The following is a 57,671-nucleotide window of genomic DNA, read 5'->3' as shown; positions in this document are numbered from 1 at the left end:
CCAAACGTATTGGTGCCGAGCTCATGCACATTCCCTTCATCGTCCGTTAATGTCAGCAAAAAACCGCTGCGCGTCAGATGATTATTGAGTTCGTTAATCTCGGTCAGGGAATCTTCATGGAAGGTTACGGTAATAACATAACGGGTAATATCGCCACTGGCCATCGTTCACCTCGTTGGGAGCAACTGTGTTTTTAACAGCGGCGGATGCGCCGCCCGTTAACCGATTTTCCGGTATCCCCCTCGCCGAGGGGGAAACGATTATTGCGCGGAAAGATAGGCGTATATTTTTTGGGTATCGTCACGAGAACACAGACGCGTACCTTGATTGAGCGTAGCAGCGCTGCCTGCCGCCACACCGAAGCGCACCATCTCTTCCAGCGACGCGTCTTGCGCCAGTTTTAACGTCATCGCGCCTACCATACTGTCGCCTGCGCCAACAGTACTTTGACTTTTCACCGGGGGAGGAACAACCTGGATGCAATTCTCACTGTCTATGCCCAGTGCCCCTTGCGGCCCCAGAGAGACCACTACCCGGCGAGCCTTGCCACTTTGCACTAATTCCTGGGCCGCTTTACGCACATCATCAGGTTGCGTCAGATCGCGATTAACCAACGCGCTCAATTCTTTCAGGTTAGGTTTCACCAGTTCGATATCGCCAAGCGCCAGCGCGGCGGTGAGCGCGTCGCCAGAGCTATCAATAATGCAGCGAATGCCTTGCTTCTGCGCGGCGGAAATCAGTTGCGTGAGTTTCTCGACCTTAACGCCGGGCGGAAGGCTGCCGCTGATAACCAGAATTGCCCCGGATTCAATTTCCAGTACCTGTTCTTCAAGCTGGCGAAATTCGTCATCGTCCAGCGTGGCGCCGGGCATAACAAAACGATATTGTTCGCCGCTGGACTCGACGTGGACGTGCAGGTTCTGACGCGTCCAGTCCTTCGCATCGACGGTAGACACGGGGACATTTTCGTCAGCCAGTAGTGCGACCAGATGTTCGCCGGTAGCGCCGCCAGCCGGGAAAATTGCGGTCGCGGTGCCGCCAAGATGCGCAATGGCGCGAGCGACATTAATACCCCCGCCACCGGGTTCGAATACCGGCGCGGAGCACCGCAGTTTACCTTCGGGATAAATTTGCGGCGTGATTGTTGCGCTATCGAGAGAGGGCGCAAGCGTCAACGTATAGATACGTACCATCGTTACCTCCTGTTAGGCTGATTTCAGTCTGGCACTTAATCCCCGGAAAGTGAAGGAATTAACAATATGATTTTCCGGATCTTTATTTAAAGAAGTACGATGTAAAGTTATATAAATAAATGAATGCTTCGGGAGGGTTCTTATTCAAAAAATGAAATAGTAATTGATTGCTATGTTATTCGGGGCTTCTTATAATTCGCTACCTTTCCAGGGGCGTTTGTCATTGATCCCTATGAAAGTTTCCGGGACCGTCGTGGTCTCTTTTTTAGTTGTACGGACTCTATATAAATGAAGCTTTTGAAGGCAGTACCCGCTGTAGTTATGCTGGCGGGTGGCGTGTTCGCGTCTCTGTATGCCGCCGCCGATGATTCCGTTTTTACTGTCATGGATGATCCCTCCACCGCGAAAAAACCTTTTGAAGGTAATCTGAATGCGGGCTACCTTGCTCAGTCAGGCAATACTAAAAGTTCTTCCTTAACGGCTGACACGGCGATGACCTGGTATGGACAACGTACCGCCTGGTCATTATGGGGCAATGCCAGCAATACCTCCTCTAATGATGAACGCTCTTCAGAAAAATATGCGGTAGGCGCGCGTAACCGTTTTAATATGACGGATTATGATTATACCTTTGGCCAGGCCAGTTGGCTGACAGACCGTTTCAACGGTTATCGTCAGCGCGACGTACTGACCGCCGGTTACGGGCGGCAGTTCCTTAATGGTCCAGTGCACAGCTTCCGTTTTGAATTCGGTCCAGGGGTTCGCTATGACGAACATACGGACGATACCACTGAAACGCAGCCGTTGGGTTATGCTTCCGGCAGCTATGCCTGGCAGTTAACTGACAATGCTAAGTTTACACAGGGGGTGTCAGTATTTGGCGCAGAAGACACCACACTAAATTCGGAAACAGCCCTCAATGTCGCCATTAACGAACATTTTGGTCTAAAGGTGGGGTATAATTTAACGTGGAACTCGCAGCCGCCTGAATCAGCGCCTGAACATACCGATCGCCGCACTACGGTAACGCTGGGCTATAAGATGTAATATTGTACCGGGTTACATTACGTAACCCGGTTATTCCGTGGTGACGCCTCAGAAGAAGAAGGTGATGTCGCCGTTGATATAAGAATAGTCGTCTCCGGTGCGAAATTCCGACGTGACTTTGTTTAAAGAAAGAGAAAATGCGACGGGAGAATAGCCGATGGTGGCACCGACGCGATATTCATCCACGGTTTTATTAATATCCACCGTTTCCATTTTTGTTTGCAGCGTTTTCCCCTGTAACGTGTAGTTTTTATCAACTTCCCTGCGCTCAACGCCAGCAAATACCTTATAGATCAATCCCTCTTTTTGAGTGTGTATTAACCCTCGGCGGGACAGTAACCCAAACCCATTATCAGAGTTGAAGGTCTTATCATTTCCCAGCGCAACGGTTGCGCCGTACCCTAAATACTGGAAGAGATTGCCGCCGACAGCAGAGACTTCTGGATAGAAGCCCACATTGACGCCCAGAATATCAATAGCTGGCGTAAGGGACACCATTCCTTTTGCCGTATAACCATAACGGTTTTCAATTTGATCCTGCCAGGCAGGGTATTTTTCTGCGCCTATTATTCGATGCGCCCGATTCTGAACCTCCTGACCACCTGCGTCAGGACCAATAACGCCGATATCGGTACCTAAACGATAACGTAACCAATTGGTGGCTAATGAATTCCACTCCAGTCCGGTATGAAGAAAGGCGCTGAACGCGCGGTCGCCTTTGACGGCTTCAGGCTTTCTCTTGTTAGCGCCTGATGGAGAATAAATATCTTGCGCGATATGAAAAGAGAGTTGACTGGCGTCAGTGAGATCGTGGCTGTAGCCTAAAAAGAGCCCGGCAGTATAATCACCCCGGTCTGCAGCCTTGTGCCCATAAAGGGCATTTAAGGATGGTTGAAATATACCTGCATCATCATTCGCCACTGAAATAGCAAGGCTACTGGCATTGGCCATTGTGGTCGTACTGAGTATGGCGGCAATCATCGTTGCGCAATAGCTGTATTTGTTCACTTTTTACCCCTGAATATGAAAGTGAATACTCTTATTTTTACAAAGTAATAAGCACAGCAGCATGATGCGCAGTGCTTATTAAACCTTTAAATATAACTAAACTCCTGCCAACAGCGAGTCATTGAGAGGATACGTTGCCTTAATGTTGAAAAATGGTGTTGAAAAAAATGCGTCAGATATTATTGAATATCCATTTTTCATTCGCTATCTGAGTACGAGAAATTATTGGCTTCACGATTATGCATATAATACGATGTTTTTTGGTATCAACATGAATATCACGTTGTATTCTTTTGAGCTCATTTTCTATGATGACTTCGATGTTTATCTGTTATTAATTTTTACCGTGATAGTGTTGTCTTTAATGATGAGAGTATCTAACGGCTGGTAGGGTAATATAACCAAATTATTACTATCTGAATTATTAGGGCGGTTATTATTAAGGAAGCAAAAGTGAATAAGACCATTAATCTGCTAAAATTACTGCCCGTAGTATTATTAAGCGCATGTACTACATCGTATCCTCCCCAGGATACAACATCGGCACCCGAGTTACCCCATCGTAACGTACTCGTTCAGCAACCTGATAACTGTAGCGTTGGCTGTCCTCAAGGAGGAAGTCAACAAACAATCTATCGCCATGTCTATACGCTCAATAATAATAGCGCCACGAAATTTGCCAACTGGGTTGCCTATAGCGTGACAAAGACCAGCCAGGCAAGCGGTCGCCCGCGGAACTGGGCGCAGGACCCCGATTTACCGCCCTCGGATACGTTGGCCCCTTCCGCCTATAAAAATGCCCATGCGCTATTAAAAGTCGACAGGGGACACCAGGCGCCGTTGGCAGGATTGGGCGGCGTATCGGACTGGCCGTCGTTAAATTATTTATCGAATATTACGCCGCAGAAATCCGCCCTGAATCAGGGAGCATGGGCTGCACTGGAAAACCGGGTGCGCGAACTTGCCAAACAGGCTGATGTATCTGTAGTGCACGTAGTGACCGGCCCCCTTTTTGAGCGGCATATCGCCACATTGCCAGAAGATGCGACGGTAGAAATTCCCAGCGGGTACTGGAAGGTTTTATTCACCGGAACGGCGCCGTCAAAAAGTGAAGGAAATTACGCTGCGTTTATTATGGATCAGAATACGCCCCGTTCGGCGAATTTTTGCGACTATCAGGTTACCGTGGAGGCTATCGAACATAAAACGAAGCCAGTGCTGACGCTGTGGTCTGCCTTGCCTGAAGCGGTAGCCAGCGAGGTGAAAACGACAAAGGGGAGTCTGGCGCAGAAGTTAGGTTGTCGATGAGAAGCGCTATACGGCGCGTAGAAAGATAATGGAGAAACCCTGTCAAGGGTCTTGATTTGCTACAGAGTGATGCAATCTCCCTTTTTTTAGTGTTACCATCGTCATGCCGGACGAAAATAGCGATTTTCGCCTGTGTCGAAGGTTGTGCGCCAATTTAGCAATGGTTGGCTAGATGGATACACAACTCACTGTCAATAAATTCATTTTCTCTTTGTATGTGATCTTGCGTATGGGTCACCACTGCAAATAAGGATATAACATGCCTGTTATTACTCTTCCTGATGGCAGCCAACGCCATTATGACCACCCTGTAAGCCCGATGGATGTTGCTCTGGACATTGGTCCTGGCCTGGCGAAAGCCACCATTGCGGGCCGTGTGAATGGCGAGCTGGTTGATGCTTCCGATCTGATTGAAAATGATGCGACGCTTTCCATCATCACCGCAAAAGATGAAGAGGGTCTGGAGATCATTCGTCACTCTTGCGCGCATCTGTTAGGTCACGCAATCAAGCAACTTTGGCCGCACACGAAAATGGCGATCGGCCCGGTTGTCGACAACGGTTTTTACTATGACGTTGATCTTGACCGCACGCTAACTCAGGAAGATGTCGAAGCGCTCGAAAAGCGGATGCATGAGCTCGCCGAGAAAAATTACGACGTTATCAAGAAGAAAGTCAGCTGGCACGAAGCGCGTGAAACCTTCGTGAAGCGTGGTGAAAGCTACAAAGTTTCCATTCTTGATGAAAACATTGCTCATGATGACAAGCCTGGCTTGTACCATCATGAAGAATATGTCGACATGTGTCGTGGTCCGCACGTGCCGAATATGCGTTTCTGCCATCACTTTAAACTGATGAAAACTGCTGGCGCATACTGGCGCGGTGACAGCAATAATAAGATGCTGCAGCGTATTTACGGTACGGCATGGGCAGATAAAAAAGCTCTGAACGCTTATCTGCAGCGCCTGGAAGAAGCCGCAAAACGCGACCACCGTAAAATTGGTAAGCAGCTCGACCTGTATCATATGCAGGAAGAAGCGCCGGGCATGGTGTTCTGGCATAACGACGGCTGGACTATCTTCCGCGAGCTGGAGGTCTTTGTTCGTTCTAAACTCAAAGAGTACCAGTATCAAGAAGTTAAAGGCCCGTTCATGATGGACCGTGTGCTGTGGGAAAAAACCGGGCACTGGGACAACTATAAAGATGCGATGTTCACCACATCCTCAGAAAACCGCGAATATTGCATCAAGCCGATGAACTGCCCGGGCCACGTTCAGATCTTTAACCAGGGTCTGAAATCCTATCGTGATTTGCCGCTGCGTATGGCGGAATTCGGTAGCTGCCACCGTAACGAGCCATCAGGCGCGCTGCATGGTCTGATGCGCGTACGCGGCTTTACGCAGGATGATGCGCATATCTTCTGCACCGAAGAGCAGATCCGCGATGAAGTTAACGCTTGTATTCGTATGGTCTACGATATGTACAGCACCTTTGGCTTCGAGAAGATCGTCGTCAAGCTTTCCACTCGTCCTGACAAGCGTATCGGCAGCGATGAGATGTGGGATCGTGCTGAGGCGGATCTGGCGGTTGCGCTGGAAGAAAATAATATCCCGTTTGAGTATCAACTGGGTGAAGGCGCATTCTACGGTCCGAAAATTGAATTTACCTTATATGACTGCCTCGATCGTGCATGGCAGTGCGGTACAGTACAGCTGGACTTCTCCTTACCGTCTCGTCTGAGCGCCTCCTATGTAGGCGAAGACAATGAGCGTAAGGTGCCGGTAATGATTCACCGTGCGATTCTTGGGTCGATGGAACGCTTCATCGGTATCCTGACCGAAGAGTTCGCTGGTTTCTTCCCGACATGGCTCGCGCCTGTTCAGGTAGTCGTGATGAATATTACCGATTCGCAGTCTGAATACGTTAACGAATTGACGCAGAAACTACAAAATGCGGGCATTCGTGTAAAAGCAGACTTGAGAAATGAGAAGATTGGCTTTAAAATCCGCGAGCACACTTTACGTCGTGTCCCTTATATGTTGGTCTGTGGTGATAAAGAGGTGGAAGCAGGCAAAGTTGCCGTTCGCACCCGCCGCGGTAAAGACCTGGGCAGTCTGGACGTAAATGACGTGATTGAGAAGCTGCAACAAGAGATTCGCAGCCGCAGTCTTCAACAACTGGAGGAATAAAGTATTAAAGGCGGAAAACGAGTTCAAACGGCGCGTCCGAATCGTATTAATAGCGAAATTCGCGCGCAAGAAGTTCGCTTAACAGGTCTGGAAGGCGAGCAGCTTGGTATTGTGAGTCTGAGAGAAGCTCTGGAAAAAGCTGAAGAAGCCGGAGTAGACTTAGTCGAAATCAGCCCTAACGCCGAGCCGCCGGTTTGTCGTATAATGGATTACGGCAAATTCCTCTATGAAAAGAGTAAGTCTTCTAAGGAACAGAAGAAAAAGCAAAAAGTTATCCAGGTGAAGGAAATTAAATTCCGTCCTGGGACAGATGAAGGCGACTATCAGGTAAAACTCCGCAGCCTGATTCGCTTTCTCGAAGAGGGCGATAAGGCCAAAATCACGCTGCGTTTCCGCGGTCGTGAAATGGCCCACCAGCAAATCGGTATGGAAGTGCTTAATCGCGTGAAAGACGATTTGCAAGAACTGGCAGTGGTCGAATCCTTCCCAACGAAGATCGAAGGCCGTCAGATGATCATGGTGCTTGCTCCTAAGAAGAAACAGTAAGGCCTTCAAGTAACAATTCTGTGAAGCCTTCGGGCTTCACAGGTTTTGTTCGCCTATGTTTCGTTTATTAACAATGCGAAGTGGAAGTTATTAAAATGCCAAAAATTAAGACCGTACGCGGTGCTGCTAAGCGCTTCAAAAAAACCGGTAAAGGTGGTTTTAAGCACAAGCACGCTAACCTGCGTCACATTCTGACCAAAAAAGCGACTAAACGTAAACGTCACCTGCGTCCGAAAGCCATGGTTTCTAAAGGCGATCTGGGCCTGGTTATCGCGTGCCTGCCGTACGCATAAGCCGTTAACGTTTTTAACTTTTTAATTAGAATAGATACAGGAGAGCACATATGGCTCGCGTAAAACGTGGTGTAATTGCACGCGCACGTCACAAGAAAATTTTGAAACAAGCCAAAGGCTACTACGGTGCGCGTTCTCGCGTATACCGCGTTGCCTTCCAGGCAGTTATCAAAGCTGGTCAGTATGCTTACCGTGACCGTCGTCAACGTAAGCGTCAGTTCCGTCAACTGTGGATTGCGCGTATCAACGCAGCAGCACGTCAGAACGGTATTTCTTACAGCAAATTCATCAACGGCCTGAAAAAAGCCTCTGTTGAAATCGACCGTAAGATCCTGGCTGATATCGCCGTATTCGACAAAGTCGCGTTCACCGCACTGGTTGAAAAAGCGAAAGCAGCTCTGGCATAAGCCAGTGAAAAGAGGGAGCCTGGCTCCCTCTCTTTTATTTACTGTTCAGTGAGTTGACAATTGACCTGTAACCCTTTTCAATAAAGGATATTCGGTTTTACCACATAAGGTAACGCAAGCATGAACGCTGCTATTTTCCGTTTCTTTTTTTACTTTAGCACCTGATCCCAGGAGGCTAGCGCGTGAAAAACGAAACGAAAAACAGCGCAAAAAAGCCTCCTGATGGAGGCTTTTTTTGTATCTGAAATCGAGAGATTACGTCCAATGAACCGGTGTCTTCACCGACACAATGAGGAAAACCATGTCACATCTCGCAGAGCTGGTTGCCAATGCAGCGGCCGCCATTAACCAGGCGTCAGATGTTGCCGCGTTAGACAATGTACGCGTCGAATATTTGGGCAAGAAAGGGCATTTAACCCTTCAGATGACGACCCTACGCGATCTGCCGCCGGAAGAGCGTCCGGCAGCCGGGGCAGTCATTAACGCCGCGAAAGAGCAGGTACAACAGGCGCTTAACGCGCGTAAAGCCGAGCTGGAAAGCGCAGCGCTTAACGCCCGTCTGGCCGCTGAAACCATTGATATCTCCCTGCCGGGGCGCCGTATTGAGAACGGTGGTCTGCATCCGGTCACGCGTACCATTGACCGTATTGAAAGTTTCTTCGGTGAGCTTGGTTTTACCGTGGCTACTGGCCCGGAAATCGAAGATGACTACCATAACTTCGATGCGTTAAACATTCCGGGTCATCATCCGGCCCGCGCCGATCATGATACCTTCTGGTTTGACGCGACCCGTCTGCTGCGGACCCAGACGTCTGGCGTCCAGATCCGGACGATGAAAGCGCAGCAACCGCCGATCCGTATTATTGCGCCGGGCCGTGTATACCGTAATGACTACGACCAGACGCATACTCCGATGTTCCATCAGATGGAAGGTCTGATTGTTGATACCAACATCAGCTTCACCAACCTCAAAGGTACGCTGCACGACTTCCTGCGTAATTTCTTTGAGGAGGATCTGCAGATTCGCTTCCGTCCTTCTTATTTTCCGTTCACCGAACCTTCTGCGGAAGTGGATGTGATGGGTAAAAACGGCAAATGGCTGGAAGTGCTGGGCTGCGGGATGGTGCATCCGAATGTGCTGCGTAATGTCGGTATCGATCCGGAAATCTATTCTGGCTTCGCTTTTGGTATGGGGATGGAACGTCTGACCATGTTGCGTTACGGCGTCACCGACCTGCGTTCATTCTTCGAAAACGATCTGCGTTTCCTCAAACAGTTTAAATAAAGGCAGGATAAAACAATGAAATTCAGCGAACTGTGGTTACGCGAGTGGGTTAACCCGGCAATTGATAGCGATGCGTTGGCTAACCAGATTACGATGGCTGGCCTGGAAGTAGACGGCGTTGAGCCGGTCGCGGGAAGCTTCAATGGCGTTGTGGTTGGGGAAGTGGTTGAGTGCGCCCAGCATCCGAACGCTGACAAATTGCGTGTAACGAAAGTCAACGTCGGCGGAGAACGCCTGTTGGATATCGTCTGCGGCGCGCCAAACTGTCGTCAGGGGCTGAAAGTAGCGGTGGCCACCATTGGCGCCATCCTGCCGGGCGATTTCAAAATTAAAGCGGCGAAACTGCGCGGCGAACCGTCTGAAGGGATGCTGTGCTCCTTCTCCGAACTGGGGATTTCCGACGATCACAGCGGCATTATCGAACTGCCGGCGGATGCGCCGCTGGGTACCGATATCCGTGAATACCTGAAGCTCGACGACAATACCATCGAAATTAGCGTCACGCCGAACCGTGCGGATTGCTTAGGTATCATCGGCGTTGCGCGTGATGTGGCGGTACTGAACAAAGCGCCGCTCCAGGAGCCTGAAATGGCGCCGGTTACGGCAACCATCAGCGATACGCTGCCGATTACGGTAGAGGCCGCTGATGCGTGTCCACGCTATCTGGGCCGGGTGGTAAAAGGCATCAATGTTAACGCGCCGACGCCGCTGTGGATGAAAGAGAAACTGCGTCGCTGCGGTATTCGCTCCATCGATGCGGTGGTTGACGTCACCAACTATGTGCTGCTCGAACTGGGTCAGCCAATGCATGCTTTCGATAAAGATCGCATTGATGGCGGTATTGTCGTGCGGATGGCAAAAGAGGGTGAAACCGTCGTCCTGCTGGACGGTAGCGAAGCGACGTTAAATGCGGACACGCTGGTGATCGCCGATCACCATAAGGCGCTGGGGATAGCCGGTATTTTTGGCGGCGAACATTCCGGCGTGAACGGCGAAACGCAAAATGTGCTGCTGGAATGTGCGTACTTTAATCCGCTGTCTATCACCGGTCGCGCTCGCCGCCACGGTCTGCATACCGATGCGTCTCACCGCTACGAGCGCGGGGTGGACCCGGCGCTGCAATATAAAGCGATAGAGCGCGCTACTCGTCTGCTTCTTGATATCTGTGGCGGTGATGCGGGCCCGATAATTGATGTGAGCAACGAAGCAACGTTGCCGAAACGCGCCACCATTACGCTGCGTCGCAGTAAACTGGATCGCCTGATCGGGCATCATATTGCGGATGAGCAGGTCAGTGATATTCTGCGTCGTCTGGGCTGTGAAGTGACCGAAGGGCAGGACGAGTGGAAAGCCGTGGCGCCGACCTGGCGTTTCGATATGGAGATTGAAGAAGATCTGGTGGAAGAGGTGGCCCGCGTTTACGGCTATAACAATATTCCGGACGAGCCAATCCAGGCCGGTTTAATCATGGGGACGCACCGTGAAGCCGATCTGTCGTTGAAGCGGGTTAAAACCATGCTGAACGACAAAGGCTATCAGGAAGTGATTACCTATAGCTTTGTCGATCCTAAAGTACAACAGCTCATCCATCCAGGCGCAGAAGCGCTGCTGCTGCCAAACCCTATCTCCGTTGAGATGTCGGCGATGCGTCTGTCGCTGTGGAGCGGATTGTTGGCGACGGTGGTCTATAACCAAAACCGTCAGCAGAATCGCGTGCGTATTTTTGAAACCGGTTTACGTTTCGTTCCGGATACACAAGCCAATCTGGGTATTCGACAGGATCTGATGCTGGCTGGCGTGATTTGCGGCAACCGCTATGATGAGCACTGGAACCTGGCAAAAGAGACCGTTGATTTCTATGATTTGAAAGGCGATCTGGAAGCAGTATTGGATTTAACCGGCAAACTGGGTGATATCCAGTTTAAGGCGGAGATGAATCCGGCACTGCATCCGGGACAGTCTGCGGCGATTTATCTGAAAGATGAACGTATTGGTTTTATTGGGGTTGTTCACCCTGAACTGGAACGTAAACTGGATCTGAATGGTCGTACGCTGGTGTTTGAACTGGAATGGAATAAGCTCGCAGACCGTATCGTGCCGCAGGCGCGGGAGATTTCACGCTTCCCGGCCAACCGTCGCGATATTGCGGTTGTTGTTGCAGAAAACGTTCCCGCAGCGGATATTTTATCCGAATGTAAGAAAGTTGGCGTAAATCAGGTAGTTGGCGTAAACTTATTTGACGTGTACCGCGGTAAGGGTGTTGCGGAGGGTTATAAGAGCCTCGCTATCAGCCTGATCCTTCAGGATACCAACCGTACACTCGAAGAAGAGGAGATTGCCGCTACCGTCGCCAAATGTGTAGAGGCATTAAAAGAGCGATTCCAGGCATCATTGAGGGATTGAACCTATGGCGCTTACAAAAGCTGAAATGTCAGAATATCTGTTTGATAAGCTTGGGCTTAGCAAGCGGGATGCCAAAGAACTGGTTGAACTGTTTTTCGAAGAGATCCGTCGTGCTCTGGAAAACGGTGAGCAGGTGAAACTCTCTGGTTTTGGTAACTTCGATCTGCGTGATAAAAATCAACGTCCGGGGCGTAACCCGAAAACGGGTGAAGATATTCCTATTACAGCACGGCGCGTGGTGACCTTCAGACCCGGGCAGAAGTTAAAGAGCCGGGTCGAGAACGCTTCGCCCAAAGAAGAGTAATCAGATCCAGGCATAACATCCATCAGGGTGTATTGTGGCAGATACGCTGCCATCCCGAAAGTAGATCAGCGGGATGACAGCGTATCTGTTAGCCTGAAAGATGACTCGTATAACTAAAAAGGCCGCATTGCGGCCTTTTTTCTTTCAAGTAAAGGATACCCACCGTAAAATCACGCTACCTCTTTTCAGCTGAATGGATAACATGCTGACTTTTGCCCGCCAACAACAGCGACGAAACGTTCGCTGGCTTCTGAGCCTGTCACTGCTGGTGCTACTGGCTACATTTCTGAGCTTATGCGCAGGCGAACAGTGGATTGCCCCCGGTGACTGGTTAAGCGCCCGGGGAGAACTGTTTGTCTGGCAAATTCGTCTTCCCCGCACGCTTGCGGTATTGCTGGTTGGCGCTGCGCTGGCGCTATCGGGCGCTGTGATGCAGGCGCTGTTTGAAAACCCACTTGCTGAACCGGGCCTGCTCGGCGTTTCGAATGGGGCCGGTGTTGGGCTTATTGCCGCCGTCTTACTGGGGCAGGGGCAACTGCCTGGATGGGCGCTGGGACTGTGCGCTATAGCCGGCGCGCTCATTATTACGTTAATCCTGCTGCGTTTTGCGCGCCGCCATCTCTCTACCAGCCGCTTGTTGTTGGCGGGCGTCGCGCTGGGCATTATCTGTAGCGCGCTGATGACGTGGGCTATCTATTTTTCCACCTCTTTCGATCTGCGGCAATTAATGTACTGGATGATGGGAGGATTCGGCGGCGTTGACTGGCAGCAGAGCTGGCTAATGATTGCGCTCATCCCGGTACTCATCTGGATATGTTGCCAGTCGCAACCGCTGAATATGCTGGCGCTAGGGGAAACCTCGGCGCGGCAGCTTGGCCTGCCGCTGTGGTTCTGGCGCAATTTGTTGGTCGTCGCCACCGGCTGGATGGTGGGCGTCAGCGTGGCGATGGCGGGGGCGATTGGTTTTATCGGTCTGGTTATTCCGCACATCCTGCGCTTATGTGGTTTAACCGATCACCGGGTTTTACTTCCCGGCTGCGCGCTGGCCGGGGCTATCGCCCTGCTATTGGCTGATGTGGTCGCCCGACTGGCGCTGGCGTCGGCTGAACTGCCTATCGGGGTGGTCACCGCCACATTGGGGGCGCCAGTGTTTATCTGGCTGCTGCTCAAATCCGCGCGTTAGCGCATCGGCAAACAACTGCTTTCATCATTCGCAGTCTATGATTAAAGGCTAACGATGAAACCCGCTATTCTACCGACATCAGGGAGACACCATGCAAAACTCGCTTCTTAATACTCACGTTACGACGATTGATGGAGAGGTCACTACACTTGAAAAATACGCCGGAAAAGTGCTGCTCATTGTAAACGTCGCCTCCAGATGTGGACTGACGCCGCAATATGAACAGCTGGAAAATATCCAGAAGGCGTGGGCAGATCAGGGGTTTGTCGTGTTGGGTTTTCCCTGCAACCAGTTTATGGGGCAGGAGCCAGGCAGCGAAGAGCAGATTAAAACCTATTGTGCCAGCACCTGGGGCGTCACGTTCCCGATGTTCAGTAAAATTGATGTGAATGGCGACGCGCGTCATCCGCTGTATCAAAAACTGATAGCCGCTGCGCCAACGGCAGTCGCGCCGGAGAAGAGCGGCTTTTACGAACGGATGGTAAGCAAAGGGCGTACGCCACTCTATCCGGATGATATTCTGTGGAATTTTGAAAAATTTTTGGTAGGCCGGGATGGTCAGGTGGTACAGCGTTTTTCGCCGGATATGACGCCTGAAGATCCTATTGTGATGGAAAGCATAAAAATCGCGTTGGCAAAATAATGTCTCAATTGATGCAATTAAAGGATGTCGCCGAGAGCACCCGCCTGGGGCCGCTTTCCGGCGAAGTAAGCGCAGGAGAGATCCTTCATCTTGTCGGGCCGAACGGCGCCGGAAAAAGCACGCTACTGGCGCGTATGGCGGGGTTAACCTCAGGCGAGGGGAGCATCAGGTTTGGCGGAGCGCCGCTGGAGGCATGGGCGACGGCAACGCTTGCCCAACACCGCGCTTATCTTGCGCAACAGCAAAATCCGCCGTTCGCCATGCCGGTCTGGCATTACCTGACATTGCATCAACCTGATAAAACGCGAACCGGGCAGCTTAACGAGGTGGCCGATATGCTTGGATTGGGCGACAAACTGGGGCGAAGCGTGAATCAGCTTTCCGGTGGCGAGTGGCAGCGCGTTCGCCTTGCTGCCGTTGTACTACAAATTCATCCTGACGCTAATCCGGTCGGTCAATTATTGCTGCTTGATGAGCCGATGAACAGTCTCGATGTTGCGCAACAAAACGCTCTGGATCGGGTATTACATCATTTGTGTCAGGCAGGAATTGCGATTGTGATGAGTAGCCACGATCTGAACCACACGCTGCGCCATGCGCATAAAGCCTGGTTACTAAAGCGCGGTAAACTCATTGCCTGCGGCCGCCGGGAAGAGGTGCTCACCCCCTCTTATCTGGCGCAAGCCTACGGTCTGCGCTTTCGACGACTCGACGTCGAGGGGCATCCAATGCTCATTTCGGCCACTTAAGTAAAATCGTTTCTTGAAAAGCAGGTAATTTCGACGCTAAATTAATACCAAAATAAAAACAGAGGATTGTTGCGGCATGCGTTTTTGGCTTCTTGTTATCACAGCATTGTTCCTGGCAGGATGCAGTACTCATCGGGCACCGGCGCCAAACGCCAGATTATCAGACTCCATTACCGTCATTGCGGGTCTGAACGATCAGTTGCAGTCCTGGCGCGGTACGCCATACCGTTACGGCGGCATGAGTCGCAGAGGCGTGGACTGTTCCGGCTTTGTGGTAGTCACTATGCGCGACAAGTTTGATTTGCAGTTGCCTCGTGATACGCGTGAACAATCAAAAATCGGCACCAGAATCGATAAAGATGAATTGCTGCCTGGAGATTTGGTTTTCTTTAAAACCGGTTCGGGCGAAAGTGGTTTACATGTTGGTATTTACGATACAAATAATGAGTTTATTCATGCCTCTACCAGTCGTGGCGTGATGCGTTCATCGCTGGATAATGTGTACTGGCGAAAAAACTTCTGGCAGGCACGGCGAATTTAACCTCGCAGACGATATAAATTTTATAGTCTATTTTTAACATACCGTCGGTTGAACTTATGACATCTGTTGTCATCATATATAATGATATAACCGTAGCATTTACAAACGTACTTTTATTAAAAACGGGCGTGCTTACGCCCTGTTAAAAGTACAACATTGGATATTGGTTTATAATCAGAGTAAGTTAAAAAAAGGAACCGGTTTACCGGTAAACAAGAAAAATGATGACGCTTCAATTAGTATCTGAAGTTACGTCTGTTTCCGTCCGTAGTGACTGGATGGCGAATAGCGCCCTAACCATGGGACTGGCGTAATGATTGCTTCACTTGATGAGCTTTACCATTCCGAACTCTTTTTCCTTCCCGTCATGGATGAAAACGCTCGGCTTGTTGGTTTAGAGATTATTGCAACGTTTGCCGCTGAAGACGGCGCCGTGCGGATGCCGACTGAGTTGGTAGCGCCTCGCCTTTCGGTGGAGGAGCAATACTGTCTGTTTGTTGAAAAACTGGCGTTGTTAGAAACCTGTCAGCACTTTTTTATTCAGCATAAACTTATTGCATGGCTTAATTTACCGCCTGCAATTAGTGACTTATTATTATTAGATAGCGAACTTTTTTCCCGGGCAGCGCGCTTTCCGTTTCTTGAATTAGCTATAAATGAGAATTATCCTGGGTTAAACCAGGGCAAAAACAATGAAACGTTAGCTAATCTGGCAATGCATTTCCCATTAATGCTGGCAAATTTTGGGGCAGGCGAGGCGTCGACTAAAGCTATTTTCGATGGGCTTTTCAAACGAGTCATGTTGGATAAAAATTTTATTCAGCAGCGAGCTGAAATGATCTCATTCGAACCATTCATGCACGCTATCGTTGCCCAGCTCTCCTCCAGCTGCGAGTCGCTGATGATTGCCGGTATTGATACTGAGGCGATGTTTGCGCGCGCAGCGCCATTGGGGTTTAGCGCATTCCAGGGCGGACTATGGCCTCCGGTGCCAGTAAGCCAGCTCATTAAACTCGTTCAGCGATAACCTTTCTGTTTGCCGGTGTTTAACCGGTGATTAACCGTCTACACTGAAGACAGGAGGCCCTATGACCCTGTCTTTTACTGCCCGTTGGCGCGATGAACTGCCAGCAACGTATACCGCGCTTTTACCCACACCGTTAAAAAATGCGCGACTGATTTGGTATAACGACGAACTGGCGCAGCAGCTAGCCATTCCCGCTTCGTTATTTGACGCTACCAATGGCGCTGGCGTTTGGGGCGGCGAAACCTTATTACCCGGTATGTCACCTGTCGCGCAGGTATATAGCGGGCATCAGTTCGGCGTCTGGGCGGGACAACTCGGCGACGGACGCGGTATTTTGCTGGGCGAACAGCTCCTGGCGGATGGCTCGACCCTCGACTGGCATCTGAAAGGTGCCGGATTAACACCCTATTCGCGAATGGGGGATGGACGCGCCGTCCTGCGTTCAACCATACGAGAAAGCCTTGCCAGCGAAGCCATGCATTATCTGGGTATTCCCACTACGCGCGCGTTATCTATCGTAGCCAGCGATACGCTGGTTCAGCGAGAGACGCAGGAAACGGGCGCGATGTTAATGCGTCTGGCACAAAGTCATATGCGTTTTGGTCATTTCGAACATTTCTACTACCGCCGTGAGCCGGAAAAAGTTCAGCAACTGGCTGATTTCGCTATTCGTCATTACTGGCCGCAATGGCAGGATGTCCCGGAAAAATATGCTTTGTGGTTTGAAGAGGTGGCGGCGCGTACCGGAAGACTCATCGCCGAGTGGCAAACCGTCGGTTTTTCGCACGGTGTTATGAATACGGATAATATGTCGATTCTGGGGCTGACCATCGACTATGGCCCCTTTGGTTTTCTCGACGACTACGATCCCGGCTTCATTGGTAACCATTCCGATCATCAGGGACGTTACCGCTTCGATAATCAACCGTCGGTGGCGCTGTGGAATTTACAACGTCTGGCGCAGACGCTAACCCCTTTTATTGAGATCGACGCGTTAAACAGAGCGCTGGATCGTTACCAGGACGCGTTGTTAACGCACTATGGGCAGCGAATGCGCCAGAAGCTGGGTTTCTTTACCGAGCAAAAAGACGATAACGCTTTACTGAATGAATTGTTTAGTCTGATGGCGCGCGAAGGGAGTGATTATACCCGTACATTTCGGATGTTAAGCCATACGGAGCAACAGAGCGCTTCCTCGCCGTTGCGGGATACGTTTATCGATCGCACGGCGTTCGATGCCTGGTTCGACCGCTACCGGGCGCGATTGCGCACAGAGGCGGTGGATGACGCGCTGCGCCAGCAGCAGATGCAACGCGTGAATCCTGCGGTTGTGTTGCGCAACTGGCTGGCGCAACGCGCGATAGATGCGGCTGAACAAGGAGACATGGCGGAACTGCATCGGTTGCATGAAGTTTTACGTCAACCTTTTACCGATCGAGATGATGACTATGCCAGCCGACCGCCGGAGTGGGGAAAACGGCTGGAGGTCAGTTGTTCAAGTTAGCCAGATGCCAGCAGCATCGTCTGCTGGCGGAGCGTTATTTGGTTAACAGTAGCTTACCAGCCTGAGTTTTACGCAACAGATACTCCTGACCATTGTGATCGATAATGACTTTGCCGTCCGGACCTAATAGCGCCTGACTGTTGACGCGCCGTTCAGCGGCAGGGAGAAGCGTTTCATTGTCTATTTCCTTAGGGTGAGGCAGCTCGGTGTTATCCATACGCGACATGCTATTTATTAATAATCAAACTCACAATGATTATTATTATCAATAATTAATGCGATAACAGCAAGTGCTAATTCTGTGGAGTGATATACGCGCGGGGAGAGAAAAGGGCGGGTAACGCATCGAAGAAACGCCCATCCCGGCAGGATGGGCGAGCTATTAAAAGCGGCTATCTACCGCCGCGGCCAGTTTTTCCAACAGAACTTCCGTATCTTCCCAGTTCAGGCAGGGATCGGTAATGGACTGACCATAGATTAATGGTTGACCGCTGATAATTTTTTGCGTGCCTTCCCGTAAAAAACTCTCGGCCATAATCCCGGCAATTGCCGTGGAGCCATTACGAATCTGCTGGCAAATATCATCACATACCTCCAACTGGCGGCGATGCTGTTTTTGACAGTTGCCGTGGCTGAAGTCGACGACCAGATGTTCCGGCAGATCAAATTCATGCAACGTGTCGCAGGCGGCGGCAATATCTTCAGCGTGGTAGTTCGGTTTTTTACCGCCGCGCATGATGATGTGCCCATACGGGTTGCCACTCGTCTGGTAGATGGTCATCTGTCCGTCTTTATCCGGCGAGAGAAACATATGGCTGGCGCGGGAGGCGCGAATAGCGTCAACGGCAATGCGAGTATTGCCATCCGTACCATTTTTAAAGCCGACCGGACAAGAGAGCGCAGAAGCCATTTCCCGATGGATTTGGCTTTCGGTGGTACGCGCGCCAATCGCTCCCCAACTGATCAGATCGGCAATAAACTGGCCGGTGACCATATCAAGAAATTCTGTGGCGGTCGGTACTCCCAGTTCGTTCACCTGCAATAGCAAGCGACGCGCCAGTTCAAGCCCATAATTGACGCGGTAACTTCCATTCAAGTCGGGATCGGAAATCAGGCCTTTCCATCCCACAACGGTGCGCGGTTTTTCAAAATAGGTGCGCATGACGATCTCCAGACGCGCCTGATGCTTTTGGCGTTGTGCCTGGAGCTGCGTCGCGTATTCCATAGCAGCATTCAGATCGTGAATCGAACAGGGGCCAATGACGACCAGTAGCCGTGGATCTTCACCATTTAAAATCTTTTCTATCCGGCGTCGGGAGTCGGTAACGTGACTGGCGACGGAGGACGATACAGGATACCGCTGCGCGAGTTCGGTCGGTGTTACCAGGCTGTCGATACGCGCAGTACGGAGTTCGTCGGTTCTGTTCATTACAAGTCTCAGAAATTTGTTGCTTCAACGGCAGGACTACCGGGAAGTGATGGGCATCACGATAAACCAATCCCTGCTGATTTCAAGTGCGAGGCGTGTCACACCTCGCAGGCAGAACAGCATGATAACAAAAACCAAACCATTAAACTAGTTTGCTAGTACATTCTGCGGTTAAGCCCCATAATATCGAGAATCTTGGTGGCTATCTCTTCAACGGAATAATTGGTGCTGTTCAGGCAGGGGATCTGATTCTTACGATACAGCGCTTCAACCTCCGCCACTTCCATGCGGCACTGACGCAACGAGGCATAGCGACTGTTTTCACGGCGTTCTTCGCGAATAGCCGCCAGGCGTTCAGGGTCAATTGTCAGGCCGAACAGTTTATGTTGTAGCGGTTTTAACGATGTGGGCAGTGTCAAATTATCCATATCATCGGCGATGAAAGGGTAGTTAGCCGCACGAATACCGAATTGCATCGCCAGATAGAGGCTGGTGGGCGTTTTTCCACAGCGCGAAACGCCAAGTAAAATGACCTGGGCCTGATCGAGGTTGCGCAATGAAATGCCATCATCATGCGCCAGGGTATAATCGATAGCGGCAATACGGGCGTCATACTTGTTCAGGTTACCCGGATTAAGCCCATGAGTACGATGAGCGATCGGCGTCGGATCCAGTTTCATCTCCTGCTGAAGCGGCGCCACCAGCGCCTGGACGATATCCTGGCAGAAACCTTCGCTCTGTAAGATGATGGCGCGAATTTCAGGTAAAACAATCGAGTAAAATACCAGCGGGCGAACGCCGGTTTGCTGATAAATGGCGTCAATTTGGTCTTTGACGGCGCGGGCGCGACTTTCGTTTTCCACGAATGGCAGCGTGATGCTGCTGATCGTCACCGGAAACTGCGACATAACCGCGTGACCCAGGACCTCGGCGGTGATGGCGGTACCATCAGAAATATAGAAAACATGGCGATCAACAACATTATCCATTCTGTTCATCCTGAAGAGTAAACATAATTATCTGAAAGCATAAATTAAAAGTAACGGGAAACGTATAACTTGTCGCTTATTTTATAAAATGACAGACACTTTTTATAATTAATGAAAAGTGTGTTTCATTTCCTGGAAACGCAGTTTATACCGAGGGTTATTAAGGGAATGCCGTGCTATGCGCGGGTTTGCGCAACTACGTAAACAATCTGAAAAAATGAAAAAATAAATTTGCTTGAACGATTCACCGTTTTTTTCGCGGGTTTAAGTATGCCAGGATAAATACGCAACTATGTGTTTCTTAAACTCGTTCATTTATCACAAAAGGATTGTTCGATGTCCAACAATGGCTCGTCACCGCTGGTGCTTTGGTATAACCAACTCGGCATGAATGATGTAGACAGAGTTGGGGGCAAAAATGCCTCCCTGGGTGAAATGATTACTAACCTTTCCGGCATGGGCGTATCCGTTCCGAATGGTTTTGCAACCACTGCCGATGCGTTTAACCAGTTTTTGGATCAAAGCGGCGTAAACCAGCGCATTTATGAGCTGCTGGATAAGACAGATATTGATGATGTCTCCCAGCTGGCGAAAGCGGGCGCGCAGATCCGCCAGTGGATTATCGACACTCCTTTCCAGCCGGAGCTGGAAAACGCCATCCGCGATGCCTATGCGCAGCTTTCGTCGGATGATGAAAATGCCTCTTTTGCCGTGCGTTCCTCCGCCACGGCGGAAGATATGCCAGATGCTTCGTTTGCGGGTCAACAGGAAACGTTTCTTAACGTTCAGGGCTTCGATGCGGTTCTGGTGGCAGTGAAACACGTATTTGCTTCTCTGTTTAACGATCGCGCCATCTCTTATCGCGTTCACCAGGGATATGATCATCGCGGCGTAGCGCTTTCCGCTGGCGTGCAGCGGATGGTTCGCTCCGATCTCGCCTCGTCAGGGGTGATGTTCTCTATCGATACCGAATCCGGTTTTGACCAGGTGGTCTTTATCACCTCGGCATGGGGACTGGGTGAAATGGTGGTGCAGGGCGCGGTTAACCCGGACGAATTTTATGTCCATAAGCCAACCCTGGCGGCAGGCCGTCCGGCCATCGTACGCCGCACCATGGGGTCGAAAAAAATCCGCATGGTTTACGCCGCCACCCAGGAGCACGGCAAGCAAGTGAAGATTGAGGATGTGCCGCAGGAACAGCGCGACATTTTCTCGCTCACCAACGAAGAAGTGCAGGAGCTGGCGAAACAAGCGGTGCAGATTGAGCAGCACTATGGTCGTCCGATGGATATCGAATGGGCGAAAGACGGTCATACCGGTAAGCTCTTTATTGTGCAGGCACGTCCGGAAACCGTGCGCTCTCGTGGCCAGGTGATGGAGCGTTATACGCTACATGCGCAGGGGAAAATCATTGCCGAAGGTCGCGCCATTGGGCATCGTATCGGCGCGGGTACGGTAAAAGTTATTCATGATATCGGCGAAATGAACCGTATTGAGCCTGGCGATGTGCTTGTCACCGATATGACCGACCCGGACTGGGAACCGATCATGAAAAAAGCGGCGGCGATTGTCACTAACCGTGGCGGGCGCACCTGTCATGCGGCAATTATCGCCCGCGAATTGGGTATTCCGGCGGTAGTCGGCTGCGGCGACGCCACCGAACGCATGAAAGATGGCGAAAAAGTAACCGTCTCCTGCGCAGAAGGTGATACCGGTTATGTGTATGCCGACATGCTGGATTTCAGCGTAAAAAGCTCCAGCGTAGATACCATGCCAGAGCTACCGCTGAAGGTCATGATGAACGTCGGCAACCCGGACAGGGCATTTGACTTTGCCTGCCTGCCGAATGAAGGCGTAGGTCTGGCGCGACTGGAATTCATCATTAACCGTATGATTGGCGTTCACCCGCGTGCGCTGCTGGAGTTTGACGACCAGGATGCCGCGCTGCAAAACGACATTCGTGAGATGATGAAAGGGTTTGACTCGCCGCGTGAATTTTACGTTGGTCGACTGACGGAAGGGATCGCGACGTTAGGCGCCGCCTTCTACCCGAAACGCGTTATCGTTCGTCTGTCTGACTTTAAGTCCAACGAATACGCCAACCTGGTCGGCGGCGAACGCTATGAGCCGCATGAAGAAAACCCTATGCTGGGCTTCCGCGGCGCGGGCCGTTACGTCGCAGAAAGTTTCCGCGATTGTTTTGCGCTGGAATGCGAAGCGGTGAAACGCGTGCGCAACGATATGGGCCTTACCAACGTCGAAATCATGATCCCGTTCGTGCGGACGGTCGACCAGGCGAAAGCGGTCATCGAAGAGCTGGCGCGCCAGGGGCTTAAACGCGGCGAGAACGGGCTGAAGATCATCATGATGTGTGAGATCCCGTCCAATGCCTTGCTGGCTGAACAGTTCCTCGAATATTTTGATGGCTTCTCGATTGGTTCTAACGACATGACGCAGCTGGCGCTGGGGCTGGATCGCGATTCCGGCGTGGTGTCTGAACTGTTTGACGAGCGTAACGACGCGGTGAAAGCGCTACTGTCGATGGCGATCCGCGCGGCGAAAAAACAGGGCAAATATGTTGGAATTTGTGGTCAGGGTCCGTCCGACCATGAAGACTTTGCCGCCTGGCTGATGGAAGAGGGGATCGACAGCCTGTCGCTGAACCCGGACACCGTGGTTCAGACCTGGCTGAGTCTGGCGGAACTGAAGAAGTAGTGTAATACCGGATGGCGGCGTTAACGTCGCCATCCGGCAATTTATACCGCGGTGTGCTCCTGGCGCAGCCGCTCAATAATATCCTGCCGCAACAGAAACTTCTGCACTTTGCCAGAGGCGGTTCTGGGCAGTTTTTCTACGATGACGATCCGTTCCGGATATTTATACTTCGCTACCCGTTTTCGACTGAAAAAAGCGATCACCTCTTCCAGCGTCAGCGAAAGGTGCGGCGGTTTTAAGACCACATACGCGCATGAACGTTCGCCTAAGCGTTCATCAGGCATAGCAACGACGCAAGCATCGTGTATGCGAGGGTGCTGTAGCAAAATATCTTCGACTTCGCGACTGCTGATATTTTCACCTCCACGTATAATAATATCCTTTTTGCGCCCGGTAATTTTGATATAACCGTCTTCATCCATGCGGCAGAGGTCGCCGCTGTAATACCAGCCCTCATTATCCAGTGCGCGGGCGGTAAGTTCCGGCTCGTCCAGGTATCCCATAAAAACGTTTGGCCCGCGCGAGGCTTCTTCGCCTTCGTGGCCTGCTGGAAGCGTATTGCGATCTTCATCCACGATTTTAATTTCTACACCGGTGGCGGCATAACCATCGGTATTCATCATGCGTGAAGTCGAATCACTCAGATTAACCATCGAGTGTGGAGAACTTTCTGTAGAACCGTAAATACTCAATAATTTGATACCGCGCTGCTGGCAGTCGCGGGCAACCTTTTTGGGAATAGTCGTGCCGCCGCATAAGAAGAATCGCAGTGAGGAGAGGTCGGCAGGCTGTTGCTCAACGGCACAAAGCAGATCGTAAATAAACGGCGTCGCGCCTGACATACAGGTACAGCGTTGCTGCGCTAATAAGGTAAGGCAGGCTTCTGGGGTAAAGATGTCCAGCAATACGCTACGCGCCCCGATTAAAAAGGGCGCGGTGACGCCGTGTAAAAATCCGGTGGCGTGGCCCAGTGGCGCAGGCATCAGGAACACATCTTGCCAGGTTAAATTCAACCGCGCGCAATACGCCCGTTCGCTGGCAAGAATATTATTGTGGGTCAACATCACCCCTTTCGGCATTCCTTCTGTGCCGGAGGTAAATAGCACTGCCGCCAGTTCATCACCGTGAATGTTAATGTCTGACTGCAACGGTTCGCTGCGGTCGATGATTTGACTAAGCGCAAGCGCTGTGGTGGCAGGCGCCAGTTTATCCACGCCGACAATATGCGTCAGATGGCGCAGTTGATTTTGTAGCGGAAGGATAAGATCGACCGGACGATTCTGTTTGAACACAGTGGGGGCGAAGAATATTTTAGCCTGACATTTGTTCAGCACCCAAACCAGCTCCGCTTCTCGCCAGGCGGGAAGTAGCGGGACAGATACCGCGCCCGTTTTCAGGCAGGCCAGATAAATGAGAGTAAACTCACACCAGCCCGGAAGCTGAAAGGCCACGCGATCGCCCGGTTGAATCCCCTGAGACAGTAACCAGTTTGCCAGGCGGCTTGCCGCGCAGTCGAGTGCGGCGTAGGTCCAGGACGCGCCATGATTATCGACCACGGCGATTTTATCGGGTACGGCACGTGCGGTTTGCCGCCAGTAGTCGCCCAGTGAAGCATCGCCCCAGTAGCCGGACTCGCGATAGGTTTTCCGCCTTGCGGCGTCAAACGTTAATGTAACACTCATTGACTTGTTCTCTATTAATACAAATGACGTAATCTCCGGGGGCAAGCCGAATAAGACGCCGTAGCGTCGTTATCCGGTGTTTCAGAGCGTCAGCCGTAGCGAAACTCAACGCCGAACGTTCCCGCCGGGTATTCCCATTTTTCGAGAAGAGTATTGCCGCAGAGAACCCTGCAGGTCCCGCATTCCAGGCAGCCCGCGGAGTCAAAATGAATATTTCCCGCATCGTCCAGCTTATAGAGTCCGGCAGGGCAGGCTTTTATTAATTTATTAAACTCCTGCATGTCAGGCGAGGAGCGCAAAATGATATGTGGGTGTCCTTCATCTACGTAAAATTTATTTACGCCCAATTTGACGTCAACATTCACCTTATTGTCCGAACTCATAATGCCGTAGCCCCTTTTATGCCGTCTTTTAATAGATTCACCAGTCCAATTTTTTTCGCATGTGACAGGATAGTTTTACGCAACGGTGGGACTGGACCGCCATCAACGGTGAACAGATCGCCCACAATGTTTGCCGCCATTCGCGGGTACTCGGTAAAAAGCCGTGGGTTTTCCATTAATCCGGGGAGTTTGCGGAAATGCCGCATATCGCGTAACACGCCGTTTTTCTCCAGCGCGCGTTTGTAACCGGCAAGACTCGCGGCGGAAAAATCTTGCCGCGCTTTAGCGTCAATGGCGGTTTGAGCGGCCGCTTGCGCGGACGCGATGGCTAAATCCATGCCGCGGACGGTATAGCCGAGATTCAGGCAAAGACCGGCGGCGTCGCCGACAATCATCACGCCGTCATTTGCCAGCTCCGGCATCATTGCTATGCCGCCTTCGGGCACCATATGAGCGGAGTATTCAAGCAGCGTTCCCCCCTGAATCAAAGGGCGTATTGCCGGATGCTGTTTAAAATCTTCCAGCATTTGCGGTACGCTTTTGGTCGCGTGAGCAATGTCGCCCAGGCCACATACCAGCCCCAGAGAAACCGAATCGCGGTTGGTATAAAGAAACCCGCCGCCCATGAGCCCGTTGGAGGGCGCGCCAGCGAATAACCAGGCGGCGCCTTCATGGGACGCCAGATTAAAGCGCTCTTCAATAAGTGCCGGAGAGAGCCCAATCAACTCTTTTACGCCGACGGCATAGTGATGCGCAGAAGAGACAGGCACCATGTCCAGCGAACGGCCCAGCATGGAATTCACGCCGTCCGCGAGAATCACAATATTCGCATCCAGAATATCATCCCCGGCCTGAACGCCAGTGACGCGATTGCCTTCACGTACCAGAGCGTCGACCCGTACACCTGGGATAAACTGCGCGCCAGCCTGTTCCGCCTGCGCCATTAGCCACGGGTCCAGTTTGTTGCGCAGTACGGTATATGACGTAAGGGGCGGAGTAGGGGGCGCGCGGTGAAAATCAAGTGTGACGGCGCTTTCTTCGGTTAAAAAGGAGATTTTTTCACGGGTAACGACGCGTTCGATGGGGGCGGACGTTGCGAATCCCGGCATAATACTTTCGATACTGTGAGCGTAGAGCCGGCCACCGGTCATATTTTTGCTGCCCGCGCTGTTTCCGCGTTCAATAACCAGTACATCCAGTCCCGCTTTTGCCATCACATACGCGGCGACCGTTCCTGCTACGCCTGCGCCCACCACAATAGCGTCAAATTTATCATCCGACATGCTTTATGCTCCTTTCCCGCCGTATCGACGACGGGAGATGTGCGTTGAAAAAGGAATTAGCGGCTTAACTGGTCGATGAGGGCAGGAACAACCTTATAGATATCGCCCACCAGGCCATAATCGGCATAATTGAAAATGGGCGCGTTTTTATCTTTGTTAATTGCGACAATAATTTTTGCGCCGTTTCCACCCACCATATGTTGAATTTGGCCGGAAATGCCCAGCGTCAGATAGAGATCGGATTTCAACAGAACGCCGGATACGCCAATATAACGCTCGCGTTCCATCCAGTTTTCACCTTCCGCAATGGGGCGGGAACAGCCCACTTCTGCGCCGAGGACGGTCGCCAGTTTATGCACCATATCCAGATCGCTTTGCGCCGCGAGACCTCGTCCTACGCCGATGACCCGTTTGGCTTTGCTCAAATCGACGCTGCTTAACGATTTCGCGCGCCGCTGCTGGCACAATACCTCGTGGCGTGGGGCAATATATGCCAGCGTGGTCTGCGGGCAAGTATGACCGGGGAGAGGGGCGGCGGGTTCCAGCACGCCGGGTGCCAGCGTAATAATCGCCTGCGGACTGTTTAATTTCTCTTTGCCGAAAGCAAGTCCGCCGTACATGCGATGCTCTGCGTGTAGCGTCCCGTCGAGGAGGTCAATAGACGTCGCGTCGTTCACCATCACGGCGTCAAGCTGGATGCTCAGCCGGGCGCCCAGCGCTTTACAGCGCTTGGTCGCCGCCATGAGCAGCAGCCCATTTTGGTCGCCTAATAACGAGGCCAGCGTTTCGGCATAGTTTTCCACGCGCTGCAAATCCGTATGCGATTCAAGAATGACTATCTCATCAGCGCCAAGCGCTTTCACGTAGTCGATCTCCGTGTTTCCTTGCACGATGGCGTAAACTTTTTCTCCCCACTGCCGCGCGCCGGTCATTAATTCGGCATAACGCTCTACGTTATCGCTAAATACCCATACGTTAGCTAAATGATTCATGATAATTTTTCTCCGTTGGGCTTAGTTCAGGGATTTTTTCAAATGGTCGGCCAGTGCGGTGATGGCTTCCGGCGAATCGTTATCGAGAATGATATGCTTGCGTTCTGTCTGCGGCGGTACCGAGATGGCGACCAGTTCCGACATTGGCGTGGTTGGGGTCCAGTGGATATCGCTCGCCAGCCACGACGTAACGGCTTTTTTCCCGGCGCCGAGAATGGCTTTCATTGACGGGATGCGTGGAACGTTAATATCTGAGGTCACGCAAAGCACCGCGGGCAGCGTGAGCTCGATAATTTCAACGTCTTCTTCCAGTGTGCGTTCAACGATGATTTTGTCGCCGTCGCGTTGAATATGGCTTACTGCGTTGATGACGGGGAGTTTCAGGAGTTCGCCAGTCAGCAGGCCCACCTGTTGGGCATAAATATCGCCGGAGCCCTCTCCAAAGAGCAGCAGGTCAAAGCCGATTTTCTCCGCCGCGGATGCTAGCGCCAGCGCGGTTTCTTTGGGCAGGGCGTGCTCCAGCTGCGCATCCTGAACCATAAAAAGCGCATCTGGCCCGCGGGATAACACATCTTTGCGGACTTTTGAATTTTGTAACAGAGAGCCGCCGACGGTGAGCGCGGCGATCTCGTCGCCATCGCCAGCTAACTGCGCGGCGGCCTCAATTGCATTTAAATCAAACTGGCTGATTTTGGCCTCGGCACGATCAAAATTGAGCGAATGCTCCGGGGTCACGGTAATGTCCTGTTCTTCAGGCACCAACTTAAAGCAGGTTATTATTTTCATTGCATCTCCAGTGAGTCGCGTGCGGATAAGTAACGTAAATCTGACTGAAAATAGTCTGCGGCAGTCTGAAGAGGTTTACGATGGGTCAATCTGTTTTCCTTGCCAACAATCTTGCACAAAAAATCTGCGAACAGAGAATCGTTAGCAACCATCTGAAAAGGGCGTCATAAAAATATAAATACGGTAGTGAGAATAATAAGTGCGAAGCATATCATCATTTTTTAACATGAAACGTGCGATGTTGTTTCTGTGAGGTTAAAAGAAAACATCAAAGATATGTCGGCTATGTATTTTTGTCTGATAATACGCTATCGACAGGTAATCTGAGCTGTCTGCAAAAGAACATAATATCTTGCATTCGGAACGAATAATCTTGTTTTGCTGGTAATCTCCACGGTTGTACAACACTGACGCTCGCTTTATTTTATCCTGGTTATCTTTTTAAACCTGACAGAGGTTATTATGTATCAGCGCTGTTTTGACTCCGCCGCGGAGACGATTTTTGAACAGGACAAGACCCCTCGATTTTCACGTTTTGTCATTAGCGATGATCCAAACTGGGAGTCTGGCCATCATATGCATGATAATGAAACAGAGCTTATTTACGTCAAAAAAGGGATAGCCAGGCTAATTATTGACTCTTCACTCTACGTCGCGCATGCGGACGATATTGTCGTCGTTGAGCGGGGGCGGCTACACGCTGTAGCATCCGACAGCAATTCGCCGGCTACCACCTATACCTGTGCGCTGTATGGGTTTTGTTTTCCAGGTTGGGAAGAAAACCAACTATTGCAGAGTCATTCCTGTCCGGTGGTTTCCGTGGTTCAGGGGAAAGAGGTCATTAAAAGTATCTTTAATGAATTAAGCGTGTTACTTCCGCAGGGGAAAAACGTATTGGCTTCCTCTGTATACGATGCATTTGCTTACACTCTGACCGCACTTTACTATGAAAATTTTAAAAATGCCTATCGTTCTGAACAAGGCTACATTAAAAAAGATGTATTAATTAAGGATGTGCTTGTTTATCTCAATAATAATTATCGTGAAAAAATCACGCTTGACCAGCTATCGAAAAAATTTCGTGCCAGCGTCAGTTATATATGCCATGAATTTGCCAAAGAATATCATATATCCCCTATCAACTATGTTATTCAACGACGTATGACCGAGGCCAAGTTTGCGCTGACAAACACTGAGTCGCCACTGGCAGAAATTTCATGGCGGGTAGGATATGAAAATGTGGACCATTTTGCCAAATTGTTTATGCGGCATGTAGGATGTTCTCCCAACGATTATCGTAAGCAATTTAAAAATAGTCTGGTTGAGCAGGCGTATTTGCTGCCAAATACCTGACGGCGAAATATATCTGATTTATTCGGCCTGATGCCGTAAAGCAGTCAGGCCGAATAAGACGTTCCGGTACGATTCTTACTTGTTCTGATAGTCTTTCAGAATCTGGCGTCCTGCCACATAGATCATAATTTCATCCGTGCCGCCACCGATACGTTCGCAGCGAACATCGCGCCAGAAGCGGGAGACACGGGCTTCGTCAGTATAACCAAGCCCACCCATAATCTGAATCGCATCGTCAATCACTTCCATCGCTGTGCGTGCGCAGTACAGCTTAGCCAGCGCGGCGCTGGTACGCAGTGACTCTTCCCGATCGGCCTGCCAGGCGACTTTCAACACCATATTGCGCATGTTTTCGATTTTGATGGCCATTAACGCCAGCTTTTCCTGGATCATCTGGTTATGGCCGATGGGTTTACCAAAGGCGATACGCTGGTTGGCGTAACGGGCGGCATCTTCAAATGCGCATTCGGCGAAACCTGTACTGCGCGCCGCATTAATCAAACGCTCCATTTCAAAATTGTACATGACATTGAGGAAACCCATGCCTTCTTCACCGACCCGGTCGCTTTCGTCCACCTCGACATTATCGAGATAAACTTCGCATGTACTCAACATGTGCCAGCCAATTTTGTGCAGCGGATTAATCTTTATGCCCGGTTTATTTGAGTCCACCCACCAAAGCGTGAACGCTTTTTTAGGATCTTTTGGCTCCGTATCGCGCGCCAGAACCAGCATGTAAGGATATTCTTTTGCACCGGTGATAAATGTTTTTTGGCCGTTAAGATAAACCTTGCCGTTTTTACGCGTCCAGGTTGTTGTGGCGCTATTATTATCAGATCCCGCGCCAGGTTCTGTTAAAGCTAGCGCATATGCTGGATCGCCGGTGGCCAGAGTACTTTCTGCTGTTTTACGCAGTTGTTCTGCGGAACCAAAACGGCGCATACTGTGAATGCATTGGCCGTTGGTAATCAAAAAGGCCGGAGCGCCGCATTTTGAGATTTCCATCAGCGCCAGCATTTGCGTTACATAGTCAGCCGGAATGCCGCCGAATTCTTCCGGGACGCCCAGCATCGAAATACCGTTTTCCGCCAGCGCCTGCATAAATTCTTTGGGATAGGTGCCCGTTTGATCGCAGGTACGGAAATACTCTTCCGGAAAATTGCTGGTGATTAACTCGCGAATACTGGCCAGTAATAGTTCTTGTTCTTCAGTTAATGAAAAATCCATATTTGTACTCCTTTTAATGTGTTGCGTCAGGAAGCGTGAATCCCATAGTGCTATCGGTAAATAATCTTGTGTCCATCAGTTTTAAATCTGGTGAGATAACCGGTGAAAAATCCATCTTGTCAAGAATATCCCGCTGCAGATCGACGCCAGGCGCAATTTCAATTAAATGCAGGCCATCTTGTTTGAGAGTGAAAACCGCACGTTCAGTGATGTAACGCACGTCTAACCCGCGCTCAAGCGCAATTTTTCCACTGAACGTAATTTCCGGCAGTTCGCTGACGAATTTTTTCACGCGACCTTCCTGCAGAATATTTAATTTGCCATCGGTAATTTCAGTTTTTAAACTTCCGGCCGTCAGAGTTCCGCAGAAAATAATTTTTTGCGACGTTGCGCTAATATCGATAAACCCGCCGGTGCCCATAATTTTGCCGTTGAATTTATGTACACCGACATTACCGTGTTGATCCACTTCGGCAAAACTTAAATAGCAGACATCGAGCCCACCGCCGTGATAAAAATCAAATTGTGAGGTCATATCGAGGATCGCTCGGGTATTGACATTGGCGCCGAAGGCCACGCCCTGAGAGGTAATACCGCCCACCGGGCCAGTTTCTACGGTCAGCACGAAGTCATCGGCGCAGCCTTCCTCGCGAGCGACCAGACCAATACCGTCGGCAATGCCTACGCCCACATTGCCTACCGCGCCTTTACGCATTTCAAACAGCGCGCGTCGGGCTACCAGCTTGCGCTGATTAAGGGGCAGGGTAAGCTGGGTACTATCATCAAGAGTAAAATCCCCGGAGATAAATCGGTTCACCGGCGCGCCGCCATAGAGTTGCGTCTGGTCGGCGTCGACAACCACAATATCCACCAGATAGCCGGGAATACGCACGGATTTTGGATGCAGCGTGGCTTTTTTTACCATTTTCTGCACCTGCATCATTACAATACCGCCATTATTGTGAACGGCCTGGGCGATCACCAGCGCATCAAGATACATCACCTCATCTTCAAATGATGCATAGCCTTCGCTGTCGCAGGTGGTGGCGCGGATAAAAGCCACATTAGGCGCTATCGCTTTATAATAGAGATATTCTTTATTATCGATCTCTACCAGCTTAATGAGATCTTCTTTAGTCACGTCGTTTAATTTTCCGCCCTGTTGGCGAGGGTCGACAAAGGTACCAATACCAATATCGCTCAGAATACCCGGCTGGTGTGCGGCGCTGGCGCGCAGTGTCTGGGTTAATACGCCTTGTGGGTAGTTATAGGCGGCGATTTTATTTTGTTCAGCCAGTTCAGAAATACGGGGAGATTGCCCCCAATGTCCGCATAGCGCCCATTTTACCAGCCCCTCCTGCGCCAGCGGGCTGATGCCGCGATCGGCGCGGTCACCTAATCCGGTGGGGCTAATAATAGATAAATCTCGTGGTGACTGGGTTGTTTGATATTTATCTGCCAGTGCGGTAATTAATGTTGTCGCTTCGAGAATACCGCCGCCTGCGCCCAGAATACATAAAGTGGCCTCGTCCGGGATATAATTTACTGCTTCTTGTGCAGAGAGCACGGGAACGCGGCCATTAATGCGTGATGGCTTATTGAGTTTCATATTTACTCCACTATTATCCCTGAAAGCAATATCGATATAACCGTGTTAAGGTAATAAAGACAGCGGCTTTCAATGAATATGGAACATATTCATATCAGATAACTATTTATTTTATTGTGGCAGAAAGAGAATATTCCGCCACACGATAAAGTATTACGCCTGGTGCAATATAGTTAATACGGTACGCAGATCGGCTACCGATATTTGTCCCGGCGCAGATGCTTTTTTCACCGCGCCAAACGTTGCTGCAGAACCGAACACTTCGCCGGCAAGACGAGATATTACCCCGGTTTTCGACATCGACATGGTAATAATCGGACGATCCGCATAGCGCTCCTGCATTTCTACAGTGGCGGTAAGTAAGGTCAGGACATCGGCTTTAGTCTGTGGCATGACGGCGATCTTCGGAATATCGGCGCCCAGTTCCTGCATTTTACGCAGACGCTGAACAATCTCTTCCGCTGCGGGCGTTTTATGAAAATCATGGTTAGACATGATCACCGCAACATTGTGTTGATGAGCATAGCCGACGGTGGCTTTCACCTCATCGTCGCCGGTAAAAAGCTCAAGATCGATCATATCGACCAGACCGCTGTCAACCGCTGCACGATTCAGAGCGATATACTGTTCGGTGGTTAGTGCCTGTTCGCCGCCTTCTTTCGCGCTGCGGAAGGTAAATAGCAAGGGTTTATCGGTAATAATCTCCCGGATGGCGCCGGCGGCCTCAAGTACGCTTTCCGCCGTTGTCACGTTGGCAAAATGGTCAACGCGCCACTCCAGAATATCGAAATCCGCTTCACGGTAGGCGAGTGCTTCCGATTTCACATCGGTAATGGTTTTTCCCATTAGCGACACAATGATCTTTGGCGCGCCTTCGCCAACCACGAGATCTCTTACAGTTACGGTTTTCATTTGGTACCCTTCATTGTCATTCGTCGCAATTATAATTTTACCGGTCAGGCTGTGAATCCCATCACCTGCTTCACATAGTCCAATGGAAATGCTTTTCCTGTCCACAGTTCAAACTGTTCGGCTCCTTGCCATAACAACATGCCGTAACCATCAATTGTTTTGCAACCAGCTTGTTGCGCCTGCTGCAATAACTTTGTCATATGCGGATTATAAACACATTCGGTGACCAGCAATTCAGGGCGGAGCAGGGAAACATCGCCGATCAGGGATTCGTTCTCCAATGGTTTCATGCCAACTTTGGTGCCGTTCGTCAGAATATCTGCGCTGGCAAGCGCTTCAGTAAAAGCGTGCTGATCGGCAAGATCGGTGACGGTAACGACGCAATCGGTGTTTTCATTCACCCGCTTCGCAAAGGCAACCGCTTTTTCGAAAAAGTCATCTTTACGGTTAAACAGTTTAATTTCCTTAATGCCTTCAATGGCTGCCTGGGCGCCAATGGCGGTAGCCGCGCCTCCCGCGCCGAGCAGCACCATGGTTTTTCCCCGAATATCGAAACCACTTTCTTTAATTGCCCGAATATGGCCCGTACCATCCGTGTTGTAGCCGCGTAGATAGCCGTCATCGTTAACAATGGTGTTGATAGCGCCAACCAGTTTTGCTGCTGGCGTTAATTCATCGACATACTCACACGCGAGCTGTTTGTTTGGCATGGAGACGCCCGTACCGCGCATTTTTAATGCTTTCAGTCCTTCAATGGCGCTGGCAAACGTCGTGTTATCCACTTCGAAAGCCATATAGGTATACGGTAGCCCCGCTTTTTCTAACGCTTTGTTTTGCATTTCGGGCGATAAGCTATGACGGATAGGATACGCCATAAGACCAATTAATTCATATTTTGCGGTAACATCCATTTTATACTCCTTAATAAGTGGACAGTGCAGAGCAGGGCGCATGCCTGTTGCGCATAGTTAACATTTTTACTGGAAATAACGCTCGCCAAATCGGACATCGTTTTGCGGGATCTTAAATACGCGATAATAGCGAATAAATACAATAATGGCGGTGATAAATGTCAGTAGTGCAAAGGCAAAATCTAACAAAATGATATATTGCAGGCCAATAGTAGAGAGATAACCGGTAATCAGTGGGATAAGAAAGTTAGCTACGCCCCCCATCATCATATATATACTGGTGACTTTAGCTTTACTCTTAGGGAAAAATTCCGACATTACCGATACGCCTAATTGTAAAATACCTCCAGCAGCGGAAAAACCAATCACGAAGGCGCCAGCATTACAGATCAGTGGAGAGGGATACAGGTAAATTGCCGCAGCGGTGAGTGTCGCCAGCCCGGCATTGAAAACATTGGCCCAGATGGGGCGAACCATTTTTTTCAGCAATGCGGCAAAAATAAACACGCAAACCAACGATCCCATACTGTAATAAGAGATGGTTTTCAGCGCGTCGGATTCCACCATTCCGGCGAAGGCCATCGCATATTTAGGCATCCAGACCACAATCACATAGAAGGTTGAGAACGCGGCGACGCCAAATAAAACGGAAGCTACGCCTTCCAGCCAGACGAGGGGAGTACTGTTCATCTGGGGTAATTCCTTCGCAATACTGGCATCGACAAGTTGGCTGGGAAAGCGGCTTTTCAACAGCATCAACGTGATGAGGACGAAAAGGATACCGGGGATTACCACCGCGTAGCCGTACCAGATATGGTTGACTAACAAGGCGCTGACAATAAGGGGATAAATCATTTGCCCAAAAGAGACCATCGCTTTAACCAGAATAACTGCCGAGCCCGATGCTTTGGGAAAACACTCCATTAATGCAGGGTATCCGCCGGTATCCAGCGCGGAGTTCGCCACGCCGACACACACCGCTAATATGAAAGCGATCATCAGGTTAGGACTGGCGGGAATACCGAAGAAAAACAGCATATATAGTACGGCGCCAAGCAGTATTATTGCCCGACGGCCAAATTTATCGGACAGTACGCCAAAGAATAAAATACTGACCAGACGGCCAAGACCAATGCCAGAGATTAAATAGGCGATACCGGCACTATCCGTGGAGAATTTCTGTGCAAGGGAGGTCATGTTCTGGGCTAGTGTAATAACACTCATGCCGTGGAGAAAGTAACTAAAATAAATGCAGATAACAGCCAGCAAATATGGCATGTTGCGAGCCTTGTTCTGAGACATTTGTTCACAGCTCCTTGCTGATGGTTTGATTCAATGTCCTGCTTATTACTGCTTTACTACATGCAGCGATTGTTCAGTAACACTATAAGTCGGTACTGTCGTTATATGTACATAACATGGCGTTTAAAATGCCAGGTTTATTGCATTGATAGCATTTCATTTGTTAGTCAGGAAATATAAAAATTGCTGCGAATTTGTTGTTTAACACATATAACTCGTGATGCTCATCGCAATTTTTCTGATAAGTGTGAAGATAATGAATAATAATTAACACGAAAATTACATTTTTTGTTTCCCGGTGATAATGGCTAACGTTTTATTTTGCATAGCAAGGCAATAATATTGCAGTTGGCACGCTAACATTTATTGCGCAGTTGACGCTGCTTCAGCGTGATGTTGTGATTCAGCCCGACTTCGGTAACCGATGAACAGTGCGAGGAGAAATCCCGCTGCGGCGATACCGGTATCAAACCACATAATATGTGCAATGCTCATTTCTGAAATCCGCGCTGTGATCAACGGAATAGTGAACGTCGCGATACTGCCGGCGCTGTAATAAATGCCGGTCGCTTTACCTTTCTCCTGTGGAAAACGGGCCGCCATCAGCGTCAGGCCGATTTGTACTACGCCACCGGCGGAAGAGAATCCAATGACGAATGCGAAGATCATAACAACATAGGCCTGAGGATGCAGGCAGACCGTCAGAAGCGCAATAAAAGAGATAAAGGTATAAAACATCAATAATGTGGTAGAGCGAATTGTTTTTCTGACCAGCGGGGCAGTAATAAAAACGCACAGTAGCGATCCGCAGGTATAAATACTTAACAGTTTGATGGATTGAGTATACGACATTCCTGCGACGAACTGTCCATACTGCGCCAGCCACTGGCTGATAAGATAAAAGGTTGCCATCGAGATATAGCCATAAAGGGTGTAGCTGATAAGATCGATGAGGGAGCAATGATGTACGCCTGTGACAGGCGCTTGCGAGATTTTGGGCTTCAATATCCGACCAGGATAGGGTGGAAAAGGGCAGCGTAATAAAAACAGAGCATTAATAAGCATGATCGCCCCGGCAAGCAGGAAGGACCAGCCAAACCACATATTAGCCCAGACTAATAAGCTGATAATAATGGGCAACAAGAATTGCCCGCCAGAGACAAATGCTTTGATCAGAATATTTGCCGTACTGGGGGAGCGAGGGAAGGCTTCCATCAAACTGGGATAGGTACCTGCATCCAAAAAACTATTGGCCATACCCGCTAAAAAGCCACAGGCATAAGCGACAAAAATCGTCTGAGCATAAAGAATGCCAATGAAAAAAATCAGGTAACAGGCGGTCCCCAGAATGATAAAAGGACGGCGACCAAAGCGATCGGAAAGCATACCGGCGATTAACAAAACGCTTAGCCGGCCAATACCAAGCGAAGAGATCACAATAGATACGCCTGCGGCACTGGTATGCCATTGCTGTTCAAGCGATGACATGTTCAGGCTCATCAGGATAACCCCCATGCCATGTACAAAGTAATTAAAATACAACCCTACAGCGGTAGGGAAATAACGATTTTTCATATTATCTGACTCAGAGATGCCGCCTGAACGTTACAGTGGTATACACAGGCAGGAAGCATATTGGATAGGGTGACAAGTCAATGTCGTGATTGTGTGGTTTTCTATCCGGTATCAATACGATGCGGCGATAAAGTTTACGTCTAACACAGCCGCTCCAGATCATGTGCGAAAAGTTCGGCAGCAACAGATTGATAAATTTTCCACTCGATAAAATCACCCTCTGTATAAATGGACTGAAAAGAAGATAAATCAGGGAAGTAACGCATTGTATTATTGCCGATGCGGTTATTTATTTTGTCAACAATGGCGTTAATTCGTCGCTGTCTCTTGGCTTTCATTTCCTTTAACCTGGCAATGATTTCTGGAGAGATGGGAGTGTCGCCAGCTTCCCATCGTTGCCAGGTTGCCGAATTATTATCCTGGGTGATATAGATTGTGCATTCTTCAATCGTCATATCAAAAATACGCCGTAGTGCTTGTAGTTCTAACGCGTTCATCATTTTTTAGGCTTTTATATGAAAAAAGTGATGCTATAAATAGCACCACCGACACCGTTTCGACTTGAACAGAATCACACTATTTTGTGCAATATTATTTGTTCGTTGCAGATATCGCGGTGTTGAAGGGAAACGGGAGCTGGCTTATGTAACAATGCAGCGAAAAAAGTTAAAAAAAAAGCCCATCGTAGGAGACGGGCAAAGACTACACACAGCAATTCGTTGTTTCACTCAGGGGATTTCCATGCTTATAAATCAATGTGTTGATTTATAACCGTGTGCTAATAGTAGGCATGAGCACTTTTTGCGTCGATCAGATTCGTCTCAATAGTTTAAAAACTGTAACGGATTTGCGACAAAAATGAGATGCGGCGGGGAACAGACCGGCGAATCAAAATGGGGTGTGCGTTGAATTGATAAACGTCGCTAAAGCATCGGGCGGCAATGCCGCCCGACGGGATTATGACTGCTTGTTGGCTTCCTCGATATCATCCAACTCTTCAAGGATCTCCTCTGGTTCATTCGTCGGCGCCGGAACTTCATGTACCCATGCGGAGAACAAACGCCAGGTCACGGCCAGAAGCACCGGTCCAATAAACAGACCAATCATACCGAATGCAATCAGGCCGCCGATTACCCCGGAAAGGATCAGAAGCAGCGGTAAATCGGCGCCCATGCGGATGAGTACCGGGCGAATCACGTTATCCAGAGTGCCGACGACGGCGCTCCAAACCAGCAGCACGGTGCCCCAGGTGGTGTCGCCTGTCCAGTAAAGCCAGATAATGGCTGGAATCAATACCGGCAACGGCCCCAACTGAACCAGACACGAAAGGATCATCACTACCGTCAACAGGGTAGCGTAAGGCACGCCGGAAATCGCCAGCCCGACGCCGCCAAGTACCGCCTGTACCAGCGCGGTGACCACCACGCCAAGCGCCACGGCGCGGATCGCCTGGGCAGCCAGCAGAACCGCCGCATCGCCGCGTTTAGCCGCGAGACGACAGGCAAAATGGCGTATACCCATCGCCACTTGTTCGCCGCGCCAGTAAAGTAGGGCGCTAAACAACAGCATCAGGGCGCAGTGCATCATAAAGCGTCCGATATGCGCCGCCTGACCGACAAACCAGGTCGTGGTTGTGCCGATATAAGGCCGCACTTTCGCCATAATAGCGCTACCGCCCATATCCAGCAGGCTATGCCATCCGGCATACAGTTTGGCGCCAACTAACGGAATATTATTTAACCATGCCAGATCGGGTAGCGTCATATCGCCGCCGGTCACTGCATGGATGAGCGGGCCGCTACCATCGACAATGCTGTTCACCAGCAAGGCGACGGGAATAACGAAGAGCAGCACTAACAGCAGCGTCATGACCAATACGGCAAGCGAGCGGCGGCCCCACAATATTTTTTGTAATTTCAGCAAAACGGGCCAGGTCGCGATAACAATCGTACCTGCCCATGCAAACCCCAAAATAAAAGGCTGTACTATCCACAAACAGGCCACAATCATGATGGCTAAAAACAGCACCGATAGCAGCACTTGCGCAATATCCCTGGGCTGACGAACATTTACCATAAATACTTTTCACCTTTGTCTTTGCGCCAGAACGTTGGCGCGACGTGAACATGCAAACCACACCCTATAATGATGAGCAATTTCAGCGGTTTTTAACAGGCCGATTCTGCATGTAATTCTGTTGGGCGCACAGGAAAAAAATGTGATACAACAAATAACGCAACACGCAAACGATTAAGCATCCCTTCCTGTGCGTAGACCGCTCGCGCTCGCCGGGTTGGGCGCCACCGTTCACAACATAGACCGCAGGAAAAGGTCAATATAATGATTCCACAAATTTCTCAGGCACCCGGCGTCGTTCAGCTGGTGCTCAATTTTTTGCAGGCGCTGGAGCAGCAAGGGTTTACGGGCGATACGGCAACCAGCTATGCCGACCGTCTGACAATGTCGACCGATAACAGTATCTACCAGCTTCTTCCCGATGCTGTTGTGTTTCCCCGTTCTACGGCGGATGTCGCGCTTCTTGCCCGTCTGGCGGCGGAGCCGCGCTTTACGTCGCTGATATTTACCCCTCGAGGCGGCGGTACTGGCACGAATGGCCAGGCGCTAAACCAGGGCATTATTGTTGATATGTCCCGCTATATGAACCGCATTATTGAAATTAATCCTGAAGAGGGATGGGTGCGGGTAGAGGCGGGGGTGATAAAAGATCAGCTTAATCAGGCGTTAAAGCCGTATGGCTATTTTTTTGCGCCGGAACTTTCCACCAGTAATCGCGCCACGCTTGGCGGTATGATTAATACCGATGCCTCTGGTCAGGGTTCGCTGGTCTATGGAAAAACGTCAGATCACGTCTTAGGCATACGGGCCGTATTGTTGGGGGGCGATATCCTTGACACGCAATCGATGCCCGTAGAGCTTGCCCGGACGCTGGGTGAAAACACGACGATGCCAGGCCGCATCTATCAGACCGTCTATCAGTCCTGCCTGGAAAACCGTCAACTTATCCTCGATAGCTTTCCAAAGCTCAATCGCTTCCTGACAGGCTACGATTTACGCCACGTCTTTAACGATGACATGACCCGCTTCGATCTTACCCGCATCTTAACGGGGTCGGAAGGGACGCTGGCGTTTATTACTGAAGCCCGGCTGGATATTACCCCGATACCCAAAGTCCGCCGTCTGGTGAATGTAAAATACGACTCCTTTGATTCCGCGCTGCGTAACGCCCCTTTTATGGTTGATGCGCGCGCCTTATCCGTCGAGACGGTCGATTCCAAAGTCCTTAACCTCGCGCGGGAAGATATTGTCTGGCACTCCGTTAGCGAATTGATTACCGATGTGCCGGATAAAGAGATGCTTGGCCTGAATATCGTGGAATTCGCGGGTGACGATGAAGCGCTTATTGACGGGCAGGTCGAGGCGCTGTGCCACCGGCTGGATGGCCTGATGGCGCGTGCGGAAGCGGGCGTGATCGGCTGGCAACTTTGTACCGATTTGACGGGTATTGAGCGTATTTACGCGATGCGTAAAAAAGCGGTAGGGCTGCTGGGTAATGCGAAAGGCGCAGCCAAACCGATTCCTTTTGCGGAAGATACCTGCGTGCCGCCTGAACATCTGGCCGATTACATCGCCGAATTTCGCGCCCTGCTGGATGGTCATGGCTTAAGTTACGGCATGTTCGGCCACGTGGATGCCGGGGTGCTGCATGTGCGTCCGGCGCTGGATATGTGCGATCCGCAGCAGGAACTGTTGATGAAACAGATCTCCGATGAGGTCGTCGCGCTGACCGCCAGATACGGCGGGCTGTTGTGGGGCGAGCATGGAAAAGGTTTTCGTGCGGAATACAGCCCGGCCTTTTTCGGCGAAGTCCTGTATGGCGAGCTGCGCAAAATAAAAGCGGCTTTTGATCCGCATAATCGACTTAACCCGGGTAAAATCTGTCCACCGCAGGGGATAGAGGCGCCGATGATGAAGGTGGATGCGGTAAAACGCGGCACATGGGATCGGCAAATCCCGCTGGCGGTACGGCAGACCTGGCGCGGCGCTATGGAGTGTAATGGTAACGGCCTGTGCTTTAATTTCGATGCGAAAAGCCCAATGTGCCCGTCGATGAAAATTAGCCTTAACCGGATCCACTCGCCGAAAGGGCGGGCGACGCTGGTGCGGGAATGGCTCCGTCTATTGGCCGATCGCGGCGTCGATCCGTTGAAGCTGGAAAAGGAGCTGCCGGAAAAACGCGCCAGCTTGCGCACGCTGATTGCTCGCACCCGGAATAGTTGGCACAAACGCAAAGGCGAGTATGATTTTTCCCATGAAGTTAAAGAGGCCATGTCCGGCTGTCTGGCATGTAAAGCCTGTACGACCCAGTGTCCGATTAAAATCGATGTTCCGGAGTTTCGTTCACGTTTCTTACAGCTTTACCATACGCGTTATCTGCGCCCGGTACGCGATCATCTGGTGGCGACGGTCGAGACCTACGCGCCGCTGATGGCGCGTGCGCCAAAGACCTTTAACTTTTTTATTAACCAACCGATGGTTCGCAATCTGGCGAAAAAACATATCGGTATGGTGGATTTACCTCTGCTTTCTGCCCCTTCATTGCAACAGCAACTGGTGGGCCATCCGTCCGCTAATATGACGCTTGAGCAACTGGAGCGCATGAGCGCCGAGCAAAAAGCGAAAACGGTACTGGTGGTTCAGGACCCGTTTACCAGCTACTACGACGCCCGGGTCGTAGCGGACTTTATCCGCCTGGCGGAAAAACTGGGCAGGAGGCCGGTATTGTTACCGTTCTCGCCGAATGGTAAGGCGCAGCATATTAAAGGTTTTCTTAATCGCTTTGCGAAAACGGCGAAAAAAACCTCTGAGTTCCTTAATCGGATCGCCGCGTTGGGGATGCCGATGGTGGGCGTCGATCCGGCGCTGGTACTGTGTTATCGCGACGAATACAAACTGGCGCTGGGCGAACAGCGCGGCGATTTTCATGTGTTGTTGGTGAATGAATGGTTGGCGCAGGAAATAAATGCAAGACTGTCCGTCGAGGTGAGCGGCGAACCGTGGTACTTTTTTGGTCATTGTACGGAAGTCACGGCGTTACCCGGCGCGCCTGCGCAGTGGGCCGCCATCTTTGCCCATTTTGGCGCGAAGCTGGAAAATGTCAGCGTAGGCTGCTGCGGTATGGCGGGCACTTATGGACATGAACTCACCAATCATAAAAATTCGCTGGGAATTTATGAGCTATCCTGGCATCAGGCGATGCAACGTCTACCGCGAAACCGTTGCCTGGCAACCGGCTATTCCTGCCGAAGCCAGGTTAAACGCATTGAAGGTACGGGCGTGCGTCACCCGTTGCAGGCATTACTGGAGATTATAGGTTGATCTGGAAACGTGAAGTGACCCTCGATGCGCTTAATGCGATGGGGGAAGGGAATATGGTTGGCCTGCTTGATATCCGCTTTGAGCATATTGGGGACGATACGCTGGAAGCGACAATGCCCGTCGATCATCGCACCAAACAGCCGTTCGGCTTGCTGCATGGCGGAGCGTCTGTGGTGCTGGCGGAAAGTATCGGCTCGGTCGCAGGCTATCTGTGTACGCAGGGGGAGCAAAAGGTGGTGGGGCTGGAGGTGAATGCCAACCATGTACGGTCGGCGCGTCAGGGGCGCGTACGAGGCGTCTGTAAAGCGTTGCATACCGGGGCTCGCCATCAGGTCTGGCAGATAGAGATCTTTGATGAACAGGGACGTCTGTGCTGTTCTTCGCGCCTTACTACGGCGATTGTGTGACGTTGTCACCATAAAAGTGTGATGCATATTGCTTTTGGTCAAAATGTGCGCAGAAAAAGGTGATATACTGTGCACGTTTACACATAAGCGAGGATGATATGTCTACTGATTTAGACCCAACCCAACTGGCGATTGAATTTTTACGCCGTGATAAAACCGAACTTTCTCCCGCGCAGTATTTGAAGCGTTTAAAACAGCTGGAGTTAGAGTTTGCCGATCTCCTCACCCTCTCTGCAACCGAACTGAAAGAAGAGATCTATTTCGCCTGGCGGTTGGGCGTGCATTAATAAAGTCGGTGTAGGCCGGATAAGGCGTTAGCCGCCATCCGGCTATGTTACCAGGCAATCTCACCAGACCCTGTCCCCAGGTAATAGATAATCCTCTTGATTTTGTTTAAAAAAAATACAGATCGCCATTTGTGCTAAAAAGGCGCGCTCTCTTTATGAGATTATTCTTATGCCCCTTCAAGAGCTAAGCCATTAAGAGTGCCGGAGATAAGCGCCGGATGGGGCCGGAACCCTTAAGCCTGTATTGAACAGACTTAAGGGTTTTTCTTTTCCGGGCGCGTAAAAAACTAAGGTCTGTCAATAACCGCTGGCATGTCGTCAGCCGTATGATTATTCAAAATACGGTTAGCCAGCACACCTGACATCATCGATCCGTTAACGTTCAGAGCCGTGCGGGCCATATCAACGATAGGTTCGATGGCAATAAAAATACCGACCAGCGCAACGGGAAAATTCAACGTCGACAGGACAATCAGCGCCGCGAACGTACCACCGCCGCCGACGCCGGCTACGCCAATAGACCCTAGCGCAATGGCAGGCAACATCGCGGCCAGAAAATGCAGCGAGAGCGGATCAATGCCGATGGTGGGCGCAATCATCGCTACCATAATAGCCGGATAAATCCCGGCGCAGCCATTTTGCCCCATACTGGAGCCAAACGAGGCGGAAATATTGGCAATGGTGCTTTGTACGCCAAATTTTTCCTGGGCGGAAATGGCCAGCGGGATAGAGGCTGCGCTGCTGCGGGAAACAAACGCAAAGGTTAAGACGGGCCAGACCATTCTGAAATAACGCGCTGGATTATTACCGCTGAGGATCAGCAAAATGGCGTGCACGATAAACATCATGAAAATCGCGATGTAACAGGCACCGATAAAACCAAGTAAACTGGCGAATTGTTCAAGGCGGTATGATGAAAATACGGTAGTCATTAATGCCATGACGCCATAGGGCGTTAATGCAATAACGATACGTACCATCTTCATGACCCAGATCTGAATAGCGTTAATGCCTGCGCTTAATTTCTGACCTTCTTCCGGCGCCTCTTTTTTGACCTTTAACAGAGCGATCCCCGCTATTAGCGTGAAGATAACGATGCCGATAACGGAAACACTTCTGGCCCCCGTAAGATCAAGAAAAATATTAGTCGGGATCAGCGATGTCACTAACTGGGGAATCGACACCGCGGCAGTCTTATTGACTTCTTCCGCAGTTAACATTGACGGCATGTGCACAAAAGCGCTGGCGTCAAGCCCCAGTATATGAGCGGTCAGTAATCCGATAAAACCGGCAACCATCACCAGGCATAACATGCATCCGACGATCGTCAGCGACATTTTTCCGATGCCGGCGCTATTTTCCAGTTTATTGATGGCGGAAAGAATAGAAATAAAAATTAGCGGTATAGCGACCAGTTTTAACAGGTGGACGTAACCATTGCCGACGATGCTGTACCATTCGATAATAGTTTTAGTGTGATTTGCTGAAATAAAATGCAGGGATAAACCAATAACAGCCCCTAAAAAGATAGCGATAAAAACGCTTTTCGACAGGGAATCGCTTTTTTGATTAATTCTCAAGATGACCCACGAGAAAACCAAAAAAAGTGCGATATACGCGAGCGTAACAACCATATTTTAAGCCTCTTGCCTCATTCAGCACCTGAAATGCCGGAAAGAGTTTACATAAACCTATAGCTCAAACTGAGTTATAGAACCGCAGCGGATTATAAAGAGCGCAACGCCAGGTATCCATACAAAAAATGGGGTTCTGACCTCGCCGCCCGGCAATGTCGACAGCCTATTAATTAAATAGTCATTTTCTATACATCTTTTCGTTTTTGACCTGCCAGAACGGTTAACATCTTATAAATTATTATTTATCAAAAGGTTAAGTGGTTTTTTGTCTGTCGTATGACCTGGCGGACAGGGTCTATGCTTAATAAAAGGCGCTCAATATGACCATTTGTTGGAAAGCCCCTGCGGTTAAGGGGTTGAAGTGATAATCATTATCACTAACATGCTGTTATATCCTGGTGATTTAGAACGCGAGGTAACTCTATGGAATTGCATTCAGACACGTTTAACCCGGAGGACTTCCCCTGGCAAGGGCTGACGCTAACGCCAGCGGCGGCAGCGCACATACGTGAACTGGCAGCAAAGCAGCCGGGCATGTTGGGCGTGCGGTTAAGCGTAAAACAGACGGGATGTGCCGGATTTGGCTATGTTCTGGATACCGTTCGGGAGCCGGATAAAGACGATCTGGTTTTTGAAGCCGAAGGCGCAAAGCTTTTCGCACCGTTACAGGCGATGCCTTTTATTGACGGAACAGAAGTGGATTACGTACAGGAAGGGCTGAACCAGTTATTTAAATTTCATAACCCCAAAGCCCAGAATGAATGCGGCTGCGGCGAAAGTTTTGGGGTATAGGCGGTACTATGTCTCGTAATACTGAAGCAACGGAAGAGGTCGGCATCTGGACAGGCGGACGCCTTAATTACAAAGAAGGATTTTTCACGCAACTACCCACTGATGAACTGGCAAAAGGCATCAGCGAAGAGGTGGTGCGCGCGATTTCCGCAAAGCGTAACGAACCTGAGTGGATGCTGGAATTTCGTCTCAATGCCTATAGAGCCTGGCTGGACATGGATGAACCGCACTGGCTGAAGGCGCACTACGATAAACTGAACTATCAGGACTACAGCTATTACTCTGCGCCATCATGCGGAAACTGCGACGATAGCTGCGTTTCCCAGCCGGGAGCGGTACAGCAAACGGGCGCGAATACCTTTTTGAGTAAAGAGGTTGAAGACGCCTTCGAGCAACTTGGCGTTCCGGTTCGCGAAGGGAAAGAGGTCGCCGTCGATGCGATTTTTGATTCGGTCTCCGTAGCGACCACATACCGTGAAAAACTGGCGGAACAGGGCATTATTTTCTGTTCTTTTGGCGAAGCGATACACGATCACCCTGACCTGGTCAGGAAATATCTTGGCACCGTCGTGCCGGGGAACGATAACTTTTTTGCCGCGCTGAATGCGGCAGTCGCTTCCGATGGGACATTTATCTATGTTCCCAAAGGCGTGCGTTGCCCGATGGAGTTATCCACCTATTTTCGCATTAACGCCGAGAAAACCGGTCAGTTTGAGCGCACGATTCTGGTGGCGGATGAAGGCAGCTATGTGAGTTATATCGAAGGCTGCTCCGCGCCCGTACGCGACAGTTATCAGCTCCACGCCGCGGTAGTGGAAGTCATCATCCATAAAGATGCTGAAGTAAAATATTCCACCGTACAAAACTGGTTCCCGGGCGACAACAACACGGGCGGCATTCTGAACTTTGTGACCAAGCGGGCGTTGTGCGAAGGGGAAAACAGCAAGATGTCGTGGACCCAGTCGGAAACCGGTTCGGCGATTACCTGGAAATACCCGAGCTGTATTCTGCGTGGTGATAATTCTATCGGCGAGTTCTATTCCGTTGCGCTGACCAGTGGACATCAGCAGGCTGACACCGGTACCAAAATGATCCATATCGGTAAAAACACGCGCTCAACCATTATCTCAAAAGGCATTTCCGCCGGCCACAGCCAGAACAGCTACCGTGGGTTGGTAAAAATTATGCCGACGGCGACCAACGCCCGAAATTTCACCCAATGCGACTCCATGTTGATTGGCGCGGACTGCGGCGCGCATACGTTCCCGTATGTTGAATGTCGCAATAACAGCGCGCAGCTGGAGCACGAAGCGACAACATCACGCATCGGTGAAGATCAGCTTTTCTATTGTCTGCAACGCGGTATCAGCGAAGAAGACGCTATTTCGATGATCGTCAACGGTTTCTGTAAAGACGTTTTCTCGGAACTGCCGCTGGAGTTTGCCGTTGAAGCGCAAAAACTGCTGGCGATTAGCCTTGAGCACAGCGTCGGTTAATGATGAAGGAAAACCCATGTTAAGCATTAAAGATTTACAGGTCAGTGTGGAAGAAAAAGCGATTTTGCGTGGCCTGAATCTGGAGATTCGCCCTGGCGAAGTTCACGCCATTATGGGGCCGAACGGTTCCGGGAAAAGCACGCTCTCCGCCACCCTGGCGGGACGTGAAGATTACGAGGTCACTGGCGGCTCGGTTACGTTCAAAGGTAAAGATCTGCTTGAACTGTCGCCGGAGGAACGGGCGGGTGAAGGGATTTTTATGGCCTTCCAGTACCCGGTAGAAATCCCCGGCGTCAGTAACCAGTTTTTCCTGCAAACCGCGCTGAATGCCGTGCGCGCCTACCGCGGGCAGACGTCGTTGGATCGCTTTGATTTTCAGGATCTGATGGAAGAAAAGATCGCATTGCTGAAAATGCCGGAAGATTTGCTGACCCGTTCGGTAAACGTCGGTTTTTCCGGCGGGGAGAAAAAGCGCAATGATATTTTGCAAATGGCGGTGCTGGAGCCGGAACTGTGCATCCTTGATGAGTCGGACTCCGGACTGGATATCGATGCGTTGAAAATTGTGGCGGAAGGCGTCAACGCGTTACGCGACGATAAACGCGCTTTTATTATCGTGACCCACTATCAGCGCATACTGGACTACATCAAGCCTGATTACGTCCATGTCCTCTACCAGGGGCGAATTGTCCGATCCGGCGATTTTACTCTGGTCAAACAACTGGAGGAGCAGGGTTATGGCTGGCTTACCGAACAGCAGTAAAGCGCTACAGCAATGGCAGCATCTCTTTGAAGAAAAAGGAGTAAGTCGAACTGAGCAGGCAAGACAACATTTACAACAGATGTTACGTCTGGGATTGCCGACGCGTAAACATGAAGACTGGAAATACACGCCGCTGGAGGGCTTAACCCATAGCCAGTTTATCCAGCAGTGTGCGACTATCAGCGCCGCACAGCGTGATGCGCTGGCGCTGCAAATCGATGCCGTGCGGCTGGTGTTTGTCGACGGTCGGTTTATGCCAGAGCTTAGTGATAGCACGCAAAACAGCGGATTTGACGTTAGCGTCAGGGATGAACGCCAGACGCTTGCCGCGCCGGTACATCCCGAGGTTTTTCTGCATCTGACGGAAAGCCTGGCGCAATGTGTCACGTATATACAGGTACGGCGAAATCAGCGTCCGACCAGGCCGTTACTGTTAATGCATATCACGCAGGGTGTGGATGGCGACGAGCTGAATACCGCGCATTATCGCCACCATCTGGCGCTGGCGGAAGGCGCGGAAGCGACGGTTATTGAGCATTATGTCAGCCTTACAGCGGCAAAACATTTTACCGGCGCGCGTCTGACGATGAACGTTGCAGACAATGCGCAACTGTGCCATATCAAACTGGCGTTTGAAAATGCGTCCAGCTATCACTTTGCGCATAACGATCTTCTGCTGGCGACAGACGCCTCGGCGTTTAGCCACAGTTTTCTGCTGGGCGCCGCAGTACTACGTCACCACAGCAGCTCACAACTGAATGGTGAAAACGCGACGCTTCGACTGAATAGTCTGGCGATGCCGGTGAAAAATGAAGTCTGCGATACGCGGACATGGCTGGAACATAACAAAGGTTACTGTAACAGCCGCCAGTTGCACAAGACCATCGTCAGCGACAAAGGACGCGCGGTCTTTAATGGCCTGATCAACGTGGCGCAACACGCCATTAAAACCGACGGCCAGATGACCAATAATAACCTGTTGTTGGGGAAACTGGCTGAAGTCGATACCAAACCGCAATTAGAGATCTATGCCGATGACGTGAAGTGCAGCCACGGCGCGACGATCGGGCGTATTGACGATGAGCAGATGTTTTATCTGCAATCACGCGGCATCAGGCAGCAGGAGGCGCGGCACATGATTCTTTACGCGTTTGCCGCAGAGTTAACGGAAGCTATCCATGATAGCGCCCTTAAACAGCAGGTGCTGGCGCGAATCGGCCAGCGACTGCCCGGAGGCCTGGTATGACATTTCCTGTAGAAAAAGTACGGGCGGATTTTCCCATACTGCAGCGTGAAGTTAACGGCCTGCCGCTGGCTTACCTGGACAGTGCAGCCAGCGCTCAAAAACCCAATCAGGTGATTGACGCTGAATCTGCCTTCTACCGTCACGGCTATGCTGCGGTACATCGAGGTATCCATACGTTAAGCGCACAGGCGACCGAAAGCATGGAGAATGTGCGTAAGCAGGCGTCGCGGTTTATTAACGCCCGCTCCGCAGAAGAACTGGTGTTCGTGCGCGGTACGACGGAGGGCATTAACCTTGTCGCCAACAGTTGGGGAACGGAAAATATTCGCGCCGGGGATAACATTATTATCAGCGAGATGGAGCATCACGCCAACATCGTTCCCTGGCAGATGCTGTGCGAGCGCAAAGGCGCCGAACTGCGCGTGATCCCATTTCATCCTGACGGTACGCTGCGGCTGGAGACCTTAGCTGCGCTGTTCGATGACCGGACCCGACTGCTGGCCATTACCCACGTTTCCAATGTGCTGGGGACGGAAAACCCACTGCCGGACATGATTGCGCTGGCGCGCCAGCATGGGGCGAAAGTGCTGGTGGATGGCGCCCAGGCCGTGATGCACCATGCTGTTGACGTCCAGGCGCTGGACTGCGATTTTTACGTTTTCTCCGGCCATAAACTTTACGGGCCGACCGGCATCGGCATTCTGTATGTTAAAGAGGCATTGCTGCAAGAAATGCCGCCGTGGGAAGGGGGCGGGTCGATGATTTCGACCGTCAGCCTGACGCAGGGAACGACATGGGCGAAAGCGCCCTGGCGTTTTGAGGCGGGAACGCCGAATACTGGCGGCATCATCGGTCTGGGCGCGGCAATTGACTATGTGACGTCGCTGGGACTGGATAAGATTGGCGATTATGAGCAGATGCTGATGCGCTATGCGCTGGAGCAACTGGCGCAGGTGCCTGATATCACGCTGTATGGTCCGGCGCAGCGGTTGGGCGTCATCGCGTTTAATCTGGGTAAACACCATGCTTATGACGTCGGCAGCTTTCTTGATAATTACGGTATCGCGGTACGAACGGGGCATCACTGCGCGATGCCGCTCATGGCCTGGTATGGCGTGCCGGCAATGTGCCGGGCTTCGCTGGCGATGTATAACACCCATGAAGAAGTGGACCGACTGGTGGCAGGATTAACGCGTATCCACCGCTTATTGGGATAACAGTGAGGTTTTATGGCTGCGCTACCGGATAAAGAAAAATTGCTGCGTAACTTTACGCGTTGCGCTAATTGGGAAGAGAAATATTTATATATTATTGAGTTGGGGCAGCGCCTGGCGGAGTTAAATCCGCAGGATCGCAATCCGCAAAATACGATTCATGGCTGTCAGAGCCAGGTGTGGATAGTGATGCGGCGAAACGCCAACGGCATTATCGAATTGCAGGGCGACAGCGACGCGGCGATCGTTAAAGGCCTTATGGCGGTGGTATTTATTTTGTACCACCAAATGACGGCGCAGGATATTGTGCATTTTGATGTCCGGCCATGGTTCGAAAAAATGGCGCTTACACAGCACCTCACGCCTTCTCGTTCTCAGGGGCTGGAAGCAATGATTCGCGCAATTCGCGCTAAGGCCGCCACTCTTAGCTAAACTGTACAGACAGCGTTCTACCTGATGTCAAATCCTTTGTCGGACGGCGGCGTCGCTTTATCCAGAGGGGACAGAGCGTGTATTTTGTTGTTCTGATAAGCGAAGCGCTATCAGCCGTCGCAGAGGACATCACCAGGAATACAGGAGGTTTGGTATGAAACGTGCGTCTTTCATTACTCTAGCTATTATCGGCGCGTATAGCGCGTTACAGGCAGCCTGGGCGGTTGATTATCCATTACCGCCCGAAGGCAGCCGTCTTATTGGTCAGAATCAAACCTATACCGTACAGGAAGGTGATAAAAACCTGCAGGCTATCGCCCGGCGTTTTGATACGGCGGCGATGCTCATTCTTGAAGCGAACAATACGATTGCGCCGGTGCCTAAGCCCGGTACGCTAATTACCATTCCCTCGCAGATGCTATTGCCGGATGCGCCCAGGGAAGGCGTTATCGTCAACCTCGCGGAGCTACGGTTGTATTATTATCCGCCGGGAGAAAACCGCGTTCAGGTATATCCCATCGGCATCGGTTTGCAGGGACTGGAAACTCCCGTCATGGACACCCGGATAGGGCAAAAGATCCCCAACCCGACGTGGACGCCGACGGCGGGCATACGCCAACGTTCGCTTGAGCGGGGGATCACGCTGCCGCCGGTGATCCCTGCCGGGCCAAATAACCCGCTGGGACGCTATGCGCTGCGTCTGGCGCACGGTAATGGGGAATATCTCATTCATGGCACCAGCGCGCCGGATAGCGTGGGTCTGCGCGTGAGTTCCGGTTGCATTCGCATGAACGCGCCGGACATCAAAGCGTTATTTGCGCAGGTCAGAACGGGGACGCCGGTAAAAGTGATTAACCAGCCGGTGAAATTCTCTGTCGAGCCGAATGGCATTCGTTATGTAGAGGTACACAGGCCGCTATCGCCGGAAGAAGAGCAAAACGTGCAGACGATGCCCTACGTGTTGCCTGCGGAATTTACCGCATTCAGAAACGCGCAAGGGGTGGATAGTCGCCTGGTCGATAAGGCGCTATACCGGCGAGCCGGGTATCCTGTCAGTGTGAGCGCCGGGCAGACGCCAGCGGTAAATACGACCGCAGTCGAATCCGCTCAGAACGGTTTTGTCGGGGAAGAGGGGCAAACGCGCGCGACGCAGTAGCCTTCGCAGCAAACGACGGACAAAAAAATGGCGCACGATGTGCGCCATTTTTATTACGCAGGTACTATTACTTACGGTATTTAGTAGCCTGGTTGTCCAGACGCTGGTTAGCGCGAGCTGCGTCGTCTTTAGCAGCCTGAACGTCGGAACGCATTGCGTTCACGTCGTTGCTCAGCTGGTCAACTTTAGCGTTCAGAGTCTGAACGTCAGAAGACAGCTGATCGATTTTAGCGTTGCTGGAGCAACCAGCCAGCAGAGTAGAACCCAGGATTACCGCGCCCAGTACCAGTTTAGTACGATTCATTATTAATACCCTCTAGATTGAGTTAATCTCCATGTAGCGTTACAAGTATTACACAAACTTTTTTATGTTGAGAATATTTTTTTGATGGGAATGCACTTATTTTTGATCGTTCGCTCAAAGAAGCATCGAAATGCATGAAAGTCCCTAAAAAACCGAAAGAAAACAGGGGGCTTCCATCGGATTCTTCTTAGATAATCCGCAATTAGATAGTAAAATCCGATTTGATTTTTTTATTAATAGTGGCTATCGATTAAATAAAAAAAGCGCCGGAAGGGCGCTTTTTTAAACAAATTAATTCACACAACAATTATTACAGTACGTGAACAGAGGCGGTGTTAGTGGTGCCGCTTGGAACCAGCGCGCCGGAGACCATCACTACGACGTCGCCTTTCTGGGCGAGGCCGCTTTGCAGGGCGACATCTTTGCCCAGACGGTAGAAATCATCAGTAGAATTGATTTCTTTCACCAGCTGCGATACCACGCCTTTGCTCAGTACTAACTGACGGGCAGTCACTTCATTGGTGGTCAATGCCAGGATGGTGGCGTCCGGGAAGTATTTACGCACGGCGCGAGCGGATTTACCGCCCTGGGTCGCTACCACGATCAGCGGCGCTTCCAGTTTTTCGGCAGTTTCTACCGCACCGCGGCATACTGCTTCCGTAATGCGCAGTTTACGGCTGTCGTTGTTGTAGTCCAGACGGCTGTTCATGACACGGTCGGTACGTTCGCAGATGGTCGCCATGATAGAAACGGCTTCCAGCGGGTATTTCCCTTTTGCGGATTCGCCGGACAGCATAACCGCATCCGTACCGTCGAGGATGGCGTTCGCAACGTCGCCTGCTTCTGCGCGGGTCGGACGCGGGTTTTTGATCATAGAATCCAGCATCTGAGTCGCGGTGATCACGACTTTACGTGCGCGGATACATTTTTCGATCATCATTTTCTGCGCAAAAATCACTTCTTCAACCGGGATTTCTACGCCCAGGTCGCCACGCGCAACCATGATGCCGTCGGAAGCTTCGAGAATTTCATCGAAGTTGTTCAGGCCTTCCTGGTTTTCGATCTTAGAGATAATCTGGATGTTTTCGCCGCCGTGGGCTTTCAAATGCTCGCGAATTTCGACAACGTCAGAACGTTTACGGATAAAGGACGCCGCAACAAAGTCAACGCCCTGTTCGCAACCGAAGATCAGGTCCTGTTTGTCTTTTTCAGCCAGCGCCGGCAGAGCAATAGAAACGCCCGGCAGGTTAACGCCTTTGTTCTCGCCCAGATCGCCGTTGTTCAGCACCTTACAAATTACTTTATTGCCTTCGATGGCGGTCACTTCCATACCGATCAGACCATCGTCAACCAGGACGGTGTTGCCAACGCTCAGGTCGCCGGTGAAGCCTTCATAGGTGACGGCAACGATTTCATTATTACCGACCACGGATTTGTCGGTGGTAAAAGTGAAGGTTTGACCCGCTTTCAGCGAAACGTCGTTACCGCCCTCCAGTTTAATGGTGCGGATTTCTGGTCCTTTAGTATCAAGCAGAATAGCGGCTTTTTTACCAGTTTTGCTCATCACGTTGCGCAAGTTCTGGATACGCTGACCGTGTTCTGCATAATCGCCATGAGAGAAGTTCAGACGCATCACGTTCATGCCCGCGTCCAGCATTTTGCTTAACATCTCTTCGGATTCGGTTTTCGGACCGATAGTACAAACAATTTTCGTCTTTTTCATGACAGTCTTAGTCTTTAAGTTGAGGAGGATATGGAAATCTGGCTTCGGGCGCGCACGGCCCGGAAGCTAAGCCTGTGTTGCTAAAGTGATGATGCCTCGCTCTAAGGATAGGTGACATCGAAAGAGCGTGCAGAGGAATGTGTGCTCGCGTTTCAGCCCAACGGGAAGGGGATAATTTTAGTCGTTGAGTTTTACAGTCCAATGCGCTGAAACCATTCAAGAGACAATTGGCGCGCATTATACGCTGAAATTTACAAAAAAGGAAAATGAAAACCCTGTTTCAAAAGACATCTGTGCAGATCCACAATGGTTTGTTATTACGCTGTTTACGATGTCGCTGGCGATGACGCCGCCCGAACAGGGGCGGCGTTGCGCAACAGTGGGTGTTGTTGCGCATAACATCAATCGAGCAACTTTTTGCCTTCCAGGTCGATGGCGATGTTTTGGTTGTGTGCTTTTCGATAGCACAGAATCGCTATCCCGATCGCCGCCCAGCTAATTCCGAGTATCAGAGCGTGAATGTTCATGTTTAAACAGACGTAGCCGATGACGATCATCCCCATGATCGGCGAAATGACATGGGCGAAAATGCGCCGCTGGGCTTTCATCCGGAAATTGAACAGGATAAACACACACAGGTTCACGACAAAAAAAGCGAAAAGCGCGCCAAAGTTCACCAGCGTGGAGATAGATTCAATCTTGCCGGAAAACAGGTAGCTGAGCAGCAGGGTGACGCCGCCGGTAAACAGAATGGCATAATCCGGCGTTTTACGCGTGGTATGGACGTGAGCGAGGAAGGCGGGCAACATTCGGTCGCGCCCCATTGAAAATAGCACTCTGGACACCGCCGTTTGCGCGGTAATAATGTTGCCGACGGCGCACACAAACGCCACAATGATGGAAAATGCCACTTTGAGCCAGATACCGCCAACGTTGCCGGCAATGGTGAAAAATGCTTCATTCGTCGCATTACCTTCCGCGAAGCGGTCGACGTTACCGGTGGCGAACGCCGCAAACGCCACAACGATAATAAACAGTACTGTCGCCAAAACTAACGCCAACAGCGTTGCTTTACTGACGGCGCGTCCCCCGCCTTCGCTTTCTTCACTTAATGTACTGATAGCGTCAAAGCCGAGAAAGTTCAGCGCAGCCACCGAAATCGCCGTCGCGATGAGCCCTGGGGTGAACCACTGTGAATCGAAAAAAGGCCGGAAGGAAAGCGTTATCTGACTACTGTCCAGCATCAACAGACGGACAATGAGCAGAACGAAAATCGCCAGAATACCGAGTTGAATGAAGACCAGTAACTTATCAAATTTCGCCGTTTGCTGTATCCCGAGATAGTTGACTCCGGTGCCAATAGCCACATAAATCAACGGCCAGACCCAGACCGGGATTTGCGGTAAAATAGCGTGGACCGCGACGCCGCCCAGCACTGCCACGAGCGTAGGGAACAAAAGATAATCCAACAGTAATATCCATCCGGTCAGAAACCCTACGGCGGGATTAATGCATACGCCAGCATACGCATAGGCCGAACCCGACGAGGAGATATGTTGCGATAAGGTAGAGTAGCTGTACGCGGTAAAAAACATCGCGATCGCGCCAATAATATAAACCAGCGCAACCATACCGTGCGAAAGATTATAAACGACGCCATAAAGAGAGACTGGCGCGATAGGCACCATAAACACCAGACCATAAAGCACTAAATCGGTAAGAGACAATTTTTTGACTTTTTTCATGATAAATACCTTAATGGCTTTTTATGCCAGATCGCGTAAAAACGCGCTTACCGCTGCGAGGCAGGGCGCGATATTTTCTTCATGTGGGTTATGGCTGCTGCCGGGAATAGTGACCGCGCGGCAGTCTGAAATGTGAGAGAGCAGCGGAGAGACGACGCGCTCGGTTGCCTGATCGTTTTCGCCGCGTAGTACCAGAACAGGACAGCGTATCTGGCACAAATGGGGCGTAATATCCCAGTCGGCAAGTTTGCCATTTGCCGCCAGTTCATTGGTTCCCCATAAAATGTGATAACCCGTAGGGTCGGCGGCGAACTGCGCATTAGATCGCTGAACATGAACGGCTTCTTCCGCGAGGGTATAAACGTGCCTGGCATAATAAGCGACCAGCTGTTCCGGTGGGTTTTGATAAATGACGGCGGGCATAATGACGTTTTTGATATCGTCATCGGACATTGGCGTCAGAGCGTTAAAGAGCCGTATGCCTTCCTGTTGCCACAGGGCGATACTGGCCGGCGAACTTGCCAGTATCGTCCCGCGAAGCCCGGCAGGCTGTAAGCAGGCGTGCTCTGCGGCAAGCATTCCGCCCCAGGAATGTCCCAGTATCGAATACCCGTGTCCAATACCCAGGTGATTAATTAATTGGGTTAATTGATGGAGATAACGCGCAATAGTCCAGAAAGACGCGTCGGCATGAGGAAAATGCGTTGAACGACTGCAGCCATATTGATCGTAAAATATTACCATGCGCCCGTCATCAGCCAGACGGCGATAATTTAATAAATAATCAAAGCCGCCAGAAGGGCCGCCGTGAAGGATAATGAGCGGCGTGAGTAATGATTTTCTGTCTCCATAAATCCGATAGCTTGTCAATATGTTTTCAGAAAACATTTCGCCATAGAGATAAGTATCATTCATATTCTTAATGACTCAGTGTGTGGCAGGGCAGGCGAAATTTATATTCGCCTGGATAATATTATTTTTTTATTGTGTGTAAAACATTACACCAGAAGGTGGCGTAATGTTCCCATTGCAGAAACTGCGGACTTCCCCAGTGCGGCGAACAATCACTGGCAAAGCAACATACTTTCCCTTTATGGTAAGTACCCATAACTAACAGTGGATCGCCATTAATTTCAGCAAGGACCTGACTATTTTCTTTGGCGATAAGCTTGTTATAGCCCAACAGCGGCGGCCATTCGCTAAATGGCTGGGTAATAACATGCTCTACCGCAGTATTTACTGCTTTACATCCTTGCGGTAGTTCTACGCGGTCATCTACATCCAGCATATCAACCGGCAATACCTCCGCCAGAATCGTATTTTTATAATTGGCTTTTGCTTCTATTCCCGTAAAGGATAAATACCCGCCGATCATCAACAGACCGCCGCCCTCAGCAACATAATCCGCGATAAGTTGTAATGCATCAGGAATAATATCCATATTATAAAACGTTCTGTTTTGTAGCAGGAACGTATTGCTACCGATATCACTGATGACGATCGCATCATAGCAGGCTAATGCTTCGGCGGTTTGTGGAAAACGAGTTTGCACAATATGGGCAGGCATGTAGTCCACATCGATATTACCCTGGCGTAAGCAGGATAATAAATAGTCTGCGCCTTCTTCATATTTGCTCGATGTAAAGCTATCAAAACCTTTAGAGTGAATCATATGAATGTGCCAGGATTCGCCAATAAATAAAATTTTCATTATGTCACCTGTTAATTAATGTGAATGACTTTATTAGATTGGGTACGCATTCGATGTAAAACCTGCAAGTGCTGAGGCATACTCGACGCACCGACTTGTTCCACCGCCAGAGAAGCGAAAGCGGAGGCATATTGAATGGCTGCGACCATGTCTGCTTGTCGCGCCAGCGCGGCGGCTAAGGCGCCATTAAAAGCGTCACCGGCCCCGGCGGCATCTTTTACCACGGCGCTCCACGCAGGAATATACAACGTGCGGGCGTGCTCACAGAGCAGAGAACCACGGGCGCCAAGGGTAATGATGACTTTTTTCACCCCGGATTGCAGAATAATATTTCCGGCTTTTTTCGCATCATTAATATCAGTAATGGTTACGCCGGATAAAAAAGAGGCTTCAGTTTCATTCGGCGTGATGATGTCAATATCAGATAATAAATGCGTCACCTGTTTCGTATAGGGGGCAGGATTCAGCATGATCATTTTATTTTCTTGTTTGCCCAGGCGAATAAATTCAGTCAACGCTTCAATGTTCGTTTCGAGCTGCATTAACATAACGTCAGACTCGGCGATATAACGGTGTTGCTCGTT

54 protein-coding genes, 1 other RNA gene, 1 pseudogene and 1 other annotated feature (2 of these 57 cut by a window edge) are annotated in these 57,671 nt (G+C 50.6%); of the genes and pseudogenes, 29 read left to right on the top strand and 27 right to left on the bottom strand.

Translation table 11 applies throughout. The annotated features are described in order from the left end of the window. Both ghoS and pfkB read right to left on the bottom strand, forming a co-directional pair. Nucleotides 1-164 carry the 5' portion of a type V toxin-antitoxin system endoribonuclease antitoxin GhoS gene (gene ghoS, locus LCS67_RS12655; RefSeq protein WP_000146133.1) on the bottom strand. Its footprint begins 127 nt before the window's first position, so the window shows 164 of its 291 coding nt (coding positions 1-164); its start codon is at nucleotides 162-164; the stop codon falls past the left edge of the window. Between the two features lie 96 nt (nucleotides 165-260). Further along, nucleotides 261-1,193, bottom strand: coding sequence for a 6-phosphofructokinase II (gene pfkB, locus LCS67_RS12650; RefSeq protein ID WP_000251707.1), 933 nt, complete (start codon nucleotides 1,191-1,193; stop codon nucleotides 261-263). Between the two features lie 288 nt (nucleotides 1,194-1,481). Here pfkB and LCS67_RS12645 point away from each other — a divergent pair, with 288 nt between their 5' ends. Continuing rightward, entirely contained in the window at nucleotides 1,482-2,240 is a 759-nt protein-coding gene (locus tag LCS67_RS12645; RefSeq protein ID WP_000770981.1) for a YdiY family protein, read from the top strand. Between the two features lie 48 nt (nucleotides 2,241-2,288). On the opposite strand, the gene LCS67_RS12640 is transcribed toward LCS67_RS12645, so the two are convergent. Beyond that, the gene (locus tag LCS67_RS12640; protein WP_001046434.1) at nucleotides 2,289-3,248 is read right to left on the bottom strand and encodes a lipid A deacylase LpxR family protein; all 960 of its coding nucleotides are present in this window, start codon (nucleotides 3,246-3,248) and stop codon (nucleotides 2,289-2,291) included. Nucleotides 3,249-3,390: 142 nt separating this feature from the next. Here LCS67_RS12640 and LCS67_RS12635 point away from each other — a divergent pair. From LCS67_RS12635 to selO, 16 genes and pseudogenes are all read left to right on the top strand, one after another. Then, nucleotides 3,391-3,705 (top strand): annotated as a pseudogene (locus LCS67_RS12635) (hypothetical protein). Further along, entirely contained in the window at nucleotides 3,702-4,556 is an 855-nt protein-coding gene (locus LCS67_RS12630) for a DNA/RNA non-specific endonuclease (protein WP_001044089.1), read from the top strand. Before LCS67_RS12635 ends, LCS67_RS12630 begins: the two are co-directional and overlap by 4 nt. A 259-nt stretch (nucleotides 4,557-4,815) precedes the next feature. Beyond that, nucleotides 4,816-6,744, top strand: a complete 1,929-nt coding sequence (gene thrS, locus LCS67_RS12625) for a threonine--tRNA ligase (RefSeq protein ID WP_001144226.1) — start codon at nucleotides 4,816-4,818, stop codon at nucleotides 6,742-6,744. A gap of 3 nt (nucleotides 6,745-6,747) precedes the next feature. Further along, nucleotides 6,748-7,290, top strand: a complete 543-nt coding sequence (gene infC / locus LCS67_RS12620) for a translation initiation factor IF-3 (RefSeq protein WP_001574431.1) — start codon at nucleotides 6,748-6,750, stop codon at nucleotides 7,288-7,290. Between the two features lie 95 nt (nucleotides 7,291-7,385). Then, nucleotides 7,386-7,583, top strand: a complete 198-nt coding sequence (gene rpmI / locus LCS67_RS12615) for a 50S ribosomal protein L35 (protein ID WP_001124225.1) — start codon at nucleotides 7,386-7,388, stop codon at nucleotides 7,581-7,583. Between the two features lie 50 nt (nucleotides 7,584-7,633). Beyond that, the gene (gene rplT / locus LCS67_RS12610; RefSeq protein ID WP_000124850.1) at nucleotides 7,634-7,990 is read left to right on the top strand and encodes a 50S ribosomal protein L20; all 357 of its coding nucleotides are present in this window, start codon (nucleotides 7,634-7,636) and stop codon (nucleotides 7,988-7,990) included. A gap of 115 nt (nucleotides 7,991-8,105) precedes the next feature. Then, nucleotides 8,106-8,229: a sequence feature (Phe leader region), on the top strand. After that, entirely contained in the window at nucleotides 8,111-8,155 is a 45-nt protein-coding gene (gene pheM, locus LCS67_RS12605; RefSeq protein WP_001386830.1) for a pheST operon leader peptide PheM, read from the top strand. Its footprint overlaps the feature before it by 45 nt. Nucleotides 8,230-8,291: 62 nt before the next feature. Beyond that, a complete protein-coding gene (gene pheS / locus LCS67_RS12600; RefSeq protein WP_000018570.1) occupies nucleotides 8,292-9,275 on the top strand; it encodes a phenylalanine--tRNA ligase subunit alpha in 984 nt (327 codons plus the stop codon). 15 nt (nucleotides 9,276-9,290) lie between these two features. Further along, the gene (gene pheT, locus LCS67_RS12595) at nucleotides 9,291-11,678 is read left to right on the top strand and encodes a phenylalanine--tRNA ligase subunit beta (protein ID WP_000672402.1); all 2,388 of its coding nucleotides are present in this window, start codon (nucleotides 9,291-9,293) and stop codon (nucleotides 11,676-11,678) included. 4 nt (nucleotides 11,679-11,682) lie between these two features. After that, nucleotides 11,683-11,982: an integration host factor subunit alpha gene (gene ihfA / locus LCS67_RS12590; protein WP_001229266.1), complete on the top strand. Its 300-nt coding sequence runs from the start codon at nucleotides 11,683-11,685 to the stop codon at nucleotides 11,980-11,982. A gap of 202 nt (nucleotides 11,983-12,184) precedes the next feature. Beyond that, the gene (gene btuC, locus LCS67_RS12585; protein ID WP_000954977.1) at nucleotides 12,185-13,165 is read left to right on the top strand and encodes a vitamin B12 ABC transporter permease BtuC; all 981 of its coding nucleotides are present in this window, start codon (nucleotides 12,185-12,187) and stop codon (nucleotides 13,163-13,165) included. Between the two features lie 91 nt (nucleotides 13,166-13,256). Next, the gene (locus tag LCS67_RS12580) at nucleotides 13,257-13,808 is read left to right on the top strand and encodes a glutathione peroxidase (RefSeq protein WP_001181570.1); all 552 of its coding nucleotides are present in this window, start codon (nucleotides 13,257-13,259) and stop codon (nucleotides 13,806-13,808) included. Continuing rightward, complete coding sequence (btuD, locus tag LCS67_RS12575; protein ID WP_000080607.1) at nucleotides 13,808-14,557, top strand: vitamin B12 ABC transporter ATP-binding protein BtuD; 750 nt, start codon at nucleotides 13,808-13,810, stop codon at nucleotides 14,555-14,557. Before LCS67_RS12580 ends, btuD begins: the two co-directional genes overlap by 1 nt. A gap of 76 nt (nucleotides 14,558-14,633) precedes the next feature. Then, nucleotides 14,634-15,098, top strand: coding sequence for a C40 family peptidase (locus tag LCS67_RS12570; protein ID WP_001213256.1), 465 nt, complete (start codon nucleotides 14,634-14,636; stop codon nucleotides 15,096-15,098). Between the two features lie 313 nt (nucleotides 15,099-15,411). Next, a complete protein-coding gene (gene ydiV / locus LCS67_RS12565) occupies nucleotides 15,412-16,125 on the top strand; it encodes an anti-FlhDC factor YdiV (RefSeq protein ID WP_000562007.1) in 714 nt (237 codons plus the stop codon). Between the two features lie 61 nt (nucleotides 16,126-16,186). Next, nucleotides 16,187-17,629, top strand: coding sequence for a protein adenylyltransferase SelO (gene selO, locus LCS67_RS12560; protein WP_023232946.1), 1,443 nt, complete (start codon nucleotides 16,187-16,189; stop codon nucleotides 17,627-17,629). Nucleotides 17,630-17,663: 34 nt separating this feature from the next. On the opposite strand, the gene hemP is transcribed toward selO, so the two are convergent. The 3 genes from hemP to ppsR all read right to left on the bottom strand — a co-directional run bounded on the left by hemP (nucleotide 17,664) and on the right by ppsR (nucleotide 20,047). Further along, nucleotides 17,664-17,855 carry a hemin uptake protein HemP gene (gene hemP, locus LCS67_RS12555; protein ID WP_000089115.1) on the bottom strand — a complete coding sequence of 64 codons (192 nt, stop codon included), beginning with the start codon at nucleotides 17,853-17,855 and terminating at the stop codon, nucleotides 17,664-17,666. 156 nt (nucleotides 17,856-18,011) lie between these two features. Continuing rightward, nucleotides 18,012-19,058, bottom strand: coding sequence for a 3-deoxy-7-phosphoheptulonate synthase AroH (gene aroH / locus LCS67_RS12550; RefSeq protein ID WP_001082196.1), 1,047 nt, complete (start codon nucleotides 19,056-19,058; stop codon nucleotides 18,012-18,014). Nucleotides 19,059-19,213: 155 nt separating this feature from the next. Further along, complete coding sequence (ppsR, locus tag LCS67_RS12545) at nucleotides 19,214-20,047, bottom strand: posphoenolpyruvate synthetase regulatory kinase/phosphorylase PpsR (protein WP_000370992.1); 834 nt, start codon at nucleotides 20,045-20,047, stop codon at nucleotides 19,214-19,216. Nucleotides 20,048-20,383: 336 nt separating this feature from the next. Here ppsR and ppsA point away from each other — a divergent pair, with 336 nt between their 5' ends. Further along, the gene (ppsA, locus tag LCS67_RS12540) at nucleotides 20,384-22,762 is read left to right on the top strand and encodes a phosphoenolpyruvate synthase (protein ID WP_000069340.1); all 2,379 of its coding nucleotides are present in this window, start codon (nucleotides 20,384-20,386) and stop codon (nucleotides 22,760-22,762) included. A gap of 41 nt (nucleotides 22,763-22,803) precedes the next feature. Here the strand turns inward: ppsA and fadK are convergent, their stop codons facing one another. The 5 genes from fadK to LCS67_RS12515 form a co-directional block, all read right to left on the bottom strand. Continuing rightward, nucleotides 22,804-24,444: a medium-chain fatty-acid--CoA ligase gene (gene fadK / locus LCS67_RS12535; protein WP_001649708.1), complete on the bottom strand. Its 1,641-nt coding sequence runs from the start codon at nucleotides 24,442-24,444 to the stop codon at nucleotides 22,804-22,806. Nucleotides 24,445-24,533: 89 nt separating this feature from the next. Continuing rightward, the gene (locus tag LCS67_RS12530; protein ID WP_000093362.1) at nucleotides 24,534-24,827 is read right to left on the bottom strand and encodes a ferredoxin family protein; all 294 of its coding nucleotides are present in this window, start codon (nucleotides 24,825-24,827) and stop codon (nucleotides 24,534-24,536) included. After that, a complete protein-coding gene (locus LCS67_RS12525; RefSeq protein ID WP_001278565.1) occupies nucleotides 24,824-26,110 on the bottom strand; it encodes an FAD-dependent oxidoreductase in 1,287 nt (428 codons plus the stop codon). The genes LCS67_RS12530 and LCS67_RS12525 overlap by 4 nt, the downstream gene beginning before the upstream one ends. A gap of 56 nt (nucleotides 26,111-26,166) precedes the next feature. Continuing rightward, nucleotides 26,167-27,102 (bottom strand): electron transfer flavoprotein subunit alpha, encoded by a 936-nt coding sequence (locus LCS67_RS12520; protein WP_001015880.1) that lies wholly within the window; start codon nucleotides 27,100-27,102, stop codon nucleotides 26,167-26,169. 21 nt (nucleotides 27,103-27,123) lie between these two features. Further along, complete coding sequence (locus tag LCS67_RS12515) at nucleotides 27,124-27,888, bottom strand: electron transfer flavoprotein (protein ID WP_031565890.1); 765 nt, start codon at nucleotides 27,886-27,888, stop codon at nucleotides 27,124-27,126. A gap of 462 nt (nucleotides 27,889-28,350) precedes the next feature. Here LCS67_RS12515 and LCS67_RS12510 point away from each other — a divergent pair, with 462 nt between their 5' ends. After that, complete coding sequence (locus LCS67_RS12510) at nucleotides 28,351-29,241, top strand: AraC family transcriptional regulator (RefSeq protein WP_000284832.1); 891 nt, start codon at nucleotides 28,351-28,353, stop codon at nucleotides 29,239-29,241. A gap of 75 nt (nucleotides 29,242-29,316) precedes the next feature. On the opposite strand, the gene LCS67_RS12505 is transcribed toward LCS67_RS12510, so the two are convergent. The 9 genes from LCS67_RS12505 to ydiK form a co-directional block, all read right to left on the bottom strand. Next, complete coding sequence (locus LCS67_RS12505; protein WP_000347819.1) at nucleotides 29,317-30,468, bottom strand: acyl-CoA dehydrogenase; 1,152 nt, start codon at nucleotides 30,466-30,468, stop codon at nucleotides 29,317-29,319. 13 nt (nucleotides 30,469-30,481) lie between these two features. Further along, a complete protein-coding gene (locus tag LCS67_RS12500; RefSeq protein WP_000773598.1) occupies nucleotides 30,482-32,077 on the bottom strand; it encodes an acyl CoA:acetate/3-ketoacid CoA transferase in 1,596 nt (531 codons plus the stop codon). A 153-nt stretch (nucleotides 32,078-32,230) separates the two neighbouring features. Then, nucleotides 32,231-32,989: a type I 3-dehydroquinate dehydratase gene (gene aroD / locus LCS67_RS12495; protein WP_000860221.1), complete on the bottom strand. Its 759-nt coding sequence runs from the start codon at nucleotides 32,987-32,989 to the stop codon at nucleotides 32,231-32,233. A 44-nt stretch (nucleotides 32,990-33,033) separates the two neighbouring features. Beyond that, nucleotides 33,034-33,900 carry a quinate/shikimate dehydrogenase gene (gene ydiB, locus LCS67_RS12490; RefSeq protein ID WP_000383488.1) on the bottom strand — a complete coding sequence of 289 codons (867 nt, stop codon included), beginning with the start codon at nucleotides 33,898-33,900 and terminating at the stop codon, nucleotides 33,034-33,036. A gap of 66 nt (nucleotides 33,901-33,966) precedes the next feature. After that, nucleotides 33,967-35,202 carry an MFS transporter gene (locus LCS67_RS12485; RefSeq protein ID WP_000081215.1) on the bottom strand — a complete coding sequence of 412 codons (1,236 nt, stop codon included), beginning with the start codon at nucleotides 35,200-35,202 and terminating at the stop codon, nucleotides 33,967-33,969. Between the two features lie 363 nt (nucleotides 35,203-35,565). Further along, nucleotides 35,566-36,777 (bottom strand): MFS transporter, encoded by a 1,212-nt coding sequence (locus tag LCS67_RS12480; RefSeq protein WP_000797669.1) that lies wholly within the window; start codon nucleotides 36,775-36,777, stop codon nucleotides 35,566-35,568. A 140-nt stretch (nucleotides 36,778-36,917) separates the two neighbouring features. Then, on the bottom strand, nucleotides 36,918-37,277 hold the full coding sequence (locus LCS67_RS12475) for a YdiL family protein (protein ID WP_000980454.1): 360 nt from the start codon (nucleotides 37,275-37,277) through the stop codon (nucleotides 36,918-36,920). Between the two features lie 167 nt (nucleotides 37,278-37,444). After that, nucleotides 37,445-37,552: antisense sRNA RprA (rprA, locus tag LCS67_RS12470), an RNA gene on the bottom strand. A 182-nt stretch (nucleotides 37,553-37,734) separates the two neighbouring features. Beyond that, nucleotides 37,735-38,853 carry an AI-2E family transporter YdiK gene (gene ydiK / locus LCS67_RS12465; RefSeq protein ID WP_000248615.1) on the bottom strand — a complete coding sequence of 373 codons (1,119 nt, stop codon included), beginning with the start codon at nucleotides 38,851-38,853 and terminating at the stop codon, nucleotides 37,735-37,737. A 264-nt stretch (nucleotides 38,854-39,117) separates the two neighbouring features. Here ydiK and LCS67_RS12460 point away from each other — a divergent pair, with 264 nt between their 5' ends. From LCS67_RS12460 to LCS67_RS12450, 3 genes are all read left to right on the top strand, one after another. Continuing rightward, entirely contained in the window at nucleotides 39,118-42,174 is a 3,057-nt protein-coding gene (locus LCS67_RS12460) for an FAD-binding and (Fe-S)-binding domain-containing protein (protein ID WP_000612907.1), read from the top strand. Then, nucleotides 42,171-42,581, top strand: coding sequence for a 1,4-dihydroxy-2-naphthoyl-CoA hydrolase (gene menI / locus LCS67_RS12455; RefSeq protein ID WP_000637926.1), 411 nt, complete (start codon nucleotides 42,171-42,173; stop codon nucleotides 42,579-42,581). Before LCS67_RS12460 ends, menI begins: the two co-directional genes overlap by 4 nt. A 98-nt stretch (nucleotides 42,582-42,679) precedes the next feature. Then, complete coding sequence (locus LCS67_RS12450) at nucleotides 42,680-42,868, top strand: YdiH family protein (protein ID WP_001537749.1); 189 nt, start codon at nucleotides 42,680-42,682, stop codon at nucleotides 42,866-42,868. Between the two features lie 287 nt (nucleotides 42,869-43,155). Here the strand turns inward: LCS67_RS12450 and LCS67_RS12445 are convergent, their stop codons facing one another. Continuing rightward, nucleotides 43,156-44,502 carry an L-cystine transporter gene (locus tag LCS67_RS12445; RefSeq protein ID WP_000261859.1) on the bottom strand — a complete coding sequence of 449 codons (1,347 nt, stop codon included), beginning with the start codon at nucleotides 44,500-44,502 and terminating at the stop codon, nucleotides 43,156-43,158. Between the two features lie 426 nt (nucleotides 44,503-44,928). On the opposite strand from LCS67_RS12445, the gene sufA reads away from it, so the two are divergent. The 7 genes from sufA (at nucleotide 44,929) to ldtE (ending at nucleotide 51,604) form a co-directional block, all read left to right on the top strand. Then, a complete protein-coding gene (sufA, locus tag LCS67_RS12440) occupies nucleotides 44,929-45,297 on the top strand; it encodes a Fe-S cluster assembly scaffold SufA (RefSeq protein ID WP_000418969.1) in 369 nt (122 codons plus the stop codon). Nucleotides 45,298-45,305: 8 nt separating this feature from the next. Then, entirely contained in the window at nucleotides 45,306-46,793 is a 1,488-nt protein-coding gene (gene sufB / locus LCS67_RS12435; RefSeq protein ID WP_000089383.1) for a Fe-S cluster assembly protein SufB, read from the top strand. 16 nt (nucleotides 46,794-46,809) lie between these two features. After that, nucleotides 46,810-47,556 (top strand): Fe-S cluster assembly ATPase SufC, encoded by a 747-nt coding sequence (gene sufC / locus LCS67_RS12430; RefSeq protein WP_000948904.1) that lies wholly within the window; start codon nucleotides 46,810-46,812, stop codon nucleotides 47,554-47,556. Further along, nucleotides 47,531-48,802, top strand: a complete 1,272-nt coding sequence (gene sufD, locus LCS67_RS12425; RefSeq protein ID WP_000907939.1) for a Fe-S cluster assembly protein SufD — start codon at nucleotides 47,531-47,533, stop codon at nucleotides 48,800-48,802. The genes sufC and sufD overlap by 26 nt, the downstream gene beginning before the upstream one ends. Further along, complete coding sequence (gene sufS / locus LCS67_RS12420; RefSeq protein ID WP_100521870.1) at nucleotides 48,799-50,019, top strand: cysteine desulfurase SufS; 1,221 nt, start codon at nucleotides 48,799-48,801, stop codon at nucleotides 50,017-50,019. The genes sufD and sufS overlap by 4 nt, the downstream gene beginning before the upstream one ends. A gap of 12 nt (nucleotides 50,020-50,031) precedes the next feature. Then, on the top strand, nucleotides 50,032-50,448 hold the full coding sequence (gene sufE, locus LCS67_RS12415; protein WP_000729470.1) for a cysteine desulfuration protein SufE: 417 nt from the start codon (nucleotides 50,032-50,034) through the stop codon (nucleotides 50,446-50,448). Nucleotides 50,449-50,602: 154 nt separating this feature from the next. Then, nucleotides 50,603-51,604: a L,D-transpeptidase LdtE gene (gene ldtE, locus LCS67_RS12410; protein ID WP_000817051.1), complete on the top strand. Its 1,002-nt coding sequence runs from the start codon at nucleotides 50,603-50,605 to the stop codon at nucleotides 51,602-51,604. Nucleotides 51,605-51,671: 67 nt separating this feature from the next. Here the strand turns inward: ldtE and lpp are convergent, their stop codons facing one another. From lpp to LCS67_RS12380, 6 genes are all read right to left on the bottom strand, one after another. Beyond that, nucleotides 51,672-51,908, bottom strand: a complete 237-nt coding sequence (gene lpp, locus LCS67_RS12405; RefSeq protein WP_001082307.1) for a murein lipoprotein Lpp — start codon at nucleotides 51,906-51,908, stop codon at nucleotides 51,672-51,674. Nucleotides 51,909-52,218: 310 nt separating this feature from the next. Next, on the bottom strand, nucleotides 52,219-53,631 hold the full coding sequence (gene pykF, locus LCS67_RS12400; protein ID WP_000751445.1) for a pyruvate kinase PykF: 1,413 nt from the start codon (nucleotides 53,629-53,631) through the stop codon (nucleotides 52,219-52,221). Nucleotides 53,632-54,032: 401 nt separating this feature from the next. Further along, nucleotides 54,033-55,376 (bottom strand): APC family permease, encoded by a 1,344-nt coding sequence (locus LCS67_RS12395; RefSeq protein WP_000756083.1) that lies wholly within the window; start codon nucleotides 55,374-55,376, stop codon nucleotides 54,033-54,035. A 21-nt stretch (nucleotides 55,377-55,397) separates the two neighbouring features. Beyond that, a complete protein-coding gene (locus LCS67_RS12390) occupies nucleotides 55,398-56,291 on the bottom strand; it encodes a proline iminopeptidase-family hydrolase (protein ID WP_001000516.1) in 894 nt (297 codons plus the stop codon). A gap of 58 nt (nucleotides 56,292-56,349) precedes the next feature. Next, a complete protein-coding gene (locus LCS67_RS12385; protein WP_000697182.1) occupies nucleotides 56,350-57,087 on the bottom strand; it encodes a glutamine amidotransferase in 738 nt (245 codons plus the stop codon). 11 nt (nucleotides 57,088-57,098) lie between these two features. Further along, nucleotides 57,099-57,671: the final stretch of a PfkB family carbohydrate kinase gene (locus LCS67_RS12380; protein ID WP_000471822.1), read on the bottom strand. Its footprint extends 654 nt past the window's final position; 573 of the gene's 1,227 nt are visible here — the last part of the coding sequence; its start codon lies beyond the right edge, outside the window; the stop codon is at nucleotides 57,099-57,101.

Origin of the sequence: Salmonella sp. A7, from assembly GCF_020181675.1 — a bacterium.
In the GTDB taxonomy this organism is placed as follows: Bacteria; Pseudomonadota; Gammaproteobacteria; order Enterobacterales; family Enterobacteriaceae; genus Salmonella; species Salmonella enterica.
This window is presented reverse-complemented; position numbering and strand designations above follow the sequence as displayed.

What these genes read in the sequence shown, in the direction of transcription:
- LCS67_RS12450 (WP_001537749.1), top strand. Translation starts at nt 42,680, where the DNA reads ATGTCTACTGATTTAGACCCAACCCAACTGGCGATTGAATTTTTACGC.
- pykF (WP_000751445.1), bottom strand. Translation starts at nt 53,631, where the DNA reads ATGAAAAAGACGAAAATTGTTTGTACTATCGGTCCGAAAACCGAATCC.
- ppsA (WP_000069340.1), top strand. Translation starts at nt 20,384, where the DNA reads ATGTCCAACAATGGCTCGTCACCGCTGGTGCTTTGGTATAACCAACTC.
- ydiB (WP_000383488.1), bottom strand. Translation starts at nt 33,900, where the DNA reads ATGGATGTTACCGCAAAATATGAATTAATTGGTCTTATGGCGTATCCT.
- LCS67_RS12390 (WP_001000516.1), bottom strand. Translation starts at nt 56,291, where the DNA reads ATGAATGATACTTATCTCTATGGCGAAATGTTTTCTGAAAACATATTG.
- LCS67_RS12475 (WP_000980454.1), bottom strand. Translation starts at nt 37,277, where the DNA reads ATGATGAACGCGTTAGAACTACAAGCACTACGGCGTATTTTTGATATG.
- ihfA (WP_001229266.1), top strand. Translation starts at nt 11,683, where the DNA reads ATGGCGCTTACAAAAGCTGAAATGTCAGAATATCTGTTTGATAAGCTT.
- LCS67_RS12525 (WP_001278565.1), bottom strand. Translation starts at nt 26,110, where the DNA reads ATGTCGGATGATAAATTTGACGCTATTGTGGTGGGCGCAGGCGTAGCA.
- LCS67_RS12580 (WP_001181570.1), top strand. Translation starts at nt 13,257, where the DNA reads ATGCAAAACTCGCTTCTTAATACTCACGTTACGACGATTGATGGAGAG.
- LCS67_RS12500 (WP_000773598.1), bottom strand. Translation starts at nt 32,077, where the DNA reads ATGAAACTCAATAAGCCATCACGCATTAATGGCCGCGTTCCCGTGCTC.
- LCS67_RS12515 (WP_031565890.1), bottom strand. Translation starts at nt 27,888, where the DNA reads ATGAAAATAATAACCTGCTTTAAGTTGGTGCCTGAAGAACAGGACATT.
- lpp (WP_001082307.1), bottom strand. Translation starts at nt 51,908, where the DNA reads ATGAATCGTACTAAACTGGTACTGGGCGCGGTAATCCTGGGTTCTACT.
- LCS67_RS12460 (WP_000612907.1), top strand. Translation starts at nt 39,118, where the DNA reads ATGATTCCACAAATTTCTCAGGCACCCGGCGTCGTTCAGCTGGTGCTC.
- aroH (WP_001082196.1), bottom strand. Translation starts at nt 19,058, where the DNA reads ATGAACAGAACCGACGAACTCCGTACTGCGCGTATCGACAGCCTGGTA.
- ydiV (WP_000562007.1), top strand. Translation starts at nt 15,412, where the DNA reads ATGATTGCTTCACTTGATGAGCTTTACCATTCCGAACTCTTTTTCCTT.
- rplT (WP_000124850.1), top strand. Translation starts at nt 7,634, where the DNA reads ATGGCTCGCGTAAAACGTGGTGTAATTGCACGCGCACGTCACAAGAAA.
- LCS67_RS12445 (WP_000261859.1), bottom strand. Translation starts at nt 44,502, where the DNA reads ATGGTTGTTACGCTCGCGTATATCGCACTTTTTTTGGTTTTCTCGTGG.
- sufD (WP_000907939.1), top strand. Translation starts at nt 47,531, where the DNA reads ATGGCTGGCTTACCGAACAGCAGTAAAGCGCTACAGCAATGGCAGCAT.
- sufC (WP_000948904.1), top strand. Translation starts at nt 46,810, where the DNA reads ATGTTAAGCATTAAAGATTTACAGGTCAGTGTGGAAGAAAAAGCGATT.
- fadK (WP_001649708.1), bottom strand. Translation starts at nt 24,444, where the DNA reads ATGAGTGTTACATTAACGTTTGACGCCGCAAGGCGGAAAACCTATCGC.
- LCS67_RS12505 (WP_000347819.1), bottom strand. Translation starts at nt 30,468, where the DNA reads ATGGATTTTTCATTAACTGAAGAACAAGAACTATTACTGGCCAGTATT.
- aroD (WP_000860221.1), bottom strand. Translation starts at nt 32,989, where the DNA reads ATGAAAACCGTAACTGTAAGAGATCTCGTGGTTGGCGAAGGCGCGCCA.
- sufA (WP_000418969.1), top strand. Translation starts at nt 44,929, where the DNA reads ATGGAATTGCATTCAGACACGTTTAACCCGGAGGACTTCCCCTGGCAA.
- ydiK (WP_000248615.1), bottom strand. Translation starts at nt 38,853, where the DNA reads ATGGTAAATGTTCGTCAGCCCAGGGATATTGCGCAAGTGCTGCTATCG.
- thrS (WP_001144226.1), top strand. Translation starts at nt 4,816, where the DNA reads ATGCCTGTTATTACTCTTCCTGATGGCAGCCAACGCCATTATGACCAC.
- sufB (WP_000089383.1), top strand. Translation starts at nt 45,306, where the DNA reads ATGTCTCGTAATACTGAAGCAACGGAAGAGGTCGGCATCTGGACAGGC.
- LCS67_RS12645 (WP_000770981.1), top strand. Translation starts at nt 1,482, where the DNA reads ATGAAGCTTTTGAAGGCAGTACCCGCTGTAGTTATGCTGGCGGGTGGC.
- btuD (WP_000080607.1), top strand. Translation starts at nt 13,808, where the DNA reads ATGTCTCAATTGATGCAATTAAAGGATGTCGCCGAGAGCACCCGCCTG.
- selO (WP_023232946.1), top strand. Translation starts at nt 16,187, where the DNA reads ATGACCCTGTCTTTTACTGCCCGTTGGCGCGATGAACTGCCAGCAACG.
- LCS67_RS12480 (WP_000797669.1), bottom strand. Translation starts at nt 36,777, where the DNA reads ATGAAAAATCGTTATTTCCCTACCGCTGTAGGGTTGTATTTTAATTAC.
- ldtE (WP_000817051.1), top strand. Translation starts at nt 50,603, where the DNA reads ATGAAACGTGCGTCTTTCATTACTCTAGCTATTATCGGCGCGTATAGC.
- LCS67_RS12530 (WP_000093362.1), bottom strand. Translation starts at nt 24,827, where the DNA reads ATGAGTTCGGACAATAAGGTGAATGTTGACGTCAAATTGGGCGTAAAT.
- btuC (WP_000954977.1), top strand. Translation starts at nt 12,185, where the DNA reads ATGCTGACTTTTGCCCGCCAACAACAGCGACGAAACGTTCGCTGGCTT.
- hemP (WP_000089115.1), bottom strand. Translation starts at nt 17,855, where the DNA reads ATGTCGCGTATGGATAACACCGAGCTGCCTCACCCTAAGGAAATAGAC.
- LCS67_RS12510 (WP_000284832.1), top strand. Translation starts at nt 28,351, where the DNA reads ATGTATCAGCGCTGTTTTGACTCCGCCGCGGAGACGATTTTTGAACAG.
- LCS67_RS12520 (WP_001015880.1), bottom strand. Translation starts at nt 27,102, where the DNA reads ATGAATCATTTAGCTAACGTATGGGTATTTAGCGATAACGTAGAGCGT.
- LCS67_RS12385 (WP_000697182.1), bottom strand. Translation starts at nt 57,087, where the DNA reads ATGAAAATTTTATTTATTGGCGAATCCTGGCACATTCATATGATTCAC.
- LCS67_RS12485 (WP_000081215.1), bottom strand. Translation starts at nt 35,202, where the DNA reads ATGTCTCAGAACAAGGCTCGCAACATGCCATATTTGCTGGCTGTTATC.
- pheT (WP_000672402.1), top strand. Translation starts at nt 9,291, where the DNA reads ATGAAATTCAGCGAACTGTGGTTACGCGAGTGGGTTAACCCGGCAATT.
- sufS (WP_100521870.1), top strand. Translation starts at nt 48,799, where the DNA reads ATGACATTTCCTGTAGAAAAAGTACGGGCGGATTTTCCCATACTGCAG.
- LCS67_RS12395 (WP_000756083.1), bottom strand. Translation starts at nt 55,376, where the DNA reads ATGAAAAAAGTCAAAAAATTGTCTCTTACCGATTTAGTGCTTTATGGT.
- pfkB (WP_000251707.1), bottom strand. Translation starts at nt 1,193, where the DNA reads ATGGTACGTATCTATACGTTGACGCTTGCGCCCTCTCTCGATAGCGCA.
- sufE (WP_000729470.1), top strand. Translation starts at nt 50,032, where the DNA reads ATGGCTGCGCTACCGGATAAAGAAAAATTGCTGCGTAACTTTACGCGT.
- LCS67_RS12570 (WP_001213256.1), top strand. Translation starts at nt 14,634, where the DNA reads ATGCGTTTTTGGCTTCTTGTTATCACAGCATTGTTCCTGGCAGGATGC.
- pheS (WP_000018570.1), top strand. Translation starts at nt 8,292, where the DNA reads ATGTCACATCTCGCAGAGCTGGTTGCCAATGCAGCGGCCGCCATTAAC.
- ppsR (WP_000370992.1), bottom strand. Translation starts at nt 20,047, where the DNA reads ATGGATAATGTTGTTGATCGCCATGTTTTCTATATTTCTGATGGTACC.
- rpmI (WP_001124225.1), top strand. Translation starts at nt 7,386, where the DNA reads ATGCCAAAAATTAAGACCGTACGCGGTGCTGCTAAGCGCTTCAAAAAA.